General features: G+C 61.4%; 49 protein-coding genes (1 of these 49 running past the window's edge). 23 read left to right on the top strand and 26 right to left on the bottom strand.

Annotated features, from left to right (window positions below):
- The 4 genes from ACIK7D_RS24700 to ACIK7D_RS24685 form a co-directional block, all read right to left on the bottom strand.
- Window positions 1–127, bottom strand: partial view of an aldehyde dehydrogenase gene (locus tag ACIK7D_RS24700; protein WP_400157739.1) — the start only. 1,391 nt of this gene lie to the left of the window's left edge; 127 of the gene's 1,518 nt are visible here — the first part of the coding sequence; its start codon is at window positions 125–127; its stop codon lies off the left edge, out of view.
- The gene (locus tag ACIK7D_RS24695; RefSeq protein WP_400157738.1) at window positions 120–1,031 is read right to left on the bottom strand and encodes a dihydrodipicolinate synthase family protein; all 912 of its coding nucleotides are present in this window, start codon (window positions 1,029–1,031) and stop codon (window positions 120–122) included. Before ACIK7D_RS24695 ends, ACIK7D_RS24700 begins: the two co-directional genes overlap by 8 nt.
- Complete coding sequence (locus ACIK7D_RS24690; RefSeq protein WP_059761131.1) at window positions 1,028–1,738, bottom strand: GntR family transcriptional regulator; 711 nt, start codon at window positions 1,736–1,738, stop codon at window positions 1,028–1,030. The genes ACIK7D_RS24695 and ACIK7D_RS24690 overlap by 4 nt, the downstream gene beginning before the upstream one ends.
- 283 nt (window positions 1,739–2,021) lie before the next feature.
- Window positions 2,022–3,068, bottom strand: a complete 1,047-nt coding sequence (locus tag ACIK7D_RS24685; RefSeq protein WP_262532138.1) for a GlxA family transcriptional regulator — start codon at window positions 3,066–3,068, stop codon at window positions 2,022–2,024.
- A gap of 85 nt (window positions 3,069–3,153) precedes the next feature.
- Between ACIK7D_RS24685 and ACIK7D_RS24680 the strand changes: the two genes are divergently transcribed.
- Genes ACIK7D_RS24680 through purU form a run of 7 tightly spaced genes read left to right on the top strand, consistent with a single transcriptional unit; the run spans window position 3,154 to window position 11,881 of the window.
- On the top strand, window positions 3,154–4,407 hold the full coding sequence (locus ACIK7D_RS24680) for a sarcosine oxidase subunit beta family protein (protein ID WP_031234322.1): 1,254 nt from the start codon (window positions 3,154–3,156) through the stop codon (window positions 4,405–4,407).
- An 11-nt stretch (window positions 4,408–4,418) separates the two neighbouring features.
- A complete protein-coding gene (locus ACIK7D_RS24675; RefSeq protein WP_400157737.1) occupies window positions 4,419–4,739 on the top strand; it encodes a sarcosine oxidase subunit delta in 321 nt (106 codons plus the stop codon).
- Window positions 4,736–7,726, top strand: coding sequence for a sarcosine oxidase subunit alpha (locus ACIK7D_RS24670; RefSeq protein WP_400157736.1), 2,991 nt, complete (start codon window positions 4,736–4,738; stop codon window positions 7,724–7,726). The genes ACIK7D_RS24675 and ACIK7D_RS24670 overlap by 4 nt, the downstream gene beginning before the upstream one ends.
- 13 nt (window positions 7,727–7,739) lie before the next feature.
- Window positions 7,740–8,294, top strand: coding sequence for a sarcosine oxidase subunit gamma family protein (soxG, locus tag ACIK7D_RS24665; protein WP_400157735.1), 555 nt, complete (start codon window positions 7,740–7,742; stop codon window positions 8,292–8,294).
- Window positions 8,295–8,311: 17 nt separating this feature from the next.
- On the top strand, window positions 8,312–9,580 hold the full coding sequence (glyA, locus tag ACIK7D_RS24660) for a serine hydroxymethyltransferase (RefSeq protein ID WP_174024674.1): 1,269 nt from the start codon (window positions 8,312–8,314) through the stop codon (window positions 9,578–9,580).
- Complete coding sequence (locus tag ACIK7D_RS24655) at window positions 9,581–10,975, top strand: L-serine ammonia-lyase (RefSeq protein ID WP_400157734.1); 1,395 nt, start codon at window positions 9,581–9,583, stop codon at window positions 10,973–10,975.
- Between the two features lie 21 nt (window positions 10,976–10,996).
- Window positions 10,997–11,881, top strand: coding sequence for a formyltetrahydrofolate deformylase (gene purU, locus ACIK7D_RS24650; RefSeq protein WP_137454354.1), 885 nt, complete (start codon window positions 10,997–10,999; stop codon window positions 11,879–11,881).
- 41 nt (window positions 11,882–11,922) lie between these two features.
- On the opposite strand, the gene ACIK7D_RS24645 is transcribed toward purU, so the two are convergent.
- The 7 genes from ACIK7D_RS24645 to ACIK7D_RS24615 all read right to left on the bottom strand — a co-directional run bounded on the left by ACIK7D_RS24645 (window position 11,923) and on the right by ACIK7D_RS24615 (window position 21,200).
- A complete protein-coding gene (locus tag ACIK7D_RS24645; RefSeq protein ID WP_400157733.1) occupies window positions 11,923–12,672 on the bottom strand; it encodes a siderophore-interacting protein in 750 nt (249 codons plus the stop codon).
- Entirely contained in the window at window positions 12,669–14,636 is a 1,968-nt protein-coding gene (fhuB, locus tag ACIK7D_RS24640; RefSeq protein ID WP_400157732.1) for a Fe(3+)-hydroxamate ABC transporter permease FhuB, read from the bottom strand. Before fhuB ends, ACIK7D_RS24645 begins: the two co-directional genes overlap by 4 nt.
- The gene (locus ACIK7D_RS24635) at window positions 14,633–15,523 is read right to left on the bottom strand and encodes an ABC transporter substrate-binding protein (RefSeq protein WP_400157731.1); all 891 of its coding nucleotides are present in this window, start codon (window positions 15,521–15,523) and stop codon (window positions 14,633–14,635) included. The genes fhuB and ACIK7D_RS24635 overlap by 4 nt, the downstream gene beginning before the upstream one ends.
- Window positions 15,523–17,943, bottom strand: coding sequence for a TonB-dependent siderophore receptor (locus ACIK7D_RS24630; protein WP_400157730.1), 2,421 nt, complete (start codon window positions 17,941–17,943; stop codon window positions 15,523–15,525). The genes ACIK7D_RS24635 and ACIK7D_RS24630 overlap by 1 nt, the downstream gene beginning before the upstream one ends.
- A 116-nt stretch (window positions 17,944–18,059) precedes the next feature.
- Window positions 18,060–19,016, bottom strand: coding sequence for a FecR family protein (locus ACIK7D_RS24625; RefSeq protein WP_400157729.1), 957 nt, complete (start codon window positions 19,014–19,016; stop codon window positions 18,060–18,062).
- Window positions 19,017–19,166: 150 nt separating this feature from the next.
- Window positions 19,167–19,670, bottom strand: coding sequence for an RNA polymerase sigma factor (locus ACIK7D_RS24620; protein ID WP_400157728.1), 504 nt, complete (start codon window positions 19,668–19,670; stop codon window positions 19,167–19,169).
- Between the two features lie 303 nt (window positions 19,671–19,973).
- Window positions 19,974–21,200, bottom strand: coding sequence for an MFS transporter (locus ACIK7D_RS24615; protein ID WP_400157727.1), 1,227 nt, complete (start codon window positions 21,198–21,200; stop codon window positions 19,974–19,976).
- 121 nt (window positions 21,201–21,321) lie between these two features.
- Here ACIK7D_RS24615 and ACIK7D_RS24610 point away from each other — a divergent pair, with 121 nt between their 5' ends.
- From ACIK7D_RS24610 to ACIK7D_RS24565, 10 genes are all read left to right on the top strand, one after another.
- The gene (locus tag ACIK7D_RS24610) at window positions 21,322–21,915 is read left to right on the top strand and encodes a TetR/AcrR family transcriptional regulator (RefSeq protein WP_162936917.1); all 594 of its coding nucleotides are present in this window, start codon (window positions 21,322–21,324) and stop codon (window positions 21,913–21,915) included.
- Window positions 21,916–22,044: 129 nt separating this feature from the next.
- Window positions 22,045–22,494 carry a DUF1801 domain-containing protein gene (locus ACIK7D_RS24605; protein ID WP_137454346.1) on the top strand — a complete coding sequence of 150 codons (450 nt, stop codon included), beginning with the start codon at window positions 22,045–22,047 and terminating at the stop codon, window positions 22,492–22,494.
- 259 nt (window positions 22,495–22,753) lie between these two features.
- On the top strand, window positions 22,754–23,806 hold the full coding sequence (locus ACIK7D_RS24600) for an NAD(P)-dependent alcohol dehydrogenase (protein ID WP_400157726.1): 1,053 nt from the start codon (window positions 22,754–22,756) through the stop codon (window positions 23,804–23,806).
- Between the two features lie 386 nt (window positions 23,807–24,192).
- Window positions 24,193–25,077: an AraC family transcriptional regulator gene (locus ACIK7D_RS24595; RefSeq protein ID WP_135398493.1), complete on the top strand. Its 885-nt coding sequence runs from the start codon at window positions 24,193–24,195 to the stop codon at window positions 25,075–25,077.
- Between the two features lie 97 nt (window positions 25,078–25,174).
- Entirely contained in the window at window positions 25,175–26,086 is a 912-nt protein-coding gene (locus ACIK7D_RS24590; protein ID WP_080820364.1) for an ABC transporter substrate-binding protein, read from the top strand.
- Between the two features lie 71 nt (window positions 26,087–26,157).
- Complete coding sequence (locus ACIK7D_RS24585; protein ID WP_400157725.1) at window positions 26,158–27,660, top strand: sugar ABC transporter ATP-binding protein; 1,503 nt, start codon at window positions 26,158–26,160, stop codon at window positions 27,658–27,660.
- On the top strand, window positions 27,650–28,627 hold the full coding sequence (locus ACIK7D_RS24580) for an ABC transporter permease (RefSeq protein WP_400157724.1): 978 nt from the start codon (window positions 27,650–27,652) through the stop codon (window positions 28,625–28,627). The genes ACIK7D_RS24585 and ACIK7D_RS24580 overlap by 11 nt, the downstream gene beginning before the upstream one ends.
- 39 nt (window positions 28,628–28,666) lie before the next feature.
- A complete protein-coding gene (locus ACIK7D_RS24575; protein WP_400157723.1) occupies window positions 28,667–29,398 on the top strand; it encodes an SDR family oxidoreductase in 732 nt (243 codons plus the stop codon).
- 89 nt (window positions 29,399–29,487) lie between these two features.
- Window positions 29,488–31,098, top strand: a complete 1,611-nt coding sequence (locus ACIK7D_RS24570) for an FGGY-family carbohydrate kinase (RefSeq protein WP_400157722.1) — start codon at window positions 29,488–29,490, stop codon at window positions 31,096–31,098.
- Between the two features lie 57 nt (window positions 31,099–31,155).
- The gene (locus tag ACIK7D_RS24565; protein WP_400157721.1) at window positions 31,156–31,881 is read left to right on the top strand and encodes an SDR family oxidoreductase; all 726 of its coding nucleotides are present in this window, start codon (window positions 31,156–31,158) and stop codon (window positions 31,879–31,881) included.
- Window positions 31,882–31,966: 85 nt separating this feature from the next.
- Here ACIK7D_RS24565 and ACIK7D_RS24560 read toward each other — a convergent pair whose 3' ends face one another.
- Window positions 31,967–32,263, bottom strand: a complete 297-nt coding sequence (locus ACIK7D_RS24560; RefSeq protein WP_080820381.1) for a PRC-barrel domain-containing protein — start codon at window positions 32,261–32,263, stop codon at window positions 31,967–31,969.
- Between the two features lie 274 nt (window positions 32,264–32,537).
- On the opposite strand from ACIK7D_RS24560, the gene ACIK7D_RS24555 reads away from it, so the two are divergent.
- The gene (locus ACIK7D_RS24555; protein ID WP_080820383.1) at window positions 32,538–33,674 is read left to right on the top strand and encodes a polysaccharide biosynthesis/export family protein; all 1,137 of its coding nucleotides are present in this window, start codon (window positions 32,538–32,540) and stop codon (window positions 33,672–33,674) included.
- Window positions 33,675–33,685: 11 nt separating this feature from the next.
- On the opposite strand, the gene ACIK7D_RS24550 is transcribed toward ACIK7D_RS24555, so the two are convergent.
- The 14 genes from ACIK7D_RS24550 to tssA form a co-directional block, all read right to left on the bottom strand.
- On the bottom strand, window positions 33,686–34,591 hold the full coding sequence (locus ACIK7D_RS24550; RefSeq protein WP_174024043.1) for a protein kinase: 906 nt from the start codon (window positions 34,589–34,591) through the stop codon (window positions 33,686–33,688).
- A complete protein-coding gene (gene tagF, locus ACIK7D_RS24545; RefSeq protein ID WP_400157720.1) occupies window positions 34,578–35,984 on the bottom strand; it encodes a type VI secretion system-associated protein TagF in 1,407 nt (468 codons plus the stop codon). Before tagF ends, ACIK7D_RS24550 begins: the two co-directional genes overlap by 14 nt.
- Window positions 35,985–36,064: 80 nt before the next feature.
- Window positions 36,065–39,544, bottom strand: a complete 3,480-nt coding sequence (tssM, locus tag ACIK7D_RS24540; protein WP_400157719.1) for a type VI secretion system membrane subunit TssM — start codon at window positions 39,542–39,544, stop codon at window positions 36,065–36,067.
- The gene (gene tssL / locus ACIK7D_RS24535) at window positions 39,541–41,043 is read right to left on the bottom strand and encodes a type VI secretion system protein TssL, long form (RefSeq protein ID WP_080820392.1); all 1,503 of its coding nucleotides are present in this window, start codon (window positions 41,041–41,043) and stop codon (window positions 39,541–39,543) included. Before tssL ends, tssM begins: the two co-directional genes overlap by 4 nt.
- Window positions 41,040–42,380, bottom strand: coding sequence for a type VI secretion system baseplate subunit TssK (gene tssK / locus ACIK7D_RS24530; protein WP_174024037.1), 1,341 nt, complete (start codon window positions 42,378–42,380; stop codon window positions 41,040–41,042). Before tssK ends, tssL begins: the two co-directional genes overlap by 4 nt.
- Entirely contained in the window at window positions 42,370–43,575 is a 1,206-nt protein-coding gene (locus ACIK7D_RS24525) for a type VI secretion system-associated FHA domain protein (RefSeq protein ID WP_400157718.1), read from the bottom strand. Before ACIK7D_RS24525 ends, tssK begins: the two co-directional genes overlap by 11 nt.
- A gap of 4 nt (window positions 43,576–43,579) precedes the next feature.
- Window positions 43,580–44,584: a type VI secretion system baseplate subunit TssG gene (tssG, locus tag ACIK7D_RS24520; RefSeq protein ID WP_142845613.1), complete on the bottom strand. Its 1,005-nt coding sequence runs from the start codon at window positions 44,582–44,584 to the stop codon at window positions 43,580–43,582.
- Between the two features lie 9 nt (window positions 44,585–44,593).
- Window positions 44,594–46,375 (bottom strand): type VI secretion system baseplate subunit TssF, encoded by a 1,782-nt coding sequence (gene tssF / locus ACIK7D_RS24515; RefSeq protein WP_400157717.1) that lies wholly within the window; start codon window positions 46,373–46,375, stop codon window positions 44,594–44,596.
- The gene (gene tssE / locus ACIK7D_RS24510) at window positions 46,368–46,877 is read right to left on the bottom strand and encodes a type VI secretion system baseplate subunit TssE (RefSeq protein ID WP_400157716.1); all 510 of its coding nucleotides are present in this window, start codon (window positions 46,875–46,877) and stop codon (window positions 46,368–46,370) included. Before tssE ends, tssF begins: the two co-directional genes overlap by 8 nt.
- Window positions 46,870–47,694 (bottom strand): type VI secretion system accessory protein TagJ, encoded by an 825-nt coding sequence (locus ACIK7D_RS24505; protein ID WP_400157715.1) that lies wholly within the window; start codon window positions 47,692–47,694, stop codon window positions 46,870–46,872. The genes tssE and ACIK7D_RS24505 overlap by 8 nt, the downstream gene beginning before the upstream one ends.
- Complete coding sequence (gene tssC, locus ACIK7D_RS24500) at window positions 47,691–49,085, bottom strand: type VI secretion system contractile sheath large subunit (RefSeq protein ID WP_135398345.1); 1,395 nt, start codon at window positions 49,083–49,085, stop codon at window positions 47,691–47,693. Before tssC (ACIK7D_RS24500) ends, ACIK7D_RS24505 begins: the two co-directional genes overlap by 4 nt.
- A gap of 55 nt (window positions 49,086–49,140) precedes the next feature.
- Window positions 49,141–50,622 (bottom strand): type VI secretion system contractile sheath large subunit, encoded by a 1,482-nt coding sequence (tssC, locus tag ACIK7D_RS24495; protein WP_035263814.1) that lies wholly within the window; start codon window positions 50,620–50,622, stop codon window positions 49,141–49,143.
- Window positions 50,623–50,721: 99 nt separating this feature from the next.
- The gene (tssB, locus tag ACIK7D_RS24490) at window positions 50,722–51,231 is read right to left on the bottom strand and encodes a type VI secretion system contractile sheath small subunit (protein ID WP_035263819.1); all 510 of its coding nucleotides are present in this window, start codon (window positions 51,229–51,231) and stop codon (window positions 50,722–50,724) included.
- A gap of 67 nt (window positions 51,232–51,298) precedes the next feature.
- Window positions 51,299–52,354 carry a type VI secretion system protein TssA gene (gene tssA / locus ACIK7D_RS24485; protein ID WP_400157714.1) on the bottom strand — a complete coding sequence of 352 codons (1,056 nt, stop codon included), beginning with the start codon at window positions 52,352–52,354 and terminating at the stop codon, window positions 51,299–51,301.
- A 220-nt stretch (window positions 52,355–52,574) separates the two neighbouring features.
- Here tssA and tssH point away from each other — a divergent pair, with 220 nt between their 5' ends.
- The 5 genes from tssH to tssI form a co-directional block, all read left to right on the top strand.
- A complete protein-coding gene (tssH, locus tag ACIK7D_RS24480; protein WP_400157713.1) occupies window positions 52,575–55,229 on the top strand; it encodes a type VI secretion system ATPase TssH in 2,655 nt (884 codons plus the stop codon).
- A gap of 57 nt (window positions 55,230–55,286) precedes the next feature.
- Window positions 55,287–55,763, top strand: coding sequence for an Hcp family type VI secretion system effector (locus ACIK7D_RS24475; protein WP_003504561.1), 477 nt, complete (start codon window positions 55,287–55,289; stop codon window positions 55,761–55,763).
- A gap of 110 nt (window positions 55,764–55,873) precedes the next feature.
- Window positions 55,874–56,263, top strand: coding sequence for a Rap1a/Tai family immunity protein (locus ACIK7D_RS24470; RefSeq protein ID WP_400157712.1), 390 nt, complete (start codon window positions 55,874–55,876; stop codon window positions 56,261–56,263).
- A gap of 11 nt (window positions 56,264–56,274) precedes the next feature.
- Window positions 56,275–56,775 (top strand): type VI secretion system amidase effector protein Tae4, encoded by a 501-nt coding sequence (locus ACIK7D_RS24465; RefSeq protein WP_059761067.1) that lies wholly within the window; start codon window positions 56,275–56,277, stop codon window positions 56,773–56,775.
- Window positions 56,776–56,788: 13 nt separating this feature from the next.
- Window positions 56,789–57,671: type VI secretion system tip protein TssI/VgrG (gene tssI, locus ACIK7D_RS24460; RefSeq protein WP_400157711.1), on the top strand; the 883-nt coding region annotated here is incomplete at its 3' end.

The following is a 57,671-nucleotide window of genomic DNA, read 5'->3' as shown; positions in this document are numbered from 1 at the left end:
GGTTGGTCGAGACAAATGTCTTGCCGGATTTGGCCGGCACGAAAGCGCCGTCGATGAAGGCGTTGGCGGGCAATTGAAGATCGGCGGCAATCGCCCGGTATTCGGCGGCGGTCAAAGGTTCATGCATGATTGGCTCCCGACGTGATCTGGGCAACGGTGCGCTTCAAGGTGGCGACGACAGTCTGGAGAGTGCGTTTCTCTTCGGAATTGAGCGGCCTGAGCGGTGCGCGGACGGGACCTGCCTTCAGGCCTATGATCTCGCAGCCGTGCTTGATGGACTGCACGAATTTTCCGCATTCGAGGAAATCCATCAGCGGCAGCATCGCGGTCATGATCGCGCGGCCCTTGTCGAAGTTCTTTTCCAGAACGCAGGCCTCATAGAGCGCCACATGTTCGCGCGGCAGGAAATTCGAGCCCGCGCAGACCCAGCTCCGCGCGCCCCAGGCGAAGAACTCCAATGCTTGATCGTCCCAGCCGCAGGAGAGCGCGATATGCGGGAACTTGCGGGCGAGGCGATGCAGATTGCCCATGTCGCCGGAGCTTTCCTTGATGGCGACGACATTTTTCGATTTTCCGACGCGGGCGAAATAGTCCTCGCCCATCATCACGCCCATGCGGGCGGGGTAATTGTAAAGCATGATCGGCAGGTTGGCGGCGCGGTCGACGGCAAGGGCGTGGACCGCGTTTTCGCGCTCCGTCGGCAGGGCATAGGGCGGGGAGGAGACGAGAATGGCGTCGGCCCCGATGTCCTTTGCGGCCCTGGCATATTCAATGGAATCCTCGGTGCGCGTGGCGCCGGTGCCGACGATCAGCGGCAGCCGTGTGCCGATAACGTCCTTTGCGTAAGCCGCAAGATCGAAGCGCTCCTGCGCCGTCTGCGCGTAATATTCGCCCGTGGAACCGCCGACGATGATGCCATGCACCTTCGCTTCGATCAGCTGTTCCAGAACGGCTGCAAAACCGTCACGGTCGATCTGCCCTTCCGGCCCAAGCGGCGTGATCGCCGGGGTATATATGCCTTCGAACTTCAAGACGATTTCTCCATCGCTGCGACGGGCACCTCGACGAGGGCATCCGCCTTCATTCCCTGTGGTGCGATGAACATCTCCATGTTCTCGCGCGACAATTCCCAATGTTCGAAGACCAGATCGACGACGGCGTCCTCGTCATGCTTTTCAATCGCGGCGATGAAGCCGTCATGGTGCTCCACGGCGAGTTTCAGGCGCTCGCGCATGTCGTCGTTGCGGGGCCGATAAAAGGTGTGGCCGATGCGGGCGTGATCGATCAGCAGGCGGCCGAGGCTTGCCTGAAGGTAGACATTCCCGGACATGTCGCCGATCAGCGCGTGGAAATGATTGTTTTCCACCACCATGGACGGAGCATCGCCCGTTGCGCTCGCCTTGCGGAACCGTTCCTGCGTGTCCTTCAGTTCACCCAGCTGTTTCGGCCGAAAATTCTGCACGGCGAGGCGGCCGATCGCGGCATAGATCATCGGGGCGACGAGAAAGAAGTGCCGCAGCGTCTGGTGGTTCATCGGAATGACGCGTGCACCGCGATTGGCGCGGATATCGATATAACCTTCACCCTCGAGACGGCGGAAGATTTCCCGGACAGGGGTGCGCGAAAGGCCGTAGCGCGCGCCGAGGCTCACCTCATCCAGATCCTGGTCGGGGTCGAGTTCCATCGTCAGAATCTGGTGCTTGATATCTTCGTACAAGCCATTCTTGCCGTTCTTCATCCAAACCTCCTGCCCAAACCGGTGCGGGCGCATTCCATTCGTGTCGACGATGAAAAGCTGACACGGGTCGCCGAATGAGTCAATGAAATTGTATAATCTCGTTATACATTGCTTATAAGAAAATTATTCATTTTGGGAAATTCGCACGTCGGAGGACGTGCAATAGATTGAATATATTGCGCTTTAAGGAAATTTTGTTGTTTGCGAAAGCTGGGTGGTCCTGCCCCGTTGCATCCCCTGCCGTGCGGCAGAAGGCCTGTTCACACCGGTGACTGAAGGATGTTCAGGATTGTGGAAGCAGCACGCCGACGGCGAATTCCTCGTCGGTTGCGACGTGGCCGGCCTGAGTCTTGCGATATTCGCTGGGGGTGAAACCGCGCTCGGCTCGTAGCGTGCGGGAAAGGTGTGGCGCATCGCAAAAACCGGTGGCGAGCGCAATCTGGGTGATGCTGTCACGCGTCGTGCGCAGGAGCGACAAAGCGCGATCCAGCCGAAGCTCGAGATAGACCTTGGAAGGCGTTGCGCTGAGGTCGTTCAGGAAACGCCGTTCGAGGCTGCGGCGGCCAAGGCCGAGATCATTCGCCAGTTCCAGCACGGTTCTCGGAACCTCGATATTCTGCTGCATCCGCAGGATCGCTTTTTTGACGAGGGGATCGTTGGCCTTGCGGGCGCTCTGCTGGCCGGGTTGAGGCTTTTCACCGCTCAGCGCACTGTCGATCATCATGATGTTGAGGCTTTTGATGGCGGCGGACTGGCCGACATGGCGCTCGACGAGGAAGGCTGCCAGATGCGCGGCGCCGTGGCCGCCGGAACAGGTCAGCCGGTCGCGGTCGATGACGAAAATCTGGTCGGAGATCATCTGGACGGTATCGAAACGGTCGAGAAAATCCTGGTGGTGGAACCAGCTCACGCAGCAACGATAACCGTCGAGCAGGCCCGCTTCGTGCAGGATGAAAACCCCGGTGCAGAGCCCGACGATGGGAACGCCGGCCGCCGCCCGTTCTTTCAGGAAGCGCAAAGCCTCCAGCGGCAGGGCGCTGTGATCGCTGATCAAACCGCCGACAACGACGATATAGTCGTAATGCCCGGCGTCCGTCAGCCGCGTATCCGGCTGCACCTTCACGCCGCAGCTCGACTGCACGCTGCTCAAACTTGCCGAGAGCACCGACCATTCGCACAGGATAGGCCGGGAACGGTCCGCCTCATCGGCCGCAAGACGCAGCACATCGACGAAATTCGCAAAGGCCGACAGCGTGAAGCGGTCGGCAAGCAGGAAGGCGACGCTGAGGCGTTTTCTGGTGCGGTGTGAGGTCATGACGCAAATATTCATGCAAACAGACGCGATTGTCCAGCCGGCGCGCGCCAAATGCTCCTAGCTTTTACGACACGAGATTTTCCAACCATTGGGTCCGCTCATGACGCGTTTTAATGCCTTCAATCTTTTGCGGAATGCCCTGACCGGCCACAAGAACTGGGACGAGCAATGGCCCGACAGTCAGCCGAAAGCCGAATATGATGTGGTCATCGTCGGCGCCGGCGGCCATGGTCTGGGCGCTGCCTATTATCTTGCCAGCCAGCACGGCATCACCAATGTCGCCGTCATCGACAAGGGCTGGCTCGGCGGCGGCAATACCGGCCGCAACACCACGATCATCCGCTCGAACTATCTCTATGACGAGAGCGCCCGTCTTTACGATCACGCCGTCGATCTGTGGGAAAACTTGAGCCAGGAGCTGAACTACAACGTCATGTATTCAAGGCGCGGCGTGCTGATGCTGGCGCATAATGTGCACGATGTGCAGAGCTTCAAGCGTCATATCCATTCCAACCGTCTGAACGGCGTGGATAATCGCTGGCTTACCCCGGAAGAATGCAAGGAATATTGCCCGCCGCTCAGCATCGCGCCGAATGCCCGCTATCCCGTCATGGGCGGCGCGCTTCAGGAACGGGCCGGCACGGCCCGCCATGATGCTGTCGCCTGGGGTTATGCGCGCGGGGCTGCCGCCCGCGGTGTCGATATCATCCAGAACTGCCCGGTCACGGCCATTCGCCGCAACGCCGACGGCTCCGTCGCGGGCGTCGAGACGGCGAGGGGCTTCATCAAGGCGAAGAAGGTCGCGGTTTCCGCCGCCGGCCACACCTCGGTCGTCATGGACACGGCCGGCGTGCGCCTGCCGCTCGAAAGCTATCCGTTGCAGGCGCTGGTGTCGGAGCCGATCAAGCCGATCTTCCCCTGCGTGGTCATGTCGAATGCGGTCCATGCCTATATCAGCCAGTCGGACAAGGGCGAGCTGGTGATCGGTTCGGGTACGGACCAATATACCTCCTATTCGCAGCGCGGCGGCCTGCCGCTGATCGAGCATACGATCGCCGCCATCGTTGAAATCTTCCCGATCTTCAACCGCATGCGGATGCTGCGCAAATGGGGCGGCATTGTCGATGTGACGCCGGATCGCTCGGCCATTCTCGGCAAGACGCCCGTTGCTGGCCTTTACGTCAATTGCGGCTGGGGCACCGGCGGTTTCAAGGCCACGCCCGGCGCTGCCCACACATTCGCCTGGACCATCGCCAAAAACGAACCGCACCCGATCAACGCGCCCTTCACGCTGGAACGTTTCCGCTCCGGCCGCCTGATCGACGAGGCTGCCGCCGCCGCCGTGGCGCACTGAGGATAAGAACCATGCTGCTGATCCGCTGCCCCTATTGCAAAGAAACCCTGCCCGAGGCCGAATTCACCTATGCCGGACAGGCTCATATTACCCGCGCGGCCGATCCCTCGTCGCAGACCGATAAACAATGGGAAGAATTCCTGTTCATCCGCGAAAACGTGAAAGGTCCGCATTTCGAGCGCTGGCGGCATCTGCATGGGTGCGGGCGCTTCTTCAACGCCGTGCGCGACACGGTGAGCGACCGTTTCCTCACGACCTACCGGGCGGGCGAGCCGCGTCCTGAATTTTCTTCCCTGTCCAGCGCACCAGCCAGTTCCGAGGTGTCGAAATGAACTCCTATCGCGTTTCCGGCCGTGGCCGTGTGGATGCCGCCCGCTCGGTCAGCTTTACTTTCGACGGCAAGACCTATCGTGGCGTGAAGGGCGATACGGTTGCCTCAGCACTTTTGGCCAATGGCGTGCATCTGATGGGCCGCTCGTTCAAATACCACCGCCCGCGCGGCCCGGTGGCGGCGGGTTCCGAGGAGCCGAATGCGCTGATCGGCACCCGCCGCAGCGCCGGACGTTTCGAGCCGAACACTCGCGCCACGGTGCAGGAAATCTGGAACGGGCTGGAAACCACCTCCCAGAACAAATATCCGAGCCTGAAATTCGATATCGGCGCGGTCAACGACATGGCCTATATGCTGTTTTCGGCGGGCTTCTACTACAAGACCTTCATGTGGCCGAAGAGCTTCTGGAACAAGGTCTATGAGCCCTTCATCCGCGCGGCTGCGGGTCTCGGCGTTTCGCCGACGGAGGAAGATCCCGATACCTATGCCTCGCGCAACCTGCATTGCGATGTGCTGATCGTCGGCGCTGGCCCTGCCGGTCTCGCTGCGGCGCGTGCGGCGGCGGTCGATGGCCTTAAGGTCGTGCTGGTCGATGAAAATGCCGAAGCCGGCGGCACGCTGCTCTCCGAGCCGCAGGCGAAGATCGACGGCAAGCCCGCATGGAACTGGCTTGCGGATGAGTTGAAGGCGCTGAAGGAGCGCGGCGTCAGGGTCATGACCCGCACGACGGCCATTGCCTATTACCATCAGAACATGATCGGCCTCTGCGAAAAGCTGACCGACCATCTGGAAACCGTGCCGAAGGATACGCCGCGCGAGCGCCTGTGGCGTGTCAGGGCGCGTCAGGTGGTGCTGGCGCAGGGTGCGCTGGAAAAGCCGCTGGTCTTCCACGGCAACGACCGGCCGGGCGTGATGCTGGCGGGTGCTGCCCAGACCTATCTCAACCGCTACGGCGTCAAGGTCGGCAACCGGCCGGTGGTGGTGACGAGCCATGACAGCGCCTGGTATGCGGCCTTCGATCTTCACGGTGCGGGCGCGCGTGTTCAAGCCATTGTCGATACCCGCGCCAAGGTGCGCGAGGAACTGGTGAACGAGGCGCGCGCGCTCGGCATTCCGGTCAAGCTGTCGCATACGGTCACGGCGACGTCGGGGCGGCTGCGGGTCAAGTCCGTCCGGGTCAATCCGGTGAATGGCGCGTCGGTCGGCGCGGGGCAGGAGATTGCCTGCGACGCGGTGCTGATGTCGGGCGGCTGGACGCCGTCGCTGCATCTCTTTTCCCATACGCAGGGCAAGATCGCCTGGGACGATGAGCGGACCACCTTCCTGCCTTCGGTTACCAACGAGGATTGCGTGATTGCCGGGGCCGGACGCGGGCTCTGGGGCATCGAGGCCGCGCTGAAGGACGGTGCCGAGCGGGGCCGTGAAGTCGCCGCCGCACTCGGCAAGGCCGCCAACGCTTCCACCCACGCGGTGGAACATGACCGTACCGGCAGCGGCGTCTCGCACACGGAGCTTCCGAGCGACCGCGATGCCGGCAAGGCCAAGGCCTTCGTGGACTACCAGAACGACGTGACCGCCAAGGATCTGCGGCTTGCCGTGCGTGAGGGCATGCGCTCCATCGAGCATGTCAAGCGCTACACCACCAACGGCATGGCGACCGATCAGGGCAAGATGTCCAACATCAACGGTCTCAACATCGCGGCGGAAGCGCTGGGCAAGCGCCAGCCGCAGGTGGGACTGACCACCTTCCGCCCGCCCTATACGCCAACGACCTTCGGAGCGTTTGCGGGTTATCACCGCGGCGCACATTTCGAAGTGACGCGCAAGACGCAGATCGATGGCTGGGCTGAGGCGCACGGCGCGGTCTACGAGCCGGTCGGGCAATGGCGTCGCGCCTGGTATTTCCCGAAGCCGGGCGAAGACATGGATGCGGCGGTCGGCCGTGAATGCCGGGCTGTGCGCCAGAGTGTGGGCATTTTCGACGCCTCGACGCTCGGCAAGATCGAAGTTGTCGGGCCGGATGCGGTCGAGTTCATGAACCGCATGTATACCAATCCATGGACGAAGCTCGCCGCCGGCCGCTGCCGTTATGGCCTGCTGCTCGGCGATGACGGCTTCATCCGCGATGACGGCGTCATCGGCCGCATGACCGAAGACCGCTTCCACGTCACCACCACGACAGGCGGGGCGGCACGGGTGCTGAACATGATGGAGGATTACCTCCAGACCGAATGGCCCGATCTCAATGTCTGGCTGACGTCGACGACAGAGCAATGGTCGACCATTGCGCTGAACGGTCCGAACGCGGCAAAGCTGCTCGCGCCGCTGGTGGAAGGTGTCGAACTTACGGAAGAGGCCTTCCCGCATATGTCCTGCGTGGAATGCACGGTGGCCGGCATGCCGGCGCGGCTGTTCCGCGTCAGCTTCACCGGCGAGATCGGCTTCGAGGTCAATGTGCCCGCGCCGCTCGGCCGCAAGCTGTGGGAAATCCTGTGGGAGGCCGGTCAGCAATATGGCATCACGCCTTACGGCACGGAAACCATGCATGTGCTGCGCGCCGAAAAGGGTTACATCATCGTCGGCCAGGACACCGATGGCACGGTCACGCCCTATGATGCGGCGATGGGCTGGGCCGTGGGCAAGGCGAAGCCTGATTTCGTCGGCAAACGCGGCCTTGCCCGCCCCGATCTCGTCGCCAAGGGTCGCCGTCACCTCGTCGGTCTTCTGACCGAAGACCGCTCGAAGCTGGAAGAGGGCGCGCAGATCGTCTTCGATCCGAAACAGCCGATCCCGATGAAAATGGTGGGCCACGTCACCTCGTCCTATCACTCGGATGCGGCAGGCCAGCCGATTGCGCTGGCGCTGGTGGAAGGCGGGCATGAGCGGATGGGCGAGACCGTCTACATTCCGATGCTGGACCGCACCATTGCCGCGAAAATCACCGGGATGGTCTTTGTCGATCCCGAAAATACCCGCCTTAAGATTTGACCTGGAGATGACAATGAACATGCGCGTTTCCTCCCCCGCTCCCGGCATGCTGGCCGAGAGCAAAGCAGCCCGGGTCAGCATTCTGGCCGCGCAGGCGCGGCTGTCGCTGCGGGCGCGCGGTGATCTCGCCCCGCTCAACGCCGCCCTTGGCCTTACCCTGCCGGACCGGATCGGCCTCCGCGCCGCTTCAGGCGACATCGAAGTCCTGCGCCTTGGCCCCGACGAATGGACCGTGCTTGCACCTGTCAGCGCGGTTGACGGGCTGATCGCCGCCTGCGCCGGCGTTTACGCCAGCCATCCGCATAGTCTCGTCGATATTTCCGGACGAGAAGTGACGCTCCTGATCGAAGGTCCGCAGGCTGCCGAATTGCTGACGCTGGGCTGCGCCCGCGACATCGACACGATTGCCGTCGGCGAGGGACGCCGGACGATTTTCGACGGCGTCAGCGTGGTGCTCTGGCGCGATGCGGAAAACCGTTTCCGCATGGATATCTGGAGCAGTTTCGTATCGCATCTTGGTCATCTGCTTGAAACCGGCTGCAAGGAACTTGCGGCGGACATCGCCTGATCTCAGAGGAGGAAAGAATGCTCAACCGCCTGTCACACAATACCGTTTCGGACACAGTGATCGCCGACGCCATCGCCGAGGAACTCGACCGCCAGAAGACGCAGATCGAGCTGATCGCTTCGGAAAACATCGTCTCCGCCGATGTTCTGGCGGCGCAAGGCTCGGTGCTGACCAACAAATATGCCGAGGGCTATCCCGGCAAGCGCTATTACGGCGGCTGCGAATTTGTCGACAAGGTCGAAGCGGTCGCCATCGACCGGTTGAAGCAGCTCTTCGGCGCGGAATTCGCCAATGTGCAGCCGCATTCCGGCGCGCAGGCCAATCAGGCGGTGTTTCTGGCGCTGCTGCAGCCCGGCGACCGGATCATGGGGCTGTCGCTCGCCCATGGCGGCCACCTTACCCACGGTTCGCCGGTCACCATGTCCGGCAAGTGGTTCGATGTGGTCTCCTATGAGGTCGACGCCGAAACTCATCTGATCGATATGGAGAAGGTGCGGGCACGGGCGCTGGAGACGAAGCCGAAGCTGATCGTGGCGGGCGCATCGGCCTATCCGCGCCAGATCGATTTCGCCGGCTTCCGCAAGATCGCCGATGAAGTCGGCGCATATCTGATGGTCGATATGGCCCATTATGCCGGGCTGATCGCCGGCGGCAAATATCCGAACCCCGTGCCGCACGCCCATGTCGTCACCTCCACCACCCACAAGACCCTGCGCGGTCCGCGCGGCGGTGTGATCCTCACCAATGATGCCGATCTCGCCAAGAAGCTGAACTCGGCTGTCTTCCCCGGCAATCAGGGCGGTCCGCTGATGCATGTCATCGCCGCCAAGGCCGTGGCTTTCGGCGAGGCGCTGCGCCCGGACTTCGCGGATTACGCCGGCCAGGTCATCGCCAATGCTCAGGCGTTGGCGAAGGTACTGACGCAGGGTGGTCTGGGGATCGTCTCTGGCGGAACCGACAGCCATATGGTGCTGGTCGATCTGCGCCCGAAAGGCGTGACTGGCAAGGTTGCCGAAATCGCGCTGGAGCGGGCGGGGCTTACCTGCAACAAGAACGCCATTCCCAACGACCCGGAAAAGCCCTTCGTCACTTCCGGCATCCGGCTCGGCAGCTCCGCCGGCACCACGCGCGGTTTCGGCGTGGCTGAATTCGAACAGATCGGTGCGCTGATCCTGCGTGTCATCGATGCGCTGGCGGCGAATGCCGAGGGTGACGCCGCAGTCGAGGCCGACGTGCGGGCGCAGGTCGCAGCGCTTTGCGACGCCTTCCCGATCTACGGTTCGTAAATGTTCCTGTCGGTCTTCGATATATTCAAGATCGGCATCGGCCCATCGTCCTCTCATACGATGGGACCCATGGTCGCGGCCGCCCGGTTTCTCGACGATCTGCGCGGCGGCGACAAGATCCCGGGGGCCGGAGACCTGTTCGGCCTGCGGGCGAGCCTGCATGGCTCACTCGCCTTCACCGGCAAGGGCCATGCGACGGATCGCGCGGTCGTCCTCGGCCTGTGCGGGCTGAAGCCCGATACGCTCGATCCCGACCGGGTGGAGGAGATCGAGGCGGAGGTGCGCAGGACCGGCCTCGTCGAGCCCCAGGGGCTGCCGGCGCTGCGGTTCGATCCGGACAGGGATCTGGTTTTCGATTATGGCCCGCCGCTTCCCGGCCATGCCAACGGGCTGGTCCTCATTGCCTGCGACCGTCAGGGCAACACCTATCACCGGGAGGTCTATTATTCGATTGGCGGCGGTTTCGTCGTCACCGAAACGGAGCTGCAAAGGTCGGCCGGGGGATTGAGCGCCGTCAAGCAGCAGCCGGTGCCCTATCCCTTCAGCACGGCGGCGGAAATGCTGCGCATGGGCCGCGCGTCGGGCAAGACCATCGCTCAGATGAAGCGGGCGAATGAAGAGGTTGTTTACGGGGCGGAACTGGATGCGAGACTGGACCGCGTCTGGGAGGTGATGGAAAGCTGCATCGAGCGGGGCCTGACGCAGGAGGGCATCCTGCCCGGCGGGCTGAGGGTGAAACGCAGGGCCAAGGCGATCCACGAGCAATTGCAATCGGAACGCGGGCTCAATCTCACCCAGCCGCACCAGGCCAATGACTGGATGAGCGTCTACGCCATGGCGGTGAATGAGGAAAATGCCGCCGGCGGGCGCGTCGTCACCTCTCCCACCAATGGCGCGGCGGGCGTGGTGCCGGCGGTGGCGCGCTATTATCTCGACCATTGCGTCGGCGCACACCGCGAAGGCATCCGCGACCTTCTGCTGGTGGCGGCGGCCATCGGCGGTCTCATAAAGTACAATGCCTCGATTTCGGGGGCGGAAGTCGGCTGCCAGGGCGAGGTGGGTTCGGCGGCGGCCATGGCGGCAGCCGGGCTTTGCGCGGTTCTGGGCGGCAGCAATGCGCAGGTGGAAAATGCCGCCGAAATCGCGCTGGAGCATCATCTCGGCATGACCTGCGATCCGGCGGCCGGGCTCGTTCAGGTTCCCTGCATCGAACGCAATGCGCTGGGCGCCATCAAGGCCGTCTCGGCGGCCAGCCTTTCGCTGCGCGGCGACGGCACCCATTTCATGCCGCTCGACAATTGCATCACCGTGATGCGCGAGACCGGCCGCGACATGCATGTGAAATATAAGGAAACCTCGCAGGGCGGCATCGCCGTCAACCTGCCTGAGTGCTGATCCATCAAGGGGGAGCAGGATTTGACCACCTATATCATGAAAGTCTCGTGCCCGGCGCGCAGCGGCATCGTCGCCGCCGTATCCGGTTATCTCGCCCGGTCCGGCTGCAACATCAACGACAGTTCGCAATTCACCGATCAGGAGACGGGCCGCTTTTTCATGCGGTTGAGTTTCGTTTCCGAACAGGGAGCGGGACGCGAGGCGCTGCTTGACGGCTTCGGTCCCGTCGCGGCCGATTTCGATATGGATTATGATATTCACGACCTTTCGCGAAAGACGAAGGTCGTCATCATGGTCTCGCGCTTCGGCCATTGCCTCAACGATCTGCTGTATCGCTCCCGCATCGGCGCGCTGCCGGTGGAGATCGTCGCCGTGATTTCCAACCACCTCGACTACCAGAAGCAGGTGGTGAACGAGGATATTCCCTTCCATCACATCCGCGTCACGCCGGAAACGAAGCCCGAGGCGGAAGCGGCGATCCTGCAGGTGGTGCGGGATAACGGGGCGGAGCTCGTGGTGCTGGCGCGTTACATGCAGGTGCTGTCGGACCGGCTATGTCAGGAAATGTCTGGCCGCATTATCAACATCCACCATTCCTTCCTGCCGTCTTTCAAGGGCGCCAACCCTTACAAACAGGCCTATGAACGCGGAGTGAGGCTGATCGGCGCGACCGCCCATTACGTCACCGCCGATCTCGATGAAGGCCCGATCATCGAGCAGGATACGATCCGCGTGACCCATGCCCAGAGCGCGATGGATTATGTCAGCCTGGGGCGGGATGTGGAAAGCCAGGTGCTTGCGCGGGCCATCCACGCCCATATTCATCATCGGGTCTTTCTGAACGGAAACAGGACGGTGGTCTTTCCCGCGTCGCCGGGAGAGCATGTCTCCGAGCGCATGGGCTGAATTTGGGTCCAAGGCGAAACGCCAGTCCATTCAGAAAATTTTCAGTGGCTCGTCGTCATGTCGTCCCGCCAGTAGCAGGCGTTGAGATAGCGTTTTTTGGACAAAGCCGTCAATTTGTCCCGGAAACACTGCCATTGCGAGAAGGCATTGGCGAGCCACAGGAAATATTCATTGGTGGAGGCGGCCGTTTCCAAGGCCGCATCGCCAACGCGTTCAACGAATATTATGGGGCAAACGGTCGAGCGGGGCAGCCAGCATATCTGGATGCCGGAGGGGGCGGCGATGCCATATCGGCAATTTTCGGCCCTGAGAAAAATCCGGCCCGTCGCATTTTCGGGCAGGTTTTCGCAGATGCGGGCAATGGCGGGCAGGGCGGTTTCGTCTCCGGCCAGCAGATATTGTTTTGCCGGCTTCATTCCCAGCCCGCAGGGGCCGGACATGCCGCAAAGCGCGCCGGGCCGTGCATTCCGGGCAAAGGAACATCCCGGCCCCGCATCCTCATGCAGGACGAAATCGATGTCGATAAAGCCGCTGTCGGCGTCGATCGCGCGGATCGTATAATAGCGCACGTCGAAGGCATCGGCGGATGCCGCGACATTTTCACCGGCAGGAAGATGGCCGGTGAAGTCGTTGCTCCGCTTTGAAAAATAAAGCCTGACATGCAGGTTCTCCAGCGTATCGAAACGCTGAAGGCCGGTGCCGGAAAATCGCAGGCGCTGCATGAAAGGGGCGACGCGCTGGCTGTCGACCACCGTCAGTATCCGAAAACTCTCATCCGTGAGAATGGTCATGCGCGCCTTCCTATCAGTACGAGCAAAAACGGCCCGCCGACCACCGTCGCCAGGAGGCCTGCGGGTATTTGAAACGGGAAAATAATGTTGCGGCCCAGCCAGTCGGCGACGAGCAGGATGAGCCCGCCGATCAGCGCCGCCGCCGGCAATTGCGTGCCGGCGCGTTGGAAACCCGCAAGCCGCGCCAGATGCGGCCCCATCAGACCGGCGAAACTCAAGGGGCCGACGAGGATTGTGGCGCTTGCCGTGAGAATGGCGGAAAGCGAATAGAGGCCGTTGCGGCTCGTCACAACCGAGACGCCGGTATTTCTGGCGATATCCTCGCCAAGCGGCAGCACCTCCAGCCAGCGGCGGATGAAGGGGACAAGGGCAAGTCCTCCGGAAAGCAGCAGCGTCGCCATGATGGCTTCGCCCGGCGCGACCGCATAGGTGGAGCCGGAAAGCCAGGCGAGAAGCTGACCGAGCCTCGGATCCTGCGACGTCATCAATATGGCCATGACGAAACCGGAAACGGAACTGAGTGCGATGCCGATCAGCAGCAGCCGGTCGCCCGAAAAACCGGGCTTGCGCGAGAGGGCCAGCATCAGCAGTAAAACCGTCAGCGACCCCGCCGCACCGGCGAGGATTTGGGCGGAGCGGGTAGGTGCGGCAAGGGTGAGGAGAACTGCAATGACGCCGAGCATCGCCCCGGAAGAGACGCCCAGCACTTCCGGCGATGCCATGGGATTGCCGGTGACGCGCTGCAGAATGGCGCCGGCAAGCGCCAGCATGGCCCCACCGCTGAAGGCCGCGAGCGCCCTCGGCCAGCGCCAGCCGAGACCATGCGTGTCGTAAAGCCCCGCTAAAAACCAGCCCTCCGTGTTTTTCCCGACGAAGAGCGCCACGCCGGCCGCGACGCACAGAAGGGCGACGAGGCCGAGCAGAGCCGGCATGGGCCGGGCAAGGCGCGCCACCGCCGGCTGTGCCGGCTGCGGCGGGGCGGGCATCTTCAGCCGCCGGATCAGCGCGAACATCAGCGGCGCGCCGAGAAGAGCGGTGACGGCGGCGGTCGGGAACAATCGATAGGTGACGGGAAAAAACAGGACGATCTGGTCGGTCAACGTGAGCAGCAGCGCGCCAAGTACCGCCGAATGACCAAGCTGCGCGCCCATTCGTCTTGCGCCGCAGGCGCGCGCCAGCGCGGGGGCGGCAAGGCCGATAAAGCTGATGATGCCGACCGAGGCGGTGACCACCGCCGTCAAGGCCGCCGCGACCACCAGCGTCAGCAGGCGGTAGGCGGCAAGCGACAGGCCGAGGCTTTTTGCATTGGCGTCTTCAAGCGTCATGATCGTCAGGGGGCGAAGAAGCAGCACGACCGCAAGGATGAGCACGGCGAGACGAGGGGCGAGAAAGGCGACGGCGCTCCAGTCCTGCTGATCGAGATATCCAGCGCCCCATAAAAAGATGCTGACGAGAAAATCATGGTTGAACAGCACCAGAACGGCGCTCGCCGCGCCGCAATAAAGGCTGACGATCATGCCCGCCAGCGTGACGGTGACAGGCGACAGGCCTTTGCGCCACGAAAGCGCGAGGATCGCCAGAAGCGACAGCGCCGCGCCCGCAAAGGCGATCCATTCCTGTGCGGCCATCCATTGCGGGAACCAGAGCGTGGCAATGGCAAGCAGCAGATAGGAACCGGCCGAAATGCCGAGTGTCGCCGGTTCGGCAAGCGGATTGCGCAGAATGTTTTGCAGGATCGCACCGACAAGGCCGAGCGTCGCGCCGGTCATCAGCGCCACCACGATCCTCGGCAGCAGGGTATTGTGAAGCAGCACCTGCGCCGTCATGTCGGGATCGGGAAAAAATAGGGCTGCAAGCGGCGTCCCATGGGGCATGCGCAGAAACAGGTTGAAGCCGGCAAGGCCGGCGCAGACGATGGCGAGCGATGTGACGACGATCGCGGATATGTTCGCCGTCCTCTTCATGGCGATGCCTCACCGGCAAGGGCTTCGGAAACGAGGCGGGCGAAACGTTTTGCCGGCGGCAATCCGCCGTAAAACAATACGTCCCCGATACGCACCAACCGGTTTTCGCGAATGAAGGGCAGGCTTTTGATGACCGGTGCGCTGAGAAGCGTATCCAGCTTTTCGCTGCTGGTATCGCCGATGCACAGAAGCCGCGCCTGCGGATGGCGGGAAAGCTGGTCAGCCGTCACTGTCGTATGACCAAATCTCGAGGTGTAACCATCCCAGGCGTTCTCGATGCCGAATTGATCGAGAACATTCTGGAATAGGCTGTTCCTGCCGAAAACCAGCAATCGCCTGCCATCTATGACCGTCGCCAGCAACAGAGGCCGTCCGTCATAGGCGGAGAGCCGTGCGCGGGCCTGCTGCATTTCCGCGTCGAAACTTTCCTGAAACGCATCAAACCGGTCAGGATCGCCGATCTGTGCGGCGAGAGCGATGAGAGCGTTTCTGCCACTGATTAAATGGTTCTCGCCCGCGGTGACGCCGGCATCGAAAAGGTGGGTGGGGGCAATGGCGGCAAGCCGGCCGGCGGCCACGGTGAAATCATTGCTGTGCAGGATGAGGCTTGGCCGAAGATGGTCGACAAGTTCCAGATTGGGCTCGGACCGCAATCCAAGCTCGGCAACGGAGGGCGACAGGGCCGGTTCGACGACGAGGCTGGCATAACGTTCCAGTTCCGGCATGGCTGCGGGCTGCACGCCAAGCGCCAGCAGGTTCTGCCCGCTCACCCAGTCCATGGCGACGATGCCGCCGGAACGGGCGGCCAATGACGGCCGGTTTGTAAGGAAAAAAGCACCTGTCCCGCAGAGCAGCGCTCTGCGGGACAGGGAACTGCGCAGCATCATCAGAATTTCGCCTGAACCGAGAAGGAGACGGTTCTCGGCGCGCCGAGACAATAGCTGTTCTGCCAGTAGTTCTCATCGGTGATGTTGCTGACATTCAGCCGGAAGGTCAGCGGATTGCCGAAGTTTTCGGTGGTGTAACGCAGCCCGAGATCGGCGGTGACATAGGAGGGGAGGCGGTCGTTGTTGACCGAATTCGCCCATTGCTTGCCGGTGTAATAAAGGCCGCCGGTCAGGAACAGTCCCTCGACGGTGGGAACCTCATATTCGGCATAGACCTTCGCCAGAACATTGGCGACGTTCATGGGGCGCTTGCCGTCATAGGTTCCGCCCTCGACCTGTGCATCGAGGAAGGTCAGGCCGCCGAGAACGGTAAGATCGTCCGTCACCTTGCCGGTCGCCGTGAACTCGACGCCGCGATGGCGCTGGCGGCCGTCCTGCGAATAGAGGTTGGCATCCGTCGTGAGTTCGTAAGCCTTGGAGATGTCGAACAAGGCCGCTGTCAGCAGCAGGTCGCCGACTTCGCCCTTGATGCCGATTTCCTTCTGCTTGCTGACCATGGGGGCCATGATCTGCCCGGAATTTACCGTCGTCGTCGGCGCGACGCCGCCCTGCTCCAGCCCTTCGATGTAGCTGCCGTAAAGGGTTACCTGTTCGATTGGCTTGAATAGCAGTGAGACCGAAGGCGAAAGCCGCCCTTCGTCGTAATCGGGAGCGGTGCGGACGCCGGCACTGTTCAGAGACTGGGTCTGGATCACGCTGTAATTGGCGCCGACAAGGGCCGACCATTGTTCGCTGAACTCGATCTGGTCGCCGACAACGAAGTTGTGGTTGCGCGCATAGCCCGCTTTATAAAGCGGCGAGGTGTTCGCAGGAAAGGCCGGTTCCGGCAGATGAAGAGGAGACGACATCGGGAAGGGGCCGATATATCCGGTACTTGGATTATCCACCGTCGACCATGATCTGTCCTGAAACATATGATATCCGACAGTCAGCTTGTGCGACACGGCTCCCGTGTCGAACGAAACGTCAGCGAACGCGTTGGCGGCTTCGAATGTGTTTTTTGTTTCACCTGAACGCATTGCGAGCTGGTAATATTGACCAGGTGCGCGAATGGAATTCATCGTATGGTCCTGTACGGGCCGATCGACATATTCCCGCATATACCCACCGCGCAGGGTAATGGCATCGTTCACATCATAGGTGAGTTTTGCCGAGTATCTTTTTTTCTCGATCTCGTCGTGAATCCATGGCTGGCTCCAGTTTTTGCTCGCGTCCGGCGCATCGGGCCGCGTTACGCCGGCACGGACGAACCAGTAGGAGTTCGGCGCATCCATCTTGTATTTGCTGTAAGACGCGTTGAGTTCCAGTTTCAGCCGGTCGGTAATGTTCCAGTCGAAAGCGCCGCTTGCCAGAAAGCGGTCGACATTCTGATCGTCGATGGCGGTGTCACCCGCCGAGCGGACGATATTGAGGCGATAACCCATGTCGCCTTCCGGATCGATGCGGCCGCCGAAATCGCCATGGACGAAGGCCTGCGCGCCGCCGTAATTGCCGACCGTCACGCTGTTCAAACGTTCCTGCGTCGGGCGTTTGTACACATAATTGATCATGCCGGCGGGCGAGGCCGCACCATAGAGAAAGCCCGAAAGGCCGGAGAGAACCTCGGTGCGTTCCTTGTCTTCCAGCACCGTCGCATGGCTGTAGGAGCGGCGGAAGCCGTCTTCGGCCGTGTCATAGGTGGTGAAGCCGCGAATATTGGCCATCGGCGCCCAGCCGGACATCTGCGGCGTCTGGCTGCGGATGGTCGGCAGGACACGATAAATATCCTCAGGGGATTGCGCCTGGATATTCTGGATCAGTTCCCTTGGCGCAACAGTGACGGAAAACGGCGTATCGCGAATGGCCGTCTGTCCGAGCAGGCCGAGAGAGGACAGGGTTTCCGTGCGGTAGCCATCCTGCGCCAGCCCGTCCTGCTGCAATACGGATGCGCCGCGCGCGCCCTGAACCGTAATGGGTTCGAGAAGGGTGGAGTTTCCGGCTGCCGCAGCACTTGCCGCGCTGACCGGTGCGGCGATGATGACGGAGGTGGCGTCGGTGAAGGAATAAACGAGGCCGGTGCCGCGCAGAAGCTCCACGATCGCCTGCTCGCGGGTTGTCGCGCGGCTGACGCCCTGTGAAAGTTTTCCGCGTGCAATCGAGGCATCGTAGGAAATCTGCGTTCCCGACAGTTTTCCGAAGGTTGCCAGCGATTTGTTCAGCGGGCCGGCCGGAACCGAATAAACCGTCTGCGCAAAGGCTGGCTGTGCCGCGATGCCGGCGGCAAGCGTCGTGGTCGTCGCCAGAAAGGCGAAAAACAGCGCGCCACGACCCTTACGACCCCTGTTTGTACCCTTATGAGCCGATGAGAACTCATTCCCCATGTGAAAGCCACTCCATTAAATCTGTCCCCGGAGACCGGCCGGCCTGTGCTGGCGGCGGGTTCTCTGAGGACAATACGAATGACGTTCGAAAATTTTCCTCTTTTTCTCAAGTTTTCTTAAATGGAGGAAATAACGGTCAAAAATGGCGTGACGGCCCGCACCTTGCCGCCGAATGGCCGCACCACCGCATCGAGCGCGCGGATGGGGTCGGCAAGATCGAAGACGCCGCTGACGACGTTGTTTTTCAGGGCAGGGGTGGCGATGACCACCTTGCCCTTTTGCCAGCGGGCGATGCGATTGACCACCGCCGCGACCGTCTCCTTTTCGGCAATGAGCATGCCGGTCCGCCATGCCGCGATTTCCGAAGCCTCCCTGACGCCGCGATCCATACGGCGCGATGCCTGGTCGTAGGTCATCCACTCGCCTGCCGCCAGTTTCTCTCCGCCTGGAGAGGGCAGATCGGGCGATGTGGCCAGAACCAGCCCATGATCGACGGAGACGGAGATGGAGAGATCGTCGCCCGAAACGTCGAAAGCGGTCCCGAGCGCCGTAGCGGTCAATGGTCCGTAGGCGACGGAGAAGGGGCGCGAGGCATCGGGCCGGACATCGAAATAGGCCATGCCGGTAAGGAGGTTCACCCGTCTTGCCCGCTCGCCGAAATCGATGGCGATTGCGCTGTCCGGTCCAAGCGTGACCATGCTGCCGTCCTCGAGGGGAATTTCTCTGATCTCGGCCGTCGATGTCAGATAGTCGGCACGGGCGCGCAACCTCACATAGGGTGCCAGCACCGAACCGCCAGCCGCCGCACCAAGACAGAGCACGCCTCCGACAAGCAGAAGACGCCGGTTGGGGTCGAAGCCCTTTTGCGAGGAACGGGCCTCCTCGGCCAGAATCTGGCCGGTCATGCCGTGGATCGCGGCGACCTTCGCCCAGGCGGCGGCATGGGCCGGTCCGCGCTCGATCCAGGCGCGTGCCGTTTCGATGGCGACGGGATTGCCGGGGTCGTTCTGCAGGCGAATGGCAATATCCGCAGCTTCACGAAACAGGCGTCGCTCTTCCGACACTTCGTTCATAGGGAGCCTTTCAGGATTGCCGGAGACCGGACAATGTCACAGCCTTTGATATATACGAATGAGAGGCCGCATATTTCCGAATGAAAGAAGTTTAATGCGCAAGCCGGCGATTAAACGGCGATATCTGGGGCAAGTGACGGTGCCCGTCCCCTATAGACCGTTCAGGCGATCCTCTATGTGTTCATAGGCGTCGCGGATCAAAACCCAGGTGCGGGTGGTGGACATGCCGAGCTTCTGCGCCACGTCGCTGATCGTCAGGCCACCCATCCGGTGCAACTGGAAGGCCTCACGCACCCGACGCGGCAGTTCCGAAAGCGCCTGTTCCACCAGTTGCAGCCGCTGACGGTCATAGACGATGGTTTCGGCCGATGGCGACGGATCGATGATGGCATCGAAGGCGTTTTGCGGCAGGTCGACACGGCGCAGACTGCGTTCGCGGCGATAATGATCGATGCTGAGATTGCGCGCCACCGTATAGAGGTAGGATTTGGGATTGTGGGAGGCGGCACTTGCCGGCGGCGGTGAGGCAAGCACCTTCAAAAAGGCATCCTGCGCCAGATCGGATGCCGTTTCAGGATCGATCCCCCTGCTGCGCAGGGACCTGACAATGCCCTTCGCATATAGCCGGAACAATTCCTGCAGATCCCAACTCAAGAGCCTTGCCTTCCGGTAACCGACCCCGTGCCTGCCCGGTGAATGGACGGTCGGTGTGTCGAACGATGCAGCCGTCGGTCGATTATGTGCAATCGGTGCCGAATTCGAGAATATGCGAAGCGACGGCTTCGATAAACAGGATCGCCCCGCAGGCATGATATCATCGGCCGTTGATGTTGCCGGTATCATGCTTGCGGGGCGACGGTAAAGTAAAACAGTCGCTGTACTATGGATTAGTCTGTGACTTTTCCTGCGTTCATATCAATTGCCGCGATGAATGAGGCAGACTGCGAGTAAAGGTTGTTATTCGGCGGGCTGCGCCACGGCTTCCATATCCGACCGTCCGCGATTTCCGGAGAGGCTGCGCTGGCCGAGCGCGATGATGGCGACTGTCGAAAGGCTTGCGGCGACGGACACCCAGAAACCGTTGTCCGGGCCGAAATTGTCGATTACCCAGCCGGAAACGAAGGCGCCGAGCGCCATGCCGATACCGATGCCGGTCATCACCCATGTCACGCCTTCCGTCAGCATCGATTCCGGCACGCGGCGCTCGATCAGGCCGAATGAGGTGATGAAGATCGGCGAGATTGCAACGCCGCTGAGGAAAACGGCGAAAGCGAGAAGCGCTACCGAGGTGTTGGCGACAAGCAGCGGCAGGGCGGTGAGCGCGAGCACGCTGACGGCGATCAGCAATTGCCGTTGCAGCGGCATTTTGGGGTTGAGCGCGCCGAGAATGAGGCCGACCACGAAGGAGCCGATGGCATAGACGCCGATGACGAGGCTGGCGGCTTCCGGTTGACCAAGCGCCTTGGTGATTGCGACGGCGCTTACCTCGGCCGTGGCGAAAGTGGAGCCGACGAAGATCAGCGCAAGCGTGATGATCTGGACCGGGCGCAGGAAGATGGCCGAACGCTGCCGGCGGCCGCTTTCAACCGGCCGCACCTTGGGCTCGGTCGAGCGTTGCAGAAGGAAGGCAAAGGTGCCGAGCGCCAGGAAGGTGGTGCTGATCATCATGCCCGCTTCCGGAAAGAGCGAAACCGCAAGGCCAACAGAAAGCGAGGCGCCGGAGATGTAGACAAGTTCGTCGGCGGCGGATTCGAAGGCGAAGGCGGTGTTCAGCTCCGGCCGGTCGCGGAAGATTTCCGTCCAGCGGGCGCGCATCATGGCGGGAATGCTCGGCATGGCGGCGGCGAGGAAAGCGGAAAGGAACAGCGTCCACGCCGGCCATCTCTGATTTGTCGCGATAATCAGCGCCGCAAAGGCGATGACCGAGACGATGGTGGCGGGGATGAGGACCTTGCTCTGCCCCTTGCGGTCCACCAGACGGGAGATTTGCGGGGAGAGGGCGGCATTGGTCAATGCGAAGGTTGCCGAGACGGCGCCGGCCAGCCAATATTCACCGTGAGTCTGGGAAAGCATGGCGACGATGCCGATCGGGGCCATGGCAATGGGAAGGCGGGCGAAGAAACCGGCGGCGGAGAAGCCTTTTGCGCCTGGAGCCCGGAAAATTTCTCTGTATGGATTAGACATCGGGATGCACCTTGTTCTAAGGGTGTCCACCACATACATACGTGGCGTATGTGAATGAGATAATTGCATACGACGCGTATGTCAACTAATATACGCGCCGTATGTGGAAAATGGAGAAGAAATGCGCAAACCTCGCAGTGAAATGATTGCCGAGACGCGGGCGAAGCTTCTGGCTGCCGGCCGCAAGGCCTTTGGCAGCATCGGTTATGCGGAAGCGTCGATGGACGACTTCACCGCCGAAGCCGGTCTCACCCGTGGCGCGCTCTATCACCATTTCGGCGACAAGAAAGGCCTGCTGCTGGCCGTTGTGGCCGAAATCGATGCGGAGATGACGGAGAGGCTCTGTGACATCTCGTCAAGGGCCGCGACCCGGTGGGAGGGTTTCGTCGAGGAGAATGTCGGTTATGTGCGCATGGCTCTCGAGCCGGAAATCCAGCGGATCATGTTTCGCGACGGGCCGGCGGTGCTCGGCGATCCGTCGCGCTGGCCCAATGCCAATGGCTGCATCTCGGCTGTCGCCCGAAGCCTGGATGCGCTTCGGGAAGAAGGCACCATCGGCGACATCGATCCGGAGGCATGCGCCCGCTTCATCAATGCGGCGAGCAGCAGCGCCGCCCAATGGATAGCCAATTCCGACGATCCCGAAACGACCTCGAAACGGGCTGTCGGCAGTTTCCGGACCTTTCTGGAGGGATTGCGGGTCAGGAAAGACTGACCCGCATAGCGGCCTATCTGTTATTCCGGGTCGGCTAGGCGATCATCACGGAAAATGTGTAGAGATATCTGGAATAGATACGGATCATGTTATTGGTAGCACCTGTTTGACACCTCTGAGGTCAAGGTTATGGTCGACAAGCCGTCGGAAAAAGCGTCCGGAAGCGCCCCATCGGATCAATCGCCGAAGCTTCTTTCGGGCGGTAATCCCCAGATTGCAAAAGGATATGGCGACGCGCCGGTGCAGGCCTATATCGCCGCCATGCCGGGGTGGAAAAGCGAGGTCGGTGGTCGTATCGACAGGCTGATCGAAGGTGTCGTGCCCGGCGTGCGCAAGGCTGTGAAGTGGAATTCGCCCTTCTACGGCATGGAGGACGATATCTGGTTCCTCAGCCTTCACTGCTTTACGAAATACATCAAGGTGACCTTCCTGAACGGCGCATCCTTGCAGCCTTTGCCGCCCGGCACTTCCAAACATCCGAAGGTCCGCTACCTCGATATCCACGAGGATGCGTTTGATGAGGCGCAGTTCGTGGAGTGGGTGAGGCAGGCAAGCGTGTTGCCCGGCGAAAAAATGTGAGCGACCGGGTTTGCGGTGCCACAGGCTTTTAGGCACGCGATGATCGCGAAATGGGCCAACGAATCAGGCCGGTTTTCCTGCGTCTTGAGGATCGCGTCGCGCTGGGGATGATAAGAAATCGCGGGCTGTCCGATACAGTTTTTCCGGAGTGAAGAAAAACCGGCCGATCCGGCCGATTTCTGTTTACTTTTGCCGGGGTTGCACGCCATCACCCTCACTGAATTCGCTGCCAGGCGTATCGCAAACCACGGAGGATGAGATGAAGGCACTGGTGCTGGAAGAAAAAGGCAAGCTCTCGCTCAGGGATTTTGACATTCCGGGTGGAGCAGGATCCGCTGAACTCGGGCCCAGGGATGTGCGCATCCGCACCCATACGGTCGGCATCTGCGGCTCGGATGTCCATTATTACACTCATGGCAAGATCGGTCATTTCGTCGTCAACGCGCCGATGGTGCTCGGCCATGAAGCGTCTGGAACGGTGATCGAGACCGGCGCCGAGGTGACGCATCTGAAGGTGGGCGACCGCGTCTGCATGGAGCCCGGCATTCCCGATCCCACATCGCGCGCCTCCAAGCTCGGCATCTACAATGTCGATCCGGCTGTCCGCTTCTGGGCGACGCCGCCCATTCATGGCTGCCTGACGCCTGAGGTCGTTCATCCCGCCGCCTTCACTTACAGGCTGCCCGACAATGTGTCCTTTGCCGAGGGCGCCATGGTCGAACCCTTCGCCATCGGCATGCAGGCGGCGCTCAGGGCGCGTATCCAGCCGGGCGATATTGCTGTCGTCACGGGGGCGGGTCCGATCGGCATGATGGTGGCGCTGGCGGCGCTTGCCGGCGGTTGCGCCAAGGTCATCGTTGCCGATCTCGCCCAGCCGAAGCTCGATATCATCGGTTCCTATGATGGCATCGAAACCGTCAACATCCGCGAACGCAATCTCGCCGAGGCCGTCTCGGCGGCGACCGACGGCTGGGGTTGCGATATCGTCTTCGAATGCTCGGGTGCAGCACCCGCCGTGCTCGGCATGGCGAAGCTGGCGCGGCCGGGCGGCGCGATCGTGCTGGTCGGCATGCCCGTCGATCCGGTTCCTGTCGATATTGTCGGCCTGCAGGCCAAGGAACTGCGGGTCGAAACGGTTTTCCGCTACGCCAATGTTTACGACCGGGCAGTTGCGCTCATCGCGTCCGGCAAGGTCGACCTGAAGCCGCTGATTTCCGCGACCATTCCCTTCGAAGACAGCATCGCCGGCTTCGACCGTGCGGTGGAGGCGCGGGAAACGGATGTGAAACTTCAGATCGTGATGCCGCAATAAAAGATCGCGTGCGGACCACCGATGCCTGCCACCGATGATTGAGTGGCAGAGATGCTGCGGAAAAGTATGAGTGCGGTCTGCCGTTGTCCGGTGGTCCGCACTCCAAATATTTACAAGATATCGCCTTCGGGTGAGCATTGTTTGAGCGGATCACGCCGAATTGTGCAAAAAAATTGGCGCGGCCGCCGAGTTTCTGGCCAGTCCCATCCGGCGACTATTCAATTCCCGACAAAAAAGAGTCAAAAAAGTATCGGTAATTTCTTCGGCGTGATGTGGAAGCACAGATAGCGCACGCCATATGCTCCTCATCAACGCCTGGGACGAGCCATAAAGAGGAATGGCTCTGCTCCGCAAATGCGGCGGACGTGTCGATGGGAGGAACTATGATGCAGCCCGATCTGGAACTGGTGCACATCCGCAAGGGCGAATCCTTCGCTGCCTGGCGGCATGGCTATCCGTTCCGCACCGTGCGCTGGCATTATCATCCCGAATACGAAATCCACCTCGTCGTCGCCACGTCAGGCACGTTTTATATCGGGGATTTCGTCGGCCGTTTCGGCCCCGGTCAGCTCATCATGACCGGTCCCAATCTCCCCCAGAACTGGATCAGCGAGATCGAGCCGGACGAGATCGTGCCGACACGCTCTCTCGTGATCCAGTTTCCGGAGGCTTTTATCGAGGATGCCTGCACCTCCATGTCCGAGATGGAGGTGGTCCGTGCGCTGCTGGACCGCAGCCGCCGCGGCATTCTGTTCGACGATGAGACAAGCGATCGTGTTCGTCCGCTGATCCTGCGGCTGATCGAGGCGCAGGGGCTGACGCGGCTTGCACTTTTCTGGGAAATTCTCGATCTCCTGGTCAATGCGCCGTCTTCCGAGGTGCTGGCAAGCCTGAGCTACGAGCTTGATCTGACCGGCATCGGCGACAGCGGCATCAACCGCGCGCTGTCGCATCTGCGCCAGCACCTGACCGAGCAGGTCGAGGAAATCGACCTTGCCGAGATGGTAGGCCAGAGCCCAAGCGCCTTTTCCCGCGCCTTCAAGCGCCACACGGGAACGACGCTGGTGCGGTATCGCAATCAGTTACGCATCGATCTCGCCTGCCAGATGCTGCTGGCGGATCAGGAGGTCAAGGTGGCGGAGGTCTGCTACGATGTGGGCTTTTCCAACCTTTCGAATTTCAACCGGCATTTCCTGAAATTGAAGGGAATGTCGCCGTCGAGGTTCCGCACCGTATTCGCAGCCCAGAAGGCAGCGGTCATGGCGGATTAAACCAGCGACACATCGCCGATTTTTTAGAATTCGGGCAGAGGGCTGTCCGGAAACGGGCACTTGTTGCCCCAACTTTCCAAACGGGAGGAATAGTGAGATGAAAATGAAATCCAAGTTTCTGATGGCAACAGCTGCAATCGCAATGATGGCCGCTCCGGCGCTGGCGCAGGAAAAGCTGAAGATCGGCATGACCTTCCAGGAGCTGAACAACCCCTATTTCGTATCGATGCAGGAAGCGCTGAAAGAAGCCGCAGCAAGCATCGGCGCAGATGTCGTCGTGACCGATGCCGGCCACGATGTGGCAAAGCAGATTTCCGACGTCGAAGACATGCTTCAGCAGAAGATCGACATTCTGCTCCTCAACCCGACGGACAGCGCCGGTATCGAAGCCGCCGTGCATGCTGCAAAGGCTGCCGGCGTGATCGTCGTTGCTGTAGACGCCAACGCAAACGGCCCGGTCGACACCTTCGTCGGCTCGAAGAACCGTGACGCGGGTTACAAGTCGTGCAAGCATCTCGGTGACGCGCTCGGCGGCAAGGGTGAAGTCGCGATCCTCGACGGTATCCCGGTCGTGCCGATCCTGCAGCGCGTTGAAGGTTGCAAGGCAGCGCTTGCCGAATTCGCGGACATCAAGCTGGTCGACACGCAGAACGGCCGTCAGGACCGCTCCGTTGCTCTCGGCGTCGTTGAAAACATGATCCAGTCGCGTCCGAACCTCGCCGGTATCTTCTCGGTGAATGACGGCGGCGCGATGGGTGCACTCGCTGCTATTCAGGGTTCCGGCAAGGACATCAAGCTGACCTCGGTAGACGGCGCTCCGGAAGCGGTGAAGGCGATTGCCGAGGGTGGCCCTTTCATCGAAACCACCGCGCAGTTCCCGCGTGACCAGGTCCGTGTCGGCCTTGCCATGGCGCTTGCCCAGAAGTGGGGCGCACGCGTGGTGCCGAAGGAAGTCCCGATCGACGTTATGGTCGTCGACAGCAAAAACGCCGGCGAGTTCAGCTGGTAAGAACTCCTCCCAGGCCCCGTCCCCATCTAGTATGGGGGCGGGGTTAAATCCCGACCATTGAGGAGGGTGAAATGCTGGAACTGAATGGAATAAGAAAAAGCTTTGGCAAGATCGATGTCCTGCGCGGCGTCGACCTTGAGGCGCGCGCCGGCGAGGTGCATGCGCTTCTGGGCGAAAACGGTGCCGGCAAGTCGACTTTGATGAAGATCCTGTGCGGCATTTTGCAGCCATCGGAGGGGACGATCCGCATTGACGGCAAGGATCGCCGCTTCGCCAATTATGACGAGGCGATTGCCGCCGGCGTCGGCATCGTGTTTCAGGAATTCAGCCTGATCCCCTATCTCAATGCCGTTGAAAACATGTTTCTTGCCCGCGAGATCCGCGGGCCGCTGCGCCTGTTGAACAAGGGCGCGATGCGCAAGCGCGCGGCTGAAATCATGAGCCGTCTGGCGGTGGATGTACCGCTTGATGTGCCGGTGCACCGCCTCTCCGTCGCCCAGCAGCAATTTGTCGAAATCGCAAAGGCGCTGTCGCTGGATGCGCGCATCCTGGTACTCGACGAGCCGACGGCCACGCTCACCCCCTCCGAGACAGAGCACCTCTTCAAAGTCATGCGCGAGCTGCGGCGTCAGGGCGTGGCGATCATCTTCATTTCGCATCACCTCGAGGAAATTTTCGAGATCTGCGACCGCATCACCGTTCTGCGCGATGGCGAGTTGATCGGTTCCTGCCTGACGTCGGAGGTCGACAATGACCGTCTGGTCGAGATGATGGTCGGCCGGCGCATCGAAGCCAGCTTCCCGCCGAAGCCGCCGCTCGATCCTTCCGCCGCAAAGGTGATCGAAGTGGAAGAGCTGCAATTGAAGAAGGGAGGCCCGGTCTCCCGCTTTGCGCTGCGGAAGGGCGAAATTCTCGGCTTTGCCGGGCTTGTCGGCTCGGGTCGCACGGAAACGGTTCTCGCCATGCTGGGTGCGCATTCCGCCTCGCGCCGCAAGATCAAGGTCGACGGTGTGGACACGCGTTTTTCCGGCCCGGATGAAGCCCTGATGCGCGGCATCGGCCTGCTGCCGGAAAGCCGCAAGGAGGAGGGGCTGATCACCAGTTTCTCCATCCTGCAGAATATTTCGCTCAACAATTATCGCAAATACCGCAAGGCGCACTGGTTCCTCGATCTCAAGAAGGAACTGGAGCACACGACAAAGGCCATGGCGCAGGTGCAGGTGAAGGCGCAGGGGCCCTATGCCCGCGTCGACACGCTATCGGGCGGCAACCAGCAGAAGATCGTCATCGCCCGCTGGCTGAACCATGACATGCGCGTGCTGATCTTCGATGAGCCGACACGCGGCATCGACGTTGGCGCGAAGGCGGAAATCTATTCGCTGATGCGCGAATTCGCCGCCAAAGGCTATTCGATCATCATGATCTCCTCGGAGCTGCCGGAAGTGATCGGCATGTCCGACAGGGTCTGCGTCTTCCGTTCCGGCGGCATCGTCGCCACGGTCGAGGGCGAAGACATCAATTCAGAAACAATAATGACAAACGCCACCACCGGGAGAGTTGAACATGTCGCTTGATGCAAACACCGGCACTGCCGCGAAAACGGGCGGTTTCAGTCTCAGCGCCATGCTGCGTTCGCCGCTCGCCCTGCCTCTGGCGGGCCTGATTGTCGTATCGATCCTGATGGGGCTTGCGAGCGACAATTTCTTCAGCGTCAACAATATCATGAACGTGCTGCGGCAGGTTTCCGTCGTAGGCATCCTCGCCGTCGGCATGACCTTCGTCATCCTCACCGGCGGGATCGACCTGTCGGTCGGCGCGGTCATGGCGCTTGTCGGCACATTGTCCGCCGGTCTGATGGTGAATTCGGGCCTGCCTGCCTCGGTTGCCCTGCCGGCCGGCCTGTTCATCGGTCTCGGCATCGGCATCTTCAACGGGGCGCTTGTCGCCTGGGGCAAGATGCCCGCCATCATCGTCACGCTTGCCACCATGGGCATGGCGCGAGGTCTCGGCCTCATTTATTCCGGCGGTTATCCGGTCAGCGGCATTCCGAGCTGGATTTCCTGGTTCGGCGTCGGCCGTATCGGCGTCGTTCCGGTGCCGGTCGTCATCATGGTGGTGATCTATGCCGTCGCCTGGGTGCTGTTGCAGCGCACGGCTTTCGGACGCCATGTCTATGCGCTCGGTGGAAACGAACTGGCTGCCCGTCTTTCGGGTGTGAAGACGCAGCGCGTCAAACTCGCCGTCTATGGCATTTCGGGTGTCACCGCAGCGCTTGCGGCCCTCATCCTTACCGGTCGCCTGATGAGCGGCCAGCCGAATGCCGGCGTCGGCTTCGAACTGGACGCCATCGCGGCGGTCGTTCTCGGCGGTACGGCGATTGCCGGGGGCAGGGGCCTCATCCTCGGCACGCTGATTGGTGCGGTGCTGCTCGGCATCCTCAATAACGGCCTCAACCTGATGGGCATCAACCCCTATCTGCAGGATGTCATCAAGGGCGGCATCATTCTGCTGGCCATCTATATCGGGCGCGAATGGCGCTGAGCCGGCCCGGAAATATCTTCATAAACGCAGGAGAATTAAATGTCTGAATCGCTGCAAGGCAAGATCGCGGTCATCACCGGTGCCGCATCCGGCATCGGGCTTGCCACCACCGAAGCGCTCTTGGAGCAGGGCGCAACCGTGGTCATGGTCGACTGGAACGAGAAAGCCTTGAAAGACCTGGCCGCCAAGCTTGGTGACCGCGCCATTCCGCAGGTGACGAACCTGCTCGATGCCGACAGCTGCAATGCCATGATCCCGGAAATCCTAGGGAAAGTCGATCATATCGACATCCTCTATTGCAATGCCGGCACCTATATCGGCGGTGAGCTGACCGAAACGACGCCTGAAGCCATCGACAAGATGCTGAACCTTAACGTCAACGCCGTGATGAAGAATGTGCAGGCCGTCGTGCCGCATATGTCGGAGCGCAAGACCGGCGATATCGTCGTAACCTGCTCGATCGCCGGCCATTTCCCGACCTATTGGGAGCCGGTCTATTCGGGCTCGAAATGGGCGATCACCAGCTTCGTGCAGGGCATGCGCCGCCAGATGATCCCGCACGGCGTGCGCGTGGCGCAGGTCTCTCCCGGCCCGGTGGTTTCCGCACTTCTGGCCGACTGGCCGGAGGAAAATCTCCGTAAGGCCAAGGAATCGGGCAGCCTCATCGATGCGAGCGAAGTGGCCGATGCCGTTGTCTACATGCTGACGCGCAAGCGCACGGTCACCATCCGCGACATGCTGGTCTTGCCGACCAACTTCGACCGCGTTTAAAAATCTCCGGAGCGGCGGGGCAACCGGAAACGGTCTCGCCGCTCAACCCTGTTCAAGCACCGGATGATCCGCTCCGAGGAGTATCGAAAATGGCTTCCTATCTGATTGGCGTCGATGTCGGGACCGGCTCGGCGCGCGCCGGTGTCTTCGATGTCGCGGGAAAGCTTCTCGCCACCGCCAAACGCCCGATCGGCATGCATCGCGAGGATGGCGGCATTGCCGAACAATCGAGCGGCGAAGTATGGCAGGCCGTTTGCGATAGCGTCAGGGAAAGCGTTTCCCGCGCCGGCATCGATCCCGCCGAGGTCGCCGGCATCGGTTTCGATGCCACCTGCTCGCTGGTGGTGCGTGGACCGGAAGATGAGACCCTGCCGGTTGGGGCCCCCGATCATCCCGAGCGCGACATCATCGTCTGGATGGATCACCGCGCCGTCGAACAGGCGGAGCGCATCAATGCCGGCGAACACACCGTGCTGAAATATGTCGGCGGCCGTATTTCCCCGGAAATGCAGACGCCGAAACTGCTGTGGCTCAGCGAAAACAGGCCGGACATCTATGCCCGGGCCGAGCATTTTTTCGACCTCACGGACTTTCTGACATGGAAGGCTTCGGGCGCGCTTGATCGCTCCGCCTGCACGGTGACCTGCAAATGGACTTATCTCGCCCATGAGAACCGTTGGGATGCGGAGTATTTCACCCGCATCGGGCTTGGCGATCTTGCCGAACAGGGTTTTCGCCGCATCGGTCAAAGCGTCGTCCATCCCGGCACGGCGCTGGGTAACGGTTTGACGGAAGACGCTGCAAAAGCCATGGGTCTGGTTGCGGGCACCGCGGTTGCGGCAGGTCTGATCGACGCCCATGCCGGTGGTGTCGGCACGGTGGCTGCGGGCGGCGATGCGTCGCGATGCCTCGGTTATGTTTTCGGCACCTCATCCTGCACCATGACGACCACCACCGAACCCGCCTTCGTGCCGGGTGTATGGGGACCCTATTATTCCGCCATGGTTCCTGGCGCATGGCTGAATGAAGGCGGCCAGTCCGCTGCCGGCGCGGCCATCGATTATCTCGTGCAGCTGCACCCGGCCTATGCCGAGGCGAAGGCGCTTGCCGACAAGGAAGGCAAAGCCTTGCCGGTATGGCTCGCTGACCGGGCGCTCACTCTTGCCGCATCCGCTTCCGCTGCCGCAAAGATCGCCGAGGATTTTCACGTGGTGCCGGAGTTTCTCGGTAACCGCGCGCCGTTTGCCGATCCCCATGCCCGCGCTGTCATCGCCGGTTACGGTACCGAGACAGGCGTGGATTCCCTAGTGGCGCTTTATGTGGCCGGCCTTCTCGGCCTTGGTTACGGGCTTCGCCAGATCATCGAAACGCAGGCCCGCAACGGTGCGCCGGTGGAAACCATCAGCGTCAGCGGTGGGGCAGGCGCCCATCCGCTTGCAAGACAATTACTGGCAGACGCCACCGGACTTCCCGTTGAGCTTAGCGAATGCGAAGAGCCGGTGCTTCTCGGCTCTGCCATGCTCGGTGCGGTTGCCGCAGGGACCTATCCGGACCTTATCGCCGCCATGCCGGCCATGTCCCGCATCGCCAGCAGTTCCGCACCCGATCCCGCTTTTCAGCGGGTGCACCAGTCCCGTTACGACGCATTTCTGGCGCTGCAAAATGCCGCGCGCGCCATTCGTGCCGCCAGCCATTCCTGAGCGCTGTCAAAAGTTTAGATCATCCGGCCGTCATGGCCGCAAAATAAAGAGGATTCCATGCAGTTTTCCGGAAAATCCGTCATCATCACCGGCGCAGGCAAAGGCATCGGCCGCGCCTGCGCCCGCCTGATGGCCGCGCGCGGTGCGGAAGTCGTGGCGATCAGCCGCACCCAGTCCGATCTCGACAGCCTGAAAAGCGAAATCGGCGGCCGTTCGATCCGCGTCGATCTTGCCGATGTCGCGGCCACCCGCGCCGCCATGAAGGAAGCCGGCCCCTGCGATTTCCTGATCAACAGCGCCGGCATCAACGTGCTCGAAAGCGTGCTGGATATGAGCGATGCGGGTTATGAAGCCGTTCTCGGCATCAACCTGCGCGCGGCTTTGGTCACATGTCAGGAATTTGCCCGCGCCCGCATGGCGAAGGGCGGCGGCGGTGCCATCGTCAACATCACTTCCATCGCCGGTCACCGCGGTTTTCAGGATCACCTCTGCTACGCGGCCTCCAAGGCCGGGCTGGAAGGGGCAACCCGCGTTCTTGCCAAGGAGCTTGGCCCGCACGGCATCCGTGTCAACGCGGTTGCGCCGACCATCACCCTCACCGAACTGGCCGCGGAAGCTTGGAACGACCCGGCGAAAAGCCAGCCGATGATGGTTCGCCATCCGCTCAACCGGTTCGCCGAAGCGGAGGAGGTGGCTCAGAGCATCGCGCTGCTCCTGTCGGACGACAACCGCATGATTTCCGGAGCCGTGTTGCCGGTCGATGGCGGTTTCCTCGCCGTTTGATGTGCGCGGGGGCAATCGCCTGCCCGAAAAATAAAAGAACGCCCGGCAAACAGCCGGGCGCTCCTCTTAAGGAATGACAATGCTGTTAATGACGATGCTCGGGCATGTCCTTCAGCTGGTCCTTGGTCCATGAAGTGACCGCATGGACATCGCCGTCCTCATCCCGCATGAAATCAAGATCGCTGAGCGGCACTGCGACCGGCTTTGCGCCGATACCGAGAAAGCCGCCGACATCGATGATGGCGGTGCTGCCGGCCCCGACGCCATGGACATGATCGACCTTGCCGACCTTGTGATCGTCCGCACCATAAACGGTGGCGCCTTCAAGAACGGACGGCGTCAGTTCGGTTTCAGCCAGGCGTACGTGATTGGTGTGATCCATTGTTCTTCCTCCTGTCTTGGTTTGCAGAAAACAAACTCCTCCCCCGCAAAACCGTTCCATTGAATGTCGCTGGCCGGCGCCAGTCCGTGAGGACCGGTGATTTCTCATCGGTGCATTGTTGGGGTTTGCGGCAGGCGGTTCCGAAAAGGTTGCGGAATGGTCACACCTTTTCTCCGGAAGACAAGTTTTCGCTAAATTGCAACCGCTAAAGTTGTTGCGATGACGTGTCTGGATGTTATCTCTGCGTCAGGTTGAATCATCAAGGGGATGAGGGATGAAAAAGTTGGGGGCGGTTTTGCTGGTGGCTCTTTTGAGCGCATGTGCAAAGCCATCTGACGGACCGACCGCAGGCAATATCCGATCTGCGACTTTCCCTCGAACCAACGAAAAAATCCCCGTCATCGAGCTGGCGAATGCACCGGCGGCCACGGTTTCCGCCGGAAGCCTGCAGAATGCCTCCGGCCCCGGCCTCACAGCACTTCGCAACACCGGTTACAACGCCCAGAGATTGCGTCGCGGCGACGTGATCGACATCACCGTGCTGGATACGGGCGAAGACGGGCTTTTCTCCCCGACGCAAAGCAAGACGCTCAATCTCGGACGCTTTACGGTGGATCAGAGCGGATCGGTGAATATCCCCTTCGTCGGCAAACAGAGGGTGGTGGATTCGACGCCTGAGGGGCTGCAATCGCAGGTCGTTGCCGGGCTCAAGGGATCGGCCGTGAACCCGCAGGCGGTTGTCACCGTCGTCGACAAGCCGACAAGCGCCGTCATGCTTAGCGGCGCGGTGAAAAACCCCGGAAAAATAACGCTTACCGCCCGTCAGGAGCGGGTGCTCGATGCGCTCAATCAGGCCGGCGGCCCGACTGTCGCTCCGGGCGCTGCCACGGTTACCGTCGTTCGCGGCTCGCACAGGGCGAGCGCGCCGCTTGACCGCGTCATGCGGGAAGACCGCCAGAATATCCGCCTGTCGCCGGACGATCAGATCATGATCGATGGCGATGCAGCGAGCTACACCGCGCTCGGCGCTTTCAAGAGCGCCGGCGAATTCCAGTTCGAAGCCGGAAAACTGACCCTCGCGCAGGCTGTTGGCCGCGCCGGCGGATTGCTGGATGACCGTGCGGACGCGCGCAATGTCTATGTCTTCCGCAACGAGATCATTCAGGTGCCGTCGGCAGCTGCATCGGGCGCGAAAGGCCCGGTCGCGACGGCCACGACCATGCGGCCGGTGATTTATCACGTCAATATGCGCGATGCTTCCAGCATTGCCCTCATGCAGCTCTTCCAGATGCAGAAGGGCGACGTGCTCTATGCCAGCAACGCGCCGCTGGTGGATTCGGCCAAGCTCCTGACCGTGTTCCAGAAGAGCGTGCCGACGGCGGCAGCACCGCTTCCCGGCAGCGGCAACTGACCAATGAAGCGCTACAGAAGCTGTAGCGCTTCCATTGCCGATTGCGGACGCGACGCGGGTTCGTCCCGGCAACAGGCGTCCGCAAAATCCGTCAGCCTTTGCGTTGTTCGCACCTCGCCCGTCGCGATAAGCCGCCGGGCAAGCCGCCCTACGGAAAATATATCCTGATCCGGCTTTGCGGTTGCGTCCCGCATCCGTTCCGGTGCTGCAAATTCACACGAGGCGGCAAAGCTCATGCCTCGGTCCGCGTGTTTTTGGCCGATCTCCAGCGCAATGCCGAAATCGCCAAGCCTGCCCGTTTCGAAATCGCCGTCCTCCAGCAGAATATTGGCTGGCGTGACATCGCAGTGGACGTACCCCCGTGCATGCATGGCGCTCAGCCCTTCCAGCAGGCGGCGAAGGATTGTAATCGCCTGCGGCGCGCTAACCGGCCGCTGCGATGCAAGCGACGCCAATGATTGCGGGAACCATGGTTGCAACAGGCCCGGCCGGCCATCGGCCAGTCTCAGCAGCGCCGATGTTTCCACCAGACACGGATGGCGTAGCGTCAGGCCGAGCTGCGCCTCCTCGCGTAATCTTTGCAGCAGCGCTGCGTCGTTTCTCAACGCCGGCGGTGTGGTTTTCAGGGCGTGAAGGGAGCCGAGATCGCGGTGCCGCACCTGCAGCAGCAGCGTGTTTTCGCTTTCGTAAGCAATCCGTTCAAGGGCAAAACTGTCGGCGATCCAGCCGGGTTTCGCATCGGAAAAATGCGAGATTTGCCGATCCAGCGCATTTCTGACCTGATCGATCAGGTCTTTCTGTTCTTCGGCAGGCCTTTCCCGCGTGCCGTCATGGCGAATGCTTTGCCACAGATCGGAAAAGCGCTCGGCAACCTGCGGGTAGGCAGGCCCATCGCCGGATTGTTTACCCTTGCTCAAGCCGGTTTCCAATCACGATGGCGCTGACATTCTCGCGTGCGTCCTCGATCAATGCTTCCTGGATCAGGGCACTGGCGCAGTCTTTGATCGGGGTGTTACCGACAATCTCGGCAATGGCCCGCTCCTTCAGGATTTGTACCAGCGGATAGCTGCACAGGAGCAGCCTGTCCTGCGAACCCCAGTCTTCCCCGACGATGTCCGGGCGGAACTGCTGGGAAAGGCCGACACATTGCGCGAGCTGCCTTTTCATGCCGACAACGACGTGATCGCGCGAAAGCTGATGCATGGTTCCGTTTTTCAGGAGATAGGCGCGCGCGTCGCCGGACCACAGGACGCTCAACCTTCGGCCGATAATGGAGGCAATGATGACGCTTGCCATCGGCCTGCCGTCAGCGCCCATGGTTTGACGGGAAAGAAGCAGGCTGTTGACGGTGCCGAGCTTTCCCCTGATCTGTTGCGCCATCACCTCGGGGCTTTCGGCATCGGGCGTCTCGGCAAGAATATTTGTGGCCAGACGTGCGGCTTCCACGGCGCTGTGCGTGTCTCCCTGTCCATCTGCTATGGCGAAGAGGGCAGGGGTCTGGGAAACGAAGAGCGAATCCGCGTTCAGGGAGAGCCGTGTTCCGGGGTGCGTGGCATAGCTGTAGATGACCGGTGACGGCTGTTCCGTTGGCGGTGCGGGCGCGGGCGTCATTACGGGCGGAGTTTTTTGTCTCGCACTTTCCTGCGTCTGTACGGGTGTCGAGCCGTCCTCATCGCCCTTGCCTGCCATGTCGCTGAAGAGGCGCAGGAAATCGGAAGCTTTCGGTTTGCCGTCGAATTTGAGACCGCGGGCGCGGCGGCTGACGGGATCGATGCGCCACCAGAGGCTCGTCGGCGCGCGGCTGCGCGCCATTTCCGGGGCGTCATCCTCTTCCCGTGGTTTCGGCAGGCGCAGTTTTTTAACGGAGGTGTTAAACCGGGACATGTCGAAATCGCCCGTCATGGATGTCTCGGCCAGCGCCTCGGCGGCCATGAACCAGGTGTCGTCGAGATAGAGCGTTCTCGGATGTTTCCGGAAGCTATTGAGCTGGGCAATGATGGCCAGCGGATATTTGCGTCCCACCCGATCTGCACTGGGCACCAGCACGCCGGCATAGGCGCAGTTTCCCCATATGCCGCTTTCGATGATGAAGCGTATGGGCGGCGATGACGTAAATATTTCGGGCCATCGGCCCGAAAACAGGTCCGCGCAGGCGTGCAGGCCGGATCGCATCCAGTCGTCAAATGTCCCGATCAGCTCCCGTTCAAGCCCGTCGGAGATGAAGTCGCCATGGCTGGGGACCTTGCCGAAGAAGCCGATGCGGTCGCTTTCCGCTGCGGTTTCCGCGGGCCTCGATGCCTGATTGGCCATCAGTCGTTATTGACCGCGGTGCTTTTCGTCGTTGCTTTCATCATAATCCCCTCCTAAAAAAACGGTGCGCCGCCCCGCCGCTAAAATTGCGCGGGGCAGGCAAAGCCGGCGATGGCATCCAGCCTGAACGGGTTGAGAACCGAGCCGAACTGAATATCGAATTCGGCAGCCTGAGCGCCATTCGCAAATCGCACCCGCAGCAGGTCACCCGACTGGTTTTCGATATCGGCGCCGTCGAACAGCCGGAATGGCGACCAGTCGCCGTTTTCGGTTTTCGCCTGCTGCCAGCCGCCCGGCTGGAAGGCGATGCGCGACAGGCTCGCCGTGTTTTCACGCGACGGCCAGGTGATCGATTTCGCCTGAATGGGGCCGTGATAATAAACCACCCGCTCGCCTTCGATTTCCAGCATCACCGCGCTGGAAGCGTTGGTGAGCGAAACGGGTTTGACATTGATCGACACCGCCGGCGTCTCGCTGCCATTCGGGAAAAAGGCGCGCGAAATCTTGTCGGCATTCTCGAACTGGGCGACGGCGCTGCTTGGAATGCCGGCTGCGCCGAAAGTGCCTTTCCAGCTCCAGGGGTTGGTCGTCTTGTCGACGAAGGCTTCCATTCGCTGTTTGAAGAAGGACTGGAAAACCCCGGTTGGCCCAAAGAGACGGGTGAAATCCGCGATGGCGACATCGCGGGAAGATGACCTGTCGAAAGGATAACGGCCGGTCACGATGGAAGAGCACAGCGATGCCGCATCGGCTGCCCAGAGTTCGGCAATGCGGCTGCGGGCGGATTTGACCGCAAGCGAGCCGACATCCGCCGCCACACCCGCCACCCACACATCGAGAGGCGCCGGCAACTCACGGGCCTGCTGCAACAGATCCTGATTGGCCTTGGTGAGCTGGCTGTCCACGTCGAACACCTTGGCGACCTCGTCGGAGGTGGTTGCCGAGCGGGCAAGCTGCTCGTTCAGCATCTTGAAATGCGCGAGCAACTGTTCTGATGGCGAGCCGCCGGCCTTGCCGCCATTGGCCTGCTCGCCCGTTGTGGCCGTCCCTTTCGCCGCCAGCATGTCGCGCAGTCTCGCATAGGGATCGGCCGCGTTTACCGTGGCGGCCAGAACGGCCGCGGTTGCGTCGCCTTCTGCGGCGGAGGCGAGGGCGGCGGGGTTTGCCCCGGGGCGCAGATCGGTCGCCTCCGCGATCGATCTGGCAGCCTCCACCACGATATTGCGCTCATTGGCAAGCGCGCGGGTCGTTTCCACCGCGTCGCCAAGGGTCTGGGACGGCTTGACCCGAAGGTCGGCCAGCGTATCGGTCCATTTTTTCTCGAAACGGTCGAAATAGATTTGCAGCGCGGCCTGCGCCACCTGCTCGACCGTGGCACCTCTTATGGCATCATCGGAACCGCGTACCCACCCTTCGGAAAGCGCGATGCGCGCCGCATGGGCGACCTGTGGAATGACGACGCTGCGATATCCCTCCGCCGTGAAAAGACCTTCGATGCCTTCCGCCATCGGCGCTTTGCTTCGCCGCTCGAAGGCGCGCTCTCCCAGCGGGCCGAAGGCCGTGGCTGGTGTCCATTCCATCAGTTCCCGCGCCTGCGGAAGACCGGCGAGAATATCGTAGGCGCGCGTGCCGACAGCCTGGTTGCGGATGGTTTCACGGGCGGTGGCAATGAGCCGTGCGTCGAGCTCAATCGGGGCGAGCACGCCGTCCGCGAGCGCTTTCGCATGCCGGTCGAGCGCTTCTCTGGCCGCCGCCCTTCCATCGCCGGGATAGAGGGATGCGAACATCTGGTGCGTCTGCACGGTCAGGAAATCGGGGTCCAGCGCACCCATGCCGCCGAGCATTCCGTAGAGCTTCAGCGAATTGAAGGTGCGCGTGACATCCTTTTCATCCTTGAGCTGTTTCTGGAGCTGCACGATCATGCGCGGCAGGAGCAGGGCATTGAGCGAGCGCTGGTAGGCGTCACGCTGCCGTCCGGCGATCTTGTCTTCCTGATCGAGCCCGAAGCTGACATTCCACACTCTCTCGCGGGCAAAGCCGGAATTGACGTCACGCAGATTGTCGAGCGCCGGAAGGATGCGGAGAAAATCGGCGTCTGAAACATCGCGCACGGGAATGCCCTGAACGAGCTGTTCATAAGCGCCAAGTTTGCGATCCGCTTCGGCAAGCGCCTGCGTATTGGCAAAATAGGTGAAAATCCAGCCGGTGAAGACGATGGCGACTGCTGCGGCCGAAACACCATAGGCGATGCGCCGTACCAGCAATTGCCGTCCGGAAAGGCGCTTGTCGCGCATCACCAGCGCGGCTTCGGGGAAGATGACATCCTTGAACAGCCGCGACAGGAAGTAGCTTCGGCGGGTTCTGGCCGCTGCGGGAGACCTTTCCGTTTCCGGCTGCGTTCCCGAAGCAAGATAAACGCCACGCAAAAGCGGTGCTTCGATCAGCGGGGACCGTGCGCAAAGTTCGGTCAGGGCCTCATGGAGCCGGTCTTTCAACCGCGCGAGTTCGGCGGGGAAGCGGAAGATGCGCCCGCGCGTCTCGGCATTCTGCTCCTGCTGCAGCCGCTCGATCAGCATCGCATCGACCCGCTGTTGCAGCAGTTCGAACTCTTCCGTCAGGCGTTGCGGCAGGTTTTCGGCGGTATAGCTCTCATCCAGCTTGAAGGTGGTGCCCCACACCTGCTGGCGGTCGGTCTTGTTGAAACCGTCGAAGAATTCCACGAAACCATGCAGCAGATCGGCCTTGGTCAGCACGATATAGACTGGAACGCGGGCGTGCAGATATTCGTCCAGTTCCGAAAGCCGCTGGCGGATGGAGCGCAGTTCCTGTCGCTGTTCTTCGGGATCGCGGGTGAGAAGATCGGGGATGGACAATGTCACCAGCGCGCCGTTGATCGGCTGCGAGCGGCGATAGCGTCTCAGAAGGCCGAGGAACCCTTCCCAGCCGGCTTTGGATGAGCCATCGAGGTCGTCCTGCGTGGTGTAACGGCCGGCGGTGTCGATCAATATCGCCTCATCGGCGAACCACCAGTTGCAGTTGCGCGTGCCGCCGATGCCCTTCACCGCGTTTTCGCCGAGCGCATCGCCAAGCGGAAATTGCAGGCCGGAATTGGTGAGCGCCGTCGTCTTGCCGGAGCCGGGTGCGCCGAAGATCACGTACCAGGGAAGGTCGTAAATATAACCGAAACGCTTTTTCGTGACCCGCCGCAGCAGCGCCAGCGCTTCCTTGAGACGCATCTGGATCTCGCCGACTTCGGCCTGGCGGTTGGCCAGAGCCTCGCGCTCGATACTGTCGACAAGTTCCTTGTCCTGCTTGCGGCTGCGATAGATGGTGACGGCGATATAAATCAGCCATATGGCGAGAACGATGCCGATGGCGATGAGCCGGGCTTGCGTCGTTCCCAATGGCTTGAAATCGCCCAGCGCGACCAGATAGCCGTAAAACCAGATGACGATGCAGAGCGCGACCACCCATAATAGCGACAGGAAACGGCGGCCGATGAGAGCGGCATAACTCTCGACATAGGATCGGATCGTATAAAAATAGCTCAATGGATTCATGGCTGTGCCTCTTGCGGCTGCTGTCCCGAACTGTTCTGGATGGTCGGCGAGAGAATGCCGGCGTCGCTCAGTTTTTCATCGGGATTGGTCAGGACCATGATTTCCGTTCTGCGGTTGATCTGGCGGCCTTCCTCCGTTTTGTTGTCGGCGATCGGGTCGCTGTCGGCACGGCCTTCCGTCAGGATCGCTTCCGGGCCGGTGAATTGTGAAAGAATGTCCCCGACCGCCTTGGCGCGGGCTTCGGAAAGGTGCCAGTTCGACGGAAATTCTACCGTCTTGATCGGCACGGTATCGGTATAGCCGATGACGACGGCGCGGAATTTCTCAGCCGCAAGCGCGCCGCCGATACGCTGGATGAGATCGCGGAACTGCGGGCTGACATCGGCGCTGCCGGTGGAGAACAGGCCCGAATTGTTGATGCGAATGCGCAGCCGGCCGTTCACATCGGCCAGCGTGACCAGCTTCTTTTCGACTTCCGGCTGAAGGAAGGCCATCAGCTTTTCAAGCCGGGAGGGTTGTCGTGGCTCCACCGTCTTCGGCGGTTCCACGACCTTGGGCGTTTCGACCTGCGCCGGTGGCTGGGGCGGGCTTGCGATCAGCACGCTGGGCGTCTCGTTCGGCGGCAGATGGGCGAGCCTCTCGAAAGTGACATCGGATGCGTTGTTGAGCGACAGCGTGAAGAAGAGATAACCAAGCGCGAAGGCAAGCGCCATCAGGGACAGCAGGGTCCACAGCGCAGCCATCGTGCGCAATGGCGTATGACGGGCTTCCACGCCTTTCCAGTGCGGCGAAAGCTCCCGCTCAAAAGTGCCGTATTGGCCGATCAGCGTCTTGTAGAGGCTGTCGCGGATGCGTGAGAGCTCCAGCGCACCCTTTGGCGAAACGCGGGTGCGCCCTTCGAAAGCCAGCGACAGGCACAGATAGATCAGCAGCAGCAGATCCTTGCTGGCGCCGGGCGATTGATGGAAATGGTCGAGAATGTCGAAAACCCGGTCGCCGCCGGTGACATCGTTGTGGAAGGTGGAGACAAGGCCGGAGCGCGCCCAGCCTGCCCGCACGCCCCAGGGTTTGCTGAGAACCACATCATCCACCGTGGCGCAGACGACATAATGCGCCGCCCTTGCCCGCTCGGGGCTGATGCGGGCGGAAGCGAGATCGCGCTCGTAGCGGGTGATCGCCTCAATGCAGGCGCGGCGAAGCTGATCGGGATCTGGCTCGGCATCGCTGAAGCGCAGGAGATGCGCGAGGTTGAGGAGGGGAGCGGCCGATTGCACGAGCGTCGGCACATCGCCGCCGCCGAAATGGAAACCGGAGAGCAACTGATCGACCGGCATGGCGGCCGCGCCTGCCTTCGTCCGCCCGGCCGGGGCGTCGGTCTCGACAATGTCTTCGAGGATTGCCGCCATGTTGCGGGCGTTCTGGTTGCGTCGGCGGCTTTCCTCGGTGATTTCGACCACCGTCGGCAAATCCTGCCAGGAAGAGGGGTTTTCCTTGCTCATTCGCGTAACGCCCACATTTCCATCTCAAGCCCGGGGAACTCGCCCGCCAGATGCAGGGCAATCGCGCCGGAGGTCTCAAGCTGCTTCCAGAGGGGTGATTGCGTGTCGATCTCGAAATAGACGGTGCCGGACCGGTAGGGCAACTGCCGCGGCAGGACCGGCAGGGAGCGCACGGGAATGCCGGGCAGCGCTACATTGACCAGTTCGGAAATCCGCTCCACCGGCCCGACCTTGATCTGTGCCGGCAGGCGGCGGCGAATGTCCTCGGCGGCCATGTCCGCGCGCACGGCAAGCACGAAGCCGGCATCGCGCAGCAGCGTGCGGTCGTGGATGGTGCCGACGCGGACGCCATGGCGACGCTCCACCAGCTCGATCGCAACGGCTGCCTGTTCCAGAACCGCGGACAGCGAGGTGCGCAGATCGTCGAAAACCGCCCCGAAGGTGGCTTTCAAGTCCTCGTGCCGATAGGGCGGGAAATCCGTCGCGCGCTTTTTGTCCGTGGTGAAGGTTGCAAGCTCGCCGGCAAGCTGGATGCAGTCTTCGTAAAAACGGATGGGGTGAAAACGCGTGGCGTTGGCGCAGCGATGCGCCAGCAGCGGATCGGCCCGGTTGAGGATTTGCAGCAGGAAATAATCGCCCACTTCCGCCGTTCCCCTGATCGTCGGATCGCCGATGCGTTCGGCAATCGCCTGGGCGCGGTGGCGAACGATCCCCAGAAGCTCCGTCAGCAATTCGTTGAGGCGGGGCGCCGCCGCGCAGCTCAGGCTCGGAGGGATGAAATCCGGGTCCAGAATGACCGCGCGGTCTGAGCGGACCTCGATGACCCTTGCAAGACCGATAAGATCGTAACCGGAAAGATCGTCGCCGGTTTTCAGGAATTTCAGGCTGAGACGGCCGACATCGATGGGGGCCACGAAATCCGTCTCGATATTGGTGTCGGAGACCTCATAGCTGGAGGCGGTGAAGCGCACATTGTTCGCATCGTTGCGGCCGCTGGCGGACATGTCGGCCTTGCCCGGCTGCCGGGCCGGCAGCGCGAGATAGATGACGGCGTTCTTGACGCTGTCGTCGAGATCGAGCGGCGGCGGCAGGTCGGAATCCTCCGGCGCCTCGAAGAGCGTTCCATCGGGAAGTACGCCGCGCAGGTTCGACAGGGCGAATTGCCCTATCGACAGCGCGCTGCGGTCCACGCCGATTTCGGCGATGCCCCACGGGTAAGGCGAGAGGTTGCGCGTGGTGTTGCGCACCAGCCGTTCGGTCCAGCGGTCGGATTGCTGAAAATGCTGGACGCGAAGAAACATGCCCTCGCTCCAGGCAACACGGTTCTCATGTCTCATCGTGGTTGTTTACCCCCTTTGCATCGGCCGTTATCGCGTCAGGTTCCTGCGTGGGCGCGGCTTCACCGCGCGCTGCCCGCTGCAGGAACTGCCTGACTGGCAATGGACGGCCGTTTTCCTCAAATTGCTTTTTGTAAGTCGACCAGTAATCGGTCTTCATGATCAGCCCCTGCCAGTCGCGGCGCTCGATTTTGGCACGAAGATCGTTGCCGGCATCGACGGAGGCTTCGAGAAGCCTCGGCTCGAGCTTTTGCGTGCAGCCGTGGATCAGGGTTTCAAGAGAGGCGGCGAGCCGCCGTTGCTGGCGGATGAGCGTTTCCACCCGCTCGCTCAGGGAGGCTGACGAACCGTGGCCGGCGCGCTCGCCTTCAATGTCGAGAATGGCCAGACAATCGGCGCTTTCCTGCTCCAGCGCGGTCAGAAGATCGCCGATCTCCTGCGCAGTCGAAGCATCAGCAGTTGATGCGTTCTCCACGGTCAGGTCTTCGCCCGCTTCCGGGAAAACGCTGTCGAAATCCTCGTTACCTGAGGCCGAAACCGGACGAGAGATCATGACCGGCGTGTTCAGTGCGTCGGTATGTTCGTGCTCGCTGCTTGCAACCGGCTCCTCGTCCCAGTTATCAGGCAGAACGGCGCCTATTCCGCGCGCTGCGGGCGGCTCGTTCCAGCCGATCTCGACATTTCGCGAAATGGATTTCGCCTTCCGCTTCGCGCCCTCGCGCCATGTTTCGGACCAGTCGTCGGCGGAGGCGGTGTTGCCCATCACGCCGCCGGCCGAACGGCCGTTCGGGGCGATGTCTGCAAGGATCGCCGAAATGGTCAGCGGCTCGTCACTCATGCGCAGGGAAGCGTCGGGATCGGAAAAATCCAGCTCGGCATCGCCGCTGATGGCGACCTTAAAAACCTGCCCGCCAATGTTGATTTGCGAACCGTCGCGGAGACGCGCGCTTTCGCCTTCCAGCAGCAGGCGGCCATCGACCAGCGTGCCGTTCGCGCTCTGGTCAAGGATCGTAAAACCTTCACCATCGCGGCTGAGCGTGCAGTGCAGCTTGGAAACGCGCCGCTCATTGTCGTCGATCTGCCAGTCGCAATCGCGAGACCGGCCGATGACGCGGCGGCCGCGCTCGAAGCTCCACTGACCGGCTCTTGCGGCTCCGATATTTCGTGTGTCCCTGAGTGCAAGCTTCATATCCATGCCCTCACGCGGAAATCGCCGAGCCTTCGCGCTCGGTCACCACAGCATCGGCGCTGTCTTTTTCTGCGGGCGCCACGCGAGCCCAGCTGTTCCAGCCGAGGCGGGCAGGGGCATCGGACTGGCCGAGGCGGCAAAAGGGAATGTCCTCCTTTTTCAGGATCACCTGCACATCGAAATGCAATGCGCTTCCGACGAACAGGCGTGTCAGCGAAAATATCTCCGCAAGCCGCTTCGATCCGGGCGTCAGGGCGAGATAGTCCGCATAGGCGACGGGACCGATCACGATCCGGAAGCCGCCGCTCATATCTTCGACAGCGCTTCCCGCCGTCGTGTTCTGTCCGAGCCTCAGACCGGATGCCTGTCCGAGCTGGCTTTGTTCGTGAAGCGGCAAAGCCACCCATCGCCGGCGAAACTGTTCGACATTCACCGGAAGTCCCGTGAATTCGCAAAGCATGGAAGTCAGGGCCGAAACATTGCGGTTGCGGCCGGCCAGAAGACCGCTGAACCGCAGGAGCGCATCTTCGCTCACGCCTGCCTTTTCCACCAGACCGGCTGTGCGGAACCCGGTGAGTGCAAGCAGGGTTTTGCGAAAACCGTTCTCCCTCTGCTCGGCCGACCAGCGCAATCCCCTTGCGAGGCGGTATTTTTCCGTTGCGGATACGAACAGTTCGCTGAACCTTGCCGCGAACAGATTGAAGAAGCTTGCCAGCGCGCCGGAGCGATTGCGCTCTTCCCGCTGCAGCAATTCGCCATAGGCCGGCGGCAGCGAACCGAGCGGCCCGACAATGGGCGCGAAGGCGGATTTCAGTTCGGCCTGGCCGCGTTTGTGGTTGAAGCCGCTGATCGCCAGCGGGGTCGGCTGTGTTCCGCCATGAGCGCCGACGACAATCCCGTCATCCGCCGAAACGAGCTGGGCGACGCGAAACGCGGTGGCGGGCTCAAAACGGCCGGGATCGTCGCTGAGAAGCGCCGCCTGCCGGTCTTTCATGGTTGGCGTCTGCTGTTCCATCCCGGTCTCCTAGAGCAGCGGCCGGTCGGCCGCGCGGGCAGGCCAGCGGGCAATCGGTTTGGAGTGGCCGCGCATCGTCGCCGTCAGCCGTGTGAAACTGTTGATTGAGGTGTAGAGCCCGAAGAAATGATTGAGGACATTGGCGAAAACAAATGCGGCCGGTCGCGCGATCAGCGCGGGATCGAATTCCACGGTGATATCCGTTCCCGGCACCATGGCCGAGCCGATCCGGGCATGGGAATTCTGCGCCTCGACATTGCTGATCGCCTCCACGAGCTGCCGGGTCTCCGGGCTGTCCCTGAAGGAATAGAGCGAGAGAATGTCCTTCAGCGGCGCGCCGCCGCTGTCGGTGAGGGAGAGGTGGTTAAGGAGGAGATGCGAGATCAGCCGCCATTCACGCGCCGAGCGTTCGTTGACGCGGATCGCCGCCGTCGGCGGCATCAGCGCATGGATGGATTTTATAGCCTCGTTGCCGGTCGAAAGCTGCAGGAAGGGGTGGCCGCCGCCAAATGGAAGCTGGCTTGGCAGCTCGCGATTGATGCACAGCGTATCGATGCTTGCCACCATGTCGAGCGGTCCCAGCGGTCCGCGCTTCTGATCCACGAAGGCGATGTCCGTATCGGAAGAACCGTCGTCATCGAAACGGCGCTGTATCTGCCAGAAAACGTTTGCACCGTTGTTGCGCTGGGTGCGGCCGAAGAACGGGGAGGTCTTTTCGGTCTGCCCGGAACGGCTGGTCAGCTGGACGTTTTCGACCGCATAGATTTCGCGGGTCCGCTGCCGCCGCGCATCCGGCAGCAGGCGGTATTCCGTGCGCGTGCCATCGAGGCTGAGCGGTTCGCAGCTTTGCTTGAACAGGTTGATGACCGGCGAGGCGTTCAGCACGAAATCCCGGACCGATACCATGCGCTCAAGCTGCGTGTCCGCCGCATCCAGATAGATGTAAAGTTCGCAGTCGCCGCCGCTCCATTTGTGCAGCCCGTCGATATCGAGAAAGAGAAATTTCTGCGGCAGCGCGAAGAACTCGGTGAGAAGCCGGTATCCGTCAAAGCTGTTGGCCGGATAGGGCAGCATGGCCTGATCGCGCGTGTAGCCGGATGGCGTGAGATTGCCGGCGGGCAGGAAAACGGCTTCCTTGTCCTCGGCGTGCCGCGCAAGCGCCATGCCCACGCAGTGGTTGCTCAAAAGCTCGTAAAGCGCCGTGGCCTGCTGCCAGGCGGCTGACAGAAAAATCTGAAGTTTCGTCAGGCCCATTTCCGGGAAAGTGCCGCCGCGCGGCGCCGTGCTGCGCAGCGAAAGCCGCAGGCAGCTGGCGGCGCCGGCGAACGAGGCCGAAAAAGGCGCGTCGATTGGCTGGCCGGAAAGCGTTGCGGCTGCGATTTGCAGCGGAACGATCTCCACCGCCTGCGTGGTGCGAAAACGGCAGCTTTCGCCGCCCACCGGCTCGGCGAGGATTTCGCTGTGCCGCGGAAGCGTCTGCACGGTTGCGAGCGCCGTGCTCGGGGTGAACTGAACCACGCTCATGGACGGGATGGGCGCAAGATAATGCGGGTAGAGCGTTTCCAACAGGCTGTCCGAGAGTTCCGGAAACTCGTCGTCCAGCTTCTGGCGCACACGGGCGGCGGAATAGGCGAAGCTCTGGATCAGCCGCTCAACATGCGGATCGTCGGCCACATCGCCCGTCATGCGCAGCCTGCCGGCGATCTTTGGAAACGCCGCCGCAAAACGCGATGCGCGTTTTCGGAGCGCGAAAAGTTCGTCATTGTATTTTTCGAGGAAGCCGTCAGCCATTCGTCGCCTCCACCAGAAAACGCTGCGTGGACGGATCGATCCGGGATTCGAAGCTGATCGGCGGCATGCCCTCCTGAAGCCGGAAGCTTGCCTGTATGCGCATGCGAAGCGCCCGGTCGCCATCCGTGCGGTTTTTCAGGATCGTCACATGCACATCGCCAAGGCGGGTTTCGAACAGGGAAATCCGCCGCTCGATGCTGCGTGCAAGCCGCGCCTTGGCGGCATCCGTCACCAGATTGGCCGAAAGAATGCCGTCCACGCCATAGCTCACCAGCGCGTCGGACAGTTCCTTCAGCGCCGCCGGCGGGCCGGCGGGGTTACGGCGGGTATTGAGCAATGCCTCGAGATCGCGGCGGATCACCTCGCGCATCTCGCGTGCCTGATCCTTCAGGCTGACGAGCATATCCGTTTCCGCATCCGGCGCGTCATCGAGCAGCCGGTCCAGAACGGAGCGCGACAGCGTTCTCTGCCGCGCGCGATATTGCTCGAGCGGATCAACCACGGGCGATCTGCCTTTCATCGTCGGAGGCGGCGGAAAGGGAACCGATCTCGTGGAACGGCACCACATCGTCGCCAATCAGCAGGCAGCGCTGGCCTTGCCCGGTTGCCAGAGGCTGGTCTTCCTCGCTCCATCGGGTTTCCCGGCCGAGGAGAAGGCCGACATCGTCCTTCGCGCCGTGATAAATGGCCGGAAGCAGCACGGATGCGACCGCGCCGTCGCGCAACGTCAGCTCAGCCCCGCGAAAAGCGAGGTCGCGCGGGCGGCTTATCGGGTCGATGGCGAGACTTTCTATGCGACCGTAATCGATCCAGAGGTAGCGGCCGCCATTGGTCAGCACCTCCAGCGCATGCGGAATCCGGTCGTCCAGATCGCGAATATCGCCGGCGCTCTTGCCATTATGGCCGATCGGTACATTGCCGCGTTTTTCATCGAGTTCAGCCAATGCGGTTCTGGCGGCATCCGCGTCGCCGCTGCGCGCGGCGATATTCGCCCGGATGGCCAGCTGATCGAGTTCGGACGGACCGCCGGGGAAATCCGGCACCGCGCCGTTTTCGAACCACGCATTGCGTGCGGCCATGGCGCGCAGCTGATGGCGAAAGAGAGAAAAACCGACGCTTTCCTGCGGCGAGAATGTTGCGGCCAGATTGCATTGCGCATCGGCCTTCTCATAGTCGCCGGCAAGGACCAGCAGGTCGATGTAGAAATGGCGTCCATCCTTGTCGGTTGGCTTCGTCTTGACGTGTTCGCGCGCAAGATCGATCGCGTCCTGCAGCCGGTCATCGTCGAGAAGGCGGGAGATATCGTCGCGCAGCGTCATGCGGGTATCCTTTGCGGCTCGGCCGGAGACCGGGATGCGGCGGCGGGCGGCATCATGGTTTCGGCAATGAGGTGGAAGCTCGTGGAGACGTCATCGAGCTGGAAATGCGGCTGAAGGCGCACGGTGCAGGAGAATGTTCCGGGCTTGCCGGGAACTTCGAAGACGTTGATCCCGGCGGAGCGCAGCGGGTAGCGCGTGCGCAGCGCAGCTTCCGCATCGTCATTGCCGAGCGTGTAGGAGGAAAGCCAGCCTTCCAGCTTGCGCTCTATCGTCGAGGCATCGCTCAGCTGGCCGATATCGTCGCGCATGATGACCTTGAGGTAATGCGAGAACCGGGAGGCGCACAGCACATATTGCAGCATGGCCGCGAGGCGGGCGTTCTGTCTTGCCGCTTCGCTGGAATAATGGCCGGGTGCATGCAGGGACTGGTTGGCGTTGAAGATCGCCATGCCGGAGAGATAGGTGGTGGAGACGGGCACGATGCCGAGATCGGAAAATTGCTGTTCCTGTCCGGTCGTCAGCTGCACCTCGACGGGCGGCTGCGCGGAAAGGCCGTTGCTTTCGATGCCGAGATCGAGCGGCGGCAATTGCCGGGAAGAGAGCATGCCGCCATCCACGGCGTCCTGCGTCACACCGCGCAGATCCGCAAACCAGCCGGAATCGACAAAATTTCGCACCACCACCGTGGCAAAGGCGAAGGCGGCATTGCCCCACAGCAGGGTCTCGCCGCTTTCCGCCACATGCTCGCGGAATGGAAATCCGTCATCGCGTCCGCGCGCATAGGGCCTGTAGGGCGAGCGCAGCAAAACGCGCGGCGCGACAAGGCCGACGAAGCGGGAATCGTCGCGTGCACGCAGCGCATTCCACCGCAGCCGCGATTTATCCTGCTTCAGCGAGGAGAAGTCGTGAACCCGGCTGAGTTCGGCGAAGTCTTGCAGGCCGACGGCGGAAGGTGCTGCCGCCGCGACGAAGGGGCAGAAGGCGGCCGCAGCCACCATGCCGATCTGCGACAGCGTGGTGATGGAATCTGCGCCCTGAAGATCGTCAGGGGAAAAGGCGTAGTCGCCGATCAACAGGCCGACCGGCTCGCCGCCCGGCATGCCGAATTCGCGGTTATAGACGACTTCGAAAAGGTGGCTCTGGTCGAAGTCGGTGGCGCGTTCCGTGTTGCGGGCAAGATCGCGCCAGCTGGCGTTCAGCAGCTTCACCTTGACGTCTGCGCCGCGGCCAGCCTCGCGAACGACCATGGCAAGCCCGCGCCATCTCGCTTCCATCGCCTGAAAATCAGGGTGGTGGAGAATGGCGTTCACCTGGCCGGTCAGCGCATCGTCGATGAGGGCGATGAGCTGGTCGGCGAAAATGCGGGCGTCCGGAAAGGACTGATGCGCCATGAGCGGGCTCCGGGTGACGAACGGGGCCGGGGTGGCGGACCACCCCGGTCCGGGTTCAGTTCTTGGACGGAATACGGGCGACCATGCGCAGCGAGGTCGTCAGTTCTTCCATCTGCAACCAGGGCCGCATCCATGCGACCGCATTGTAGGCGCCGGGTTTGCCCGGCACTTCCTGCACGGTCACCTTGGCATCGCGCAGCGGATATTTCGCCCGGCTTTCCTCGCCCGCCTCGTCATTGGCGTTGACGTAGTTGGCGATCCAGCGGTTGAGCCAGACTTCGCAATCGGACGCCTCCATGAAGGAGCCGATCTTGTCGCGGCCCATCACCTTGAGGTAATGCGCGAAGCGGGACGTGGCCATGATATAGGGCAGGCGGGCCGAAACGGCGGCGTTGGCCGTGGCTTCCGGCTTGTCGTAAAGCTTCGGCTTGTGCGCGGTCTGGGCGCCGAAGAACACCGCATAATCCGTGTTCTTGTAGTGGCAAAGCGGCAGAAAGCCGAGCTTGCCGAGTTCGGCGTCGCGACGGTCGGTAATGCCCACTTCCGTCGGGCATTTGAGATCGAGATCGCCGTCATCGCTGGAGAAGACGTGCATGGGCAGATTTTCCACCCGGCCGCCATTTTCCGCGCCACGGATCGCCGTGCACCAGCCGCTTTTTGCAAAAGCGTCGGTCAGCTTCGTTCCCATGACATAGGCCGCATTCATCCAGCAATATTCGTCATGCTGCAGGTCGCCATTCACCGCCCCCCTGGTTTCGTCATAGGCGAAATCGTCAATCGGGTTGGTTTTCGGGCCATAGGGCATGCGCGCCAGCACACGCGGCAAAGCGAGCGTCACGAAACGGGAATCGTCGCTTTCGCGGAAGCTGCGCCACTTGGCATATTCCACCGTGTCGAAAATCTTCTCGAGATCGCGTGGACGGGCGAGATCGCGATAGTCCTCGAAACCGAACATGTGCGGGCTTGCCGCCGAGATGAACGGTGCGAAAGCCGCCGCCGCAATCGATGAGACGCCCTGCAGCAGCTGCACGTCATCGAAGGAATTGTCGAATTCGTAATCGCCGATGATCGCGCCGAGCGGCTCGCCGCCGGGGGTGCCGAATTCGTCTTCGTAGATCGCCTTGAAGAGGCGCGACTGATCGAATTCCACGGCCTTTTCCAGATCGCGCGCCAGTTCCCGCTTGCCGGCGTTCATGACGCGGATCTTCAGGTTGACGCTCGTTTCGGAATTCTTGACGAGATAGTTGAGCCCGCGCCAGGTTCCTTCGAGCTTGGCGAATTCCGGCGCCTGCATGATGGCGGCGAGCTGTTCGGAAATCGTCCGGTCCAGTTCGGCAATCGCGTGGTTGAGGGTGACGGTGAGGTTGCGGTCGTATTTGACCGTTCCCTTCAGCGCCTGGTCTGTCAGCGTGCGCAGAAGATTTTGCGCGCGGTCCGGTTCGGTCTGGCGGGTTGCGGCAACCACCTTGGACAGCAGTCCCTGATCTTCGGCGGTCGTTGCCTGTGCTTCGTTTTTCAGCAGGCTTTCAGCGCTCATGTTTCAGTCCTTCCACATGCGGCTTTGAAAAAATGCCGCTTGAACAGTTGAAGCCCCGCAATCGGGGCCGTTCGGGGAGGTTTTCCTCCGCACAGGCGATTATTTGCTCGCGCCGTTCTTTTCCTTGAGTTCGGAAACCAGCGTTGCGAGATCGGTCTTGTTCTGCAGAATATCTTCCAGCATCCGCTCCAGGTCTTCCGAACGGTCGGCCTTGGAAAGCAGGTCGCGCAGCTCGTTGCGGGCGTCCAGAAGCGCCTTGAGGGCAGGAACCTGCTGCACGACGGCGCCGGGTTCGAAATCGTCCATGCTTTCGAACTTCAGGTTGACCTGCATGTCCGTGCCGTCTTTCTGCAGTGTGTTGGCAACGGCAATGTTGAGGCCAGGGGTCATGCGGCGCATCACCTCATCGAAATTGTCGCGGTCGATCTGAACGAACTTGCGCTCGCCGAACGGCTTCAGCGGCTGGGTCGGATTGCCCGAGAAATCGCCGAGAACGCCGACGACGAAGGGCAGTTCCTTGACCACCATCGCGCCTTCGGTTTCGACTTCATATTTGATGTGGACGCGGGGCTTGCGAACCCGTTCCAGCTTTTCGTGTACACTTGCCATTTCAACCTCCTTGATGCCCCTTGGCATGGCTGACTGTGAGGGGACGGGGTTTCCGTCCCTTGCCTCGTTATTTTCCGTTGTTGTCTCCGCCGGGTTTGATCCCGGCGGCCGTCAGAACTGCATTGCGGGCCTGTGCTTCGGGCAGAAGCTCCGCCAGCAGTTCGGAAAAATCCATGCGCCCCCTGCGAACCAGCGTTTCGATGGAGAGCGAGATCGGCGAATGCGGTTCGGTCCGGCGAAAGTAACGCGCAACCGAAAGAAGAGTTTCAAACGCTTCATCGCGTGAAGATATGCCTTCCGGTGACGTCGTGGGTGTTCGTACGGCCGGTTGCCCGTTGTCGTTCGTTCCAGGAATTGCGGCTGCCGTCTGCTCGACCGGTGCCGGCTCCAGCTCGCGCCCACCCAGCGTGCGAATGGCCGCAGCAGCTTCGATGAGCGTGTTGCGGATGTTGGAGCTGGGCGGTGCGGACTGGCCGCAGCGTTCGGAAAGAACCGCCATGATGGCGTCGAAGCTGGAGAGGCAGGCGTTTACCTCGGCCAGATGGGAAGACATGGCGGCAACGCCCGCTTCCGATGCCAGCCGATACAGTTCTTCGCGCCGTTTGCTCTCGTTGGGTCGCTGCGCCAGCTGGAAATCCCAGAGGCTGTGCTCTCCAAATTTCCCTCCGGGGATCAGCGGCGCAAGCCGAAGCGGCTGCACAAGCGTTCCCTCGGTGCCGATGCCGTTCAATCCCGCAAAAGGTGCAAATTTTTCCTCATCATTATCATCGCTGATGGAGCGTAATGAGTCCCAGTGGTTGTAAAAAAGATCGCCACAAAGCTCATAGATTTCTCGCAGTCCAGGAAAGCCGCGCAGCCGCAGGCTTGCTTCGGCAAGCCACGCCAATATTTCTATGTCCTTGCTTTCGGAATATATAATCTGCAATCCAAGATTGCTGACATTGTCCCAGCTACTGGAGATCTTTAAGTTATCCTGTGGGGACGCGGCACGCTCTTCTGTGCGTGCCTGGTTTCTTTCATCCTTAATTCTATAGTATATTTCACGCGTTCTTGAATCGACGCGGATGTTTTCTCCGCAATCTCCAAAAAATTCTATATCTCTTTTAACATGCGGCGCGTTCAAGAGCAGTCTATCCCCAGAAAATAGTAATGGATTTTTTGCAGTTACTTCCCTTACGTAAGGCTATTCCTCAGACAGACTTATTCAAAATGTGTCTAAATTGTGGCGTCTACTGCCTAATCTAACCCGATAAAAAATAAACTTCGGGGTGGACAACCCGGTTTCATCATCATAGTTATTCCACGTCACGTTGTGGAATGAACCCGGGCAGGAGGCTCATTGCATGTCGCATATCGATCTCAATCGCCTCGTTGAAGCGCTTGAGCCTGACCTGCGCGTCACCCTTGAAGCTGCGGCTTCTGTTGCGGTGCGTATGGGGCACAGGTACGTGGATATCCCGCATTGGCTGCTGGCGGTTGTAGATGCCGGCATCTATGCGAAAACATTCGAAGAATTAAAAATTCCACTTCCGGTATTGCAGGCGGAAATCGGCCGCAGCCTGGAAGAAGCCGTTATCGGCGATGGAGAGGCCTTGTCGCTCTCCCAGAACATTCTGACGGCGGGCCGCGAGGCATGGGTTCTCGCGTCGCTGGAGGCCGGGCGCGACCGCGTGACGCTTTGCGACCTGCTTCTGGCGATGGACGAGGAAACCTCGCTGCGCTCTTTCGTCCGCTCGGCATTTCCGTCGCTGAAGGCGATGGATCGCGCGGCACTCGAACGCCTTCGCAGTTCGGTTGAAGACAGCAGCGGAAAAGAGGTTCCTTCCGTGACGGCGGGTGCCGCGCCGGCCGCCGGCCAGAACGATTTTCTGCGCCTTTACACCCAGGACATGACCGCCGACGCCCGGAACGGCAAGGTCGATCCGGTGATCGGGCGCGATGATGAACTGCGCCAACTCGTTGATATTCTTACGCGCCGTCGTCAGAACAATCCCATTCTGGTGGGTGAGGCCGGTGTCGGCAAAACGGCGGTCGCCGAAGCGCTGGCGCTGGAAATCGCTTCCGGGAATGTGCCGGAAAAATTGCGCAACGTCCGCCTGCTGAACCTCGATATTTCGCTGCTGCAGGCCGGCGCCGGCGTGAAGGGTGAGTTCGAGCGCCGTCTTCATGGCGTGATCGATGCGGTAAAACGCTCGGCCGAGCCGGTCATCCTGTTCATCGACGAGGCGCACGGGCTTGTCGGCGCAGGCGGTGCGGCCGGACAGGGCGATGCGGCCAATATTCTCAAGCCCGCTCTTGCGCGCGGCGAAGTGCGCACCGTCGCGGCCACGACCTGGAGCGAATACAAGAAATATTTCGAAAAGGATGCGGCGCTGACGCGTCGTTTCCAGCCCGTGCATGTGCGCGAGCCGGATGAGACGACTGCGATCCGTATGTTGCGCGGCGTCGCCGATAGCTTTGTCAGCCATCATAACGTTATCGTTCGTGACGAGGCGATTGTGGCGGCGGTGCAATTATCGGCGCGTTACATGCCGGCGCGGCAATTGCCGGACAAGGCCGTCAGCCTTCTCGATACGGCCGCGGCCGCCGTTTCGCTGGCGCGGCAGACCCTGCCGGAACGGCTGCGCGCCATGGAAAGCGAGCGGCGTCTTCTGACCGATGAGTTGAACTGGCTTCTGCGTGAACCGCAGGATGACGAGATGCAAAGCCGTATCCAGTCGATACGCGACGAAGTCGAGAAGGTCGAGAGCGGGATCGACGACCTGCGCGGCCGTTACGATGCGGAAATGGCTGAACTCGGCGAAGAGCAGCCCGTTGAAACCGGCGCGTCGAATGTGTCGCGCCTGCGGCCTGCGGCTGAGACCAAACCGGCAAATGCCGAAAGACTCGTGCCGACGGTGGTCGATCGTGAAGCGATCGCATCCGTCGTATCGCGCTGGACCGGAATTCCGCTCGGTAAGCTTCTGGCCGACCAGATCGAAAGCGCGCGCACATTGGATGCGCGCATGCGACAGCGGGTCGTGGGGCAGGATGCTGCAATCGGCCGCATTGCCGATGCCATGCGCACCGCCCGTGCCGGATTGTCCGATCCACGCCGCCCGCCCGCCGTGTTCTTCCTCGTCGGCATGTCCGGAACGGGAAAGACCGAGACGGCCCTGTCGCTGGCCGACCTGCTCTATGGCGGCAACAGCCATCTGACGACGATCAACATGTCGGAGTTCAAGGAGGAGCACAAGGTTTCGCTGCTTCTCGGTTCGCCGCCCGGTTATGTCGGTTTCGGCGAAGGCGGCGTGTTGACGGAAGCGGTGCGCCGCCGGCCGTTCGGCGTTCTCCTTCTTGATGAGATCGACAAGGCCCATCCTGGCGTCCAGGATATTTTCTATCAGGTGTTCGACAAGGGTGTGCTTCGCGATGGCGAAGGCCGCGATGTCGATTTCAAGAACACCACGATCTTCATGACGGCCAATACCGGATCAGAGCTGCTGGCCGCGCTTTCCGCCGATCCGGATACGATGCCGGAAGGCGAGGCGCTGGAAGCGCTGCTGATGCCGGAACTGACCAGACAGTTCAAGCCCGCATTCCTCGGGCGCACGATCATCCTGCCCTTCATGCCGCTCGGTGCGGAAGAGCTCGCAAGGATCGTGGATATGCAGATCGGCAAGATCAGGGAGCGTGTTCTCGCAACATACGGCGCCGACCTGACCCTTTCCGATGCCGCGCGCGACGCGTTGGTGGCGCGCGCCGGTGCAAGTGAAATTGGCGCACGCGCCATCGAAATCATGATCGGCAAGGATCTCCTGCCGCCTCTTTCCAGCTTTTTCCTCGAAAAAGTCATCGCGGGAGAACGCGTGGGCAAGATCGTTGTCGATTTTGGTGAAAACAGGCTCGGCATTCGTGCCGAAGCGGCTGGGGAAACAGATGAATTCGCCGCGCCCGAAGAGGGTGGGGTGGATGAAGTTGCCGCGTCGGATGGGGCTACCCGACGCATGCGGCATTAAACGAAGGGTAACGCGGCCTCGAAGCAAGAGGTCATTTCAGCTACAGGAGCTTACAGCATGCCAATTTATCTGCAGATTGACGGTATCCAGGGCGACGCCACGCATGAGGAACACCGCAAGTGGATGGACATCGAAGCCATTCACTGGAACGTAGCGCGCAACATGAACACGTCTGCCGGTTCTGCTGCAAACCGCGAAGCATCCGAACCGACCATTTCGGAAGTCATTCTGACCAAGGTTAGCGATTCTTCTTCCACCAAGCTTTTCCAGGAAGCCTGCGCCGGCCGCACTGGCAAGCTCGCAACCATCCATCTGGTGACCACGGGCAATCCGGGCAACACCTATATCGAGTATCTGCTGACGAACACACTCATCGCCAGCTACTCGGTGGATTCCAGCGGTGACCGTCCGGTGGAAACCATCAAGCTCAACTTCACCAAGATGGAAGTGAAGTACACGCCGTTCGACGACAACAACTCGCCGCAGTCTCCGATGATCGCCTCTTACGATCTGGCGACGACGAAGGCCGCTTGATAGCGACGCGACCCGGTGCCGGTATTTGCCGGCACCGGAACGTTTTCATTGCAGTTTTTGCAGCTCACGTCGTGATGTTTCTCATCCACGTTGGACGAGGCGGGTTTTTCATGCGCTCCCTATATGCGTTTTTTGTTTCCGTGCCGGTTGTTCTGGCTCTGTCCGGTCTTTCGCCGGCGGGTGCCGAGGAACGGAGATGGATATTCTCCGGTGCCGAACTCAAGCAGGCCATCGAGGGCAAACTTGCCCCGGAAGTGTCTGATCCGGAAATGCGGCGGCTGGTTTCCGCCGCAAAATCGAGCGCCTATATCGCCGGTGTGGCCGATCTGACGAGCGGATCGGACTGGTGCGGTGCGGGTGCCGTGGCGCCCCATGAACTCACCGACCGGATCTACACCTATCTCGGCGATCTTCCTGCGGAAAAACTGGATGAACAGGCAGCCACTCTCGTGCGGGAGGCGCTCAAGGTCTCCTTTCCCTGTGAGCAGAAAAGTAACTAGTGGGACGAACCATGCGCGTTAACTTTGACACTCTCTATAAGAATTATCCGAGCAGCGACCCGTCGCATCCGAACTATCTCAGCCAGCGTGATCTGTTCACAGAAATCGGCTGGGACGATTTCATCGGCAATCCGAACTATCACAATACCTGCGCCATCCGCGTCAGCATCGCTTTCGTGAAGTCGGGCATCAACATCGTGCCCGCCTCGCACCGCATCCAGAAGGGCCCCTATGCCGGTAAGGGCATAGAGGTGAACATGCGCCGCCTTGCCAGCCTGATGAAGCGGACGAGCTATCTTGGCGAACCCGAACCTTTCACCCCCGCGACGGCGCGCAACGGCATCGGCGCTCGCAACGGTGTCGTGGCGTTCAACAATATCCCCGGCTACACCGGCGGCGGTCACATCGATCTTGTGCGGGGCGGCTCGGAAGCCACCCAGTGCGCTTCGGCCTGCTACTACAATTCGGAAACGATCTGGTTCTGGCCCCTGCAGTCCAGCCGCGGGTCCTGATTAGGAGTATCCCATGAACGACCAGCCTTCGTTTTCCGATTTCGTTCAGGCGAGCCGAGTTCTGAAGGTGTCTTCGCCACTCGGCGAAGATCAGCTTCTGCCGGAGCGCCTGTCCGTCGAGGAGGGCGTATCGCAGCTCTTCGACATTCGCCTGACGGTGCGGGCCAAGAAGGAAGCGGTCAAGCCCGAGGAACTGATCGGACGGCTGGTCGATATCTCCATCGAGATAAGCCATGGCGACGGCGATGGCGGCGGTGTTCGCCGCCCCTTCAACGGCCTGGTTACCGAGTTGCATGAAGGCCCGCCTATCACCCGGGGCCTTCGCTCCTATGCCATGACCATCCGCCCGCAAATGTGGCTTCTGTCGCGCCGCTCGGATTGCCGGATCTGGATGGACAAGACGGCGGTGGAGGTCGTCGAGACGCTGTTTTCCGAACACGGCATTCCCGCTCCCGATACGTCAGGCATCATTTCTCCGCCGCCTGCACAGCACTACAGCGTCCAGTTTAACGAGACGGACCTCGACTATCTTTTGCGCCGTTTCGAGGAGGACGGCCTGTTCTACTGGTTCAGCCATGAGGATGGTTCCCACAAGCTGCATGTGGCCGATAGCGCCAGCGGCTGGCTTGGGCCGTCGCCGGCCGCGCAGGGGGAGGGGACGGTGCGTCTGGCGCAGGGGTCTTCGGATCGCAACCACATCAACGACTGGGCACGGCGTTTCTCCTATGTCTCGGGCCAGCGCGCTGGCGCGGACTGGAATTTCGAGACACCGGGCATGGTGCCGGGCACGATGACGCCGTCGCTGGTGCAGATGCCGGATGCGACGAAGCGCGAGCTTTACGAATATCCGGCCCGCATCAAGACGGTGGAAGAGGCCGAGCGGGCGCAGAAACTGC

It is taken from the genome of Agrobacterium sp. P15N1-A (genome assembly GCF_044626815.1).
In the GTDB taxonomy this organism is placed as follows: domain Bacteria; phylum Pseudomonadota; class Alphaproteobacteria; order Rhizobiales; family Rhizobiaceae; genus Agrobacterium; species Agrobacterium leguminum.
Note: the sequence above shows the minus strand (reverse complement) of the source record. Positions and strands in the feature narration are given on the sequence as shown.

Coding starts and splice junctions, on each gene's coding strand:
- ACIK7D_RS24655 (WP_400157734.1), top strand. CDS start 9,581: ATGTTCCTGTCGGTCTTCGATATATTCAAGATCGGCATCGGCCCATCG.
- ACIK7D_RS24635 (WP_400157731.1), bottom strand. CDS start 15,523: ATGATGCTGCGCAGTTCCCTGTCCCGCAGAGCGCTGCTCTGCGGGACA.
- ACIK7D_RS24675 (WP_400157737.1), top strand. CDS start 4,419: ATGCTGCTGATCCGCTGCCCCTATTGCAAAGAAACCCTGCCCGAGGCC.
- soxG (WP_400157735.1), top strand. CDS start 7,740: ATGAACATGCGCGTTTCCTCCCCCGCTCCCGGCATGCTGGCCGAGAGC.
- tssM (WP_400157719.1), bottom strand. CDS start 39,544: ATGAATCCATTGAGCTATTTTTATACGATCCGATCCTATGTCGAGAGT.
- ACIK7D_RS24690 (WP_059761131.1), bottom strand. CDS start 1,738: ATGAAGAACGGCAAGAATGGCTTGTACGAAGATATCAAGCACCAGATT.
- tssK (WP_174024037.1), bottom strand. CDS start 42,380: ATGAGACATGAGAACCGTGTTGCCTGGAGCGAGGGCATGTTTCTTCGC.
- tssH (WP_400157713.1), top strand. CDS start 52,575: ATGTCGCATATCGATCTCAATCGCCTCGTTGAAGCGCTTGAGCCTGAC.
- ACIK7D_RS24670 (WP_400157736.1), top strand. CDS start 4,736: ATGAACTCCTATCGCGTTTCCGGCCGTGGCCGTGTGGATGCCGCCCGC.
- tssF (WP_400157717.1), bottom strand. CDS start 46,375: ATGGCTGACGGCTTCCTCGAAAAATACAATGACGAACTTTTCGCGCTC.
- tssC (WP_035263814.1), bottom strand. CDS start 50,622: ATGAGCGCTGAAAGCCTGCTGAAAAACGAAGCACAGGCAACGACCGCC.
- ACIK7D_RS24560 (WP_080820381.1), bottom strand. CDS start 32,263: ATGGATCACACCAATCACGTACGCCTGGCTGAAACCGAACTGACGCCG.
- ACIK7D_RS24685 (WP_262532138.1), bottom strand. CDS start 3,068: ATGAATATTTGCGTCATGACCTCACACCGCACCAGAAAACGCCTCAGC.
- ACIK7D_RS24525 (WP_400157718.1), bottom strand. CDS start 43,575: ATGGATATGAAGCTTGCACTCAGGGACACACGAAATATCGGAGCCGCA.
- ACIK7D_RS24680 (WP_031234322.1), top strand. CDS start 3,154: ATGACGCGTTTTAATGCCTTCAATCTTTTGCGGAATGCCCTGACCGGC.
- ACIK7D_RS24595 (WP_135398493.1), top strand. CDS start 24,193: ATGCAGCCCGATCTGGAACTGGTGCACATCCGCAAGGGCGAATCCTTC.
- ACIK7D_RS24600 (WP_400157726.1), top strand. CDS start 22,754: ATGAAGGCACTGGTGCTGGAAGAAAAAGGCAAGCTCTCGCTCAGGGAT.
- ACIK7D_RS24610 (WP_162936917.1), top strand. CDS start 21,322: ATGCGCAAACCTCGCAGTGAAATGATTGCCGAGACGCGGGCGAAGCTT.
- ACIK7D_RS24555 (WP_080820383.1), top strand. CDS start 32,538: ATGAAAAAGTTGGGGGCGGTTTTGCTGGTGGCTCTTTTGAGCGCATGT.
- tssL (WP_080820392.1), bottom strand. CDS start 41,043: ATGAGCAAGGAAAACCCCTCTTCCTGGCAGGATTTGCCGACGGTGGTC.
- tssB (WP_035263819.1), bottom strand. CDS start 51,231: ATGGCAAGTGTACACGAAAAGCTGGAACGGGTTCGCAAGCCCCGCGTC.
- ACIK7D_RS24470 (WP_400157712.1), top strand. CDS start 55,874: ATGCGCTCCCTATATGCGTTTTTTGTTTCCGTGCCGGTTGTTCTGGCT.
- ACIK7D_RS24590 (WP_080820364.1), top strand. CDS start 25,175: ATGAAAATGAAATCCAAGTTTCTGATGGCAACAGCTGCAATCGCAATG.
- ACIK7D_RS24580 (WP_400157724.1), top strand. CDS start 27,650: ATGTCGCTTGATGCAAACACCGGCACTGCCGCGAAAACGGGCGGTTTC.
- ACIK7D_RS24625 (WP_400157729.1), bottom strand. CDS start 19,016: ATGAACGAAGTGTCGGAAGAGCGACGCCTGTTTCGTGAAGCTGCGGAT.
- tssG (WP_142845613.1), bottom strand. CDS start 44,584: ATGGAACAGCAGACGCCAACCATGAAAGACCGGCAGGCGGCGCTTCTC.
- ACIK7D_RS24570 (WP_400157722.1), top strand. CDS start 29,488: ATGGCTTCCTATCTGATTGGCGTCGATGTCGGGACCGGCTCGGCGCGC.
- tssC (WP_135398345.1), bottom strand. CDS start 49,085: ATGGCGCATCAGTCCTTTCCGGACGCCCGCATTTTCGCCGACCAGCTC.
- ACIK7D_RS24565 (WP_400157721.1), top strand. CDS start 31,156: ATGCAGTTTTCCGGAAAATCCGTCATCATCACCGGCGCAGGCAAAGGC.
- glyA (WP_174024674.1), top strand. CDS start 8,312: ATGCTCAACCGCCTGTCACACAATACCGTTTCGGACACAGTGATCGCC.
- ACIK7D_RS24645 (WP_400157733.1), bottom strand. CDS start 12,672: ATGACCATTCTCACGGATGAGAGTTTTCGGATACTGACGGTGGTCGAC.
- ACIK7D_RS24630 (WP_400157730.1), bottom strand. CDS start 17,943: ATGGGGAATGAGTTCTCATCGGCTCATAAGGGTACAAACAGGGGTCGT.
- ACIK7D_RS24465 (WP_059761067.1), top strand. CDS start 56,275: ATGCGCGTTAACTTTGACACTCTCTATAAGAATTATCCGAGCAGCGAC.
- ACIK7D_RS24585 (WP_400157725.1), top strand. CDS start 26,158: ATGCTGGAACTGAATGGAATAAGAAAAAGCTTTGGCAAGATCGATGTC.
- ACIK7D_RS24605 (WP_137454346.1), top strand. CDS start 22,045: ATGGTCGACAAGCCGTCGGAAAAAGCGTCCGGAAGCGCCCCATCGGAT.
- fhuB (WP_400157732.1), bottom strand. CDS start 14,636: ATGAAGAGGACGGCGAACATATCCGCGATCGTCGTCACATCGCTCGCC.
- ACIK7D_RS24575 (WP_400157723.1), top strand. CDS start 28,667: ATGTCTGAATCGCTGCAAGGCAAGATCGCGGTCATCACCGGTGCCGCA.
- ACIK7D_RS24475 (WP_003504561.1), top strand. CDS start 55,287: ATGCCAATTTATCTGCAGATTGACGGTATCCAGGGCGACGCCACGCAT.
- tagF (WP_400157720.1), bottom strand. CDS start 35,984: ATGGCCAATCAGGCATCGAGGCCCGCGGAAACCGCAGCGGAAAGCGAC.
- ACIK7D_RS24505 (WP_400157715.1), bottom strand. CDS start 47,694: ATGACGCTGCGCGACGATATCTCCCGCCTTCTCGACGATGACCGGCTG.
- ACIK7D_RS24615 (WP_400157727.1), bottom strand. CDS start 21,200: ATGTCTAATCCATACAGAGAAATTTTCCGGGCTCCAGGCGCAAAAGGC.